This is a genomic window from Streptomyces sp. NBC_01669, from assembly GCF_026339735.1.
GTDB classification, from domain to species: domain Bacteria; phylum Actinomycetota; class Actinomycetes; order Streptomycetales; family Streptomycetaceae; genus Streptomyces; species Streptomyces yanii.
The window spans coordinates 4,478,103-4,534,807 of record NZ_JAPEQG010000001.1; the positions used below are offsets into that span (position 1 = coordinate 4,478,103).

General features: G+C 69.8%; 49 protein-coding genes, 8 tRNA genes, 1 other RNA gene and 6 pseudogenes (2 of these 64 cut by a window edge). 37 read left to right on the plus strand and 27 right to left on the minus strand.

The window, feature by feature from the left end; translation table 11 throughout:
* Positions 1–110, minus strand: the 5' end (the start) of a protein-coding gene (locus OG972_RS19980) for a metallopeptidase family protein (protein WP_266983411.1). The gene continues 241 nt to the left of window position 1, outside the view; the window shows 110 of its 351 coding nt (coding positions 1–110); it begins with the start codon at positions 108–110; its stop codon lies off the left edge, out of view.
* Between the two features lie 111 nt (positions 111–221).
* Here OG972_RS19980 and OG972_RS19985 point away from each other — a divergent pair, with 111 nt between their 5' ends.
* The 4 genes from OG972_RS19985 to OG972_RS20000 all read left to right on the plus strand — a co-directional run bounded on the left by OG972_RS19985 (position 222) and on the right by OG972_RS20000 (position 2,204).
* Positions 222–1,745, plus strand: a complete 1,524-nt coding sequence (locus tag OG972_RS19985) for a metallophosphoesterase (protein WP_266983412.1) — start codon at positions 222–224, stop codon at positions 1,743–1,745.
* A 174-nt stretch (positions 1,746–1,919) separates the two neighbouring features.
* Positions 1,920–1,992, plus strand: a tRNA-Glu gene (locus tag OG972_RS19990).
* A 38-nt stretch (positions 1,993–2,030) separates the two neighbouring features.
* Positions 2,031–2,105, plus strand: a tRNA-Asp gene (locus OG972_RS19995).
* Positions 2,106–2,127: 22 nt separating this feature from the next.
* Positions 2,128–2,204 (plus strand) — tRNA-Phe (locus OG972_RS20000).
* A 38-nt stretch (positions 2,205–2,242) separates the two neighbouring features.
* Here OG972_RS20000 and OG972_RS20005 read toward each other — a convergent pair.
* From OG972_RS20005 to OG972_RS20015, 3 genes are read right to left on the minus strand one after another with little or no spacing between them, the layout of a single operon-like run.
* The gene (locus OG972_RS20005; protein WP_266983413.1) at positions 2,243–3,091 is read right to left on the minus strand and encodes a cytochrome c biogenesis CcdA family protein; all 849 of its coding nucleotides are present in this window, start codon (positions 3,089–3,091) and stop codon (positions 2,243–2,245) included.
* Entirely contained in the window at positions 3,088–3,888 is an 801-nt protein-coding gene (locus OG972_RS20010) for a DsbA family protein (protein WP_266983414.1), read from the minus strand. Before OG972_RS20010 ends, OG972_RS20005 begins: the two co-directional genes overlap by 4 nt.
* A gap of 60 nt (positions 3,889–3,948) precedes the next feature.
* A complete protein-coding gene (locus OG972_RS20015; RefSeq protein ID WP_266983415.1) occupies positions 3,949–4,311 on the minus strand; it encodes a hypothetical protein in 363 nt (120 codons plus the stop codon).
* Positions 4,312–4,464: 153 nt separating this feature from the next.
* Here OG972_RS20015 and hrpA point away from each other — a divergent pair, with 153 nt between their 5' ends.
* The 3 genes from hrpA to OG972_RS20030 all read left to right on the plus strand — a co-directional run bounded on the left by hrpA (position 4,465) and on the right by OG972_RS20030 (position 9,127).
* Complete coding sequence (hrpA, locus tag OG972_RS20020) at positions 4,465–8,409, plus strand: ATP-dependent RNA helicase HrpA (RefSeq protein WP_266983416.1); 3,945 nt, start codon at positions 4,465–4,467, stop codon at positions 8,407–8,409.
* A 114-nt stretch (positions 8,410–8,523) separates the two neighbouring features.
* Positions 8,524–8,598, plus strand: a tRNA-Asp gene (locus OG972_RS20025).
* Positions 8,599–8,737: 139 nt separating this feature from the next.
* Positions 8,738–9,127, plus strand: a complete 390-nt coding sequence (locus OG972_RS20030; RefSeq protein ID WP_266983417.1) for a DUF6274 family protein — start codon at positions 8,738–8,740, stop codon at positions 9,125–9,127.
* Positions 9,128–9,494: 367 nt separating this feature from the next.
* On the opposite strand, the gene bldC is transcribed toward OG972_RS20030, so the two are convergent.
* Positions 9,495–9,701, minus strand: coding sequence for a developmental transcriptional regulator BldC (gene bldC, locus OG972_RS20035; protein ID WP_003949541.1), 207 nt, complete (start codon positions 9,699–9,701; stop codon positions 9,495–9,497).
* A 546-nt stretch (positions 9,702–10,247) separates the two neighbouring features.
* Positions 10,248–11,093 carry a hypothetical protein gene (locus OG972_RS20040; RefSeq protein WP_266983418.1) on the minus strand — a complete coding sequence of 282 codons (846 nt, stop codon included), beginning with the start codon at positions 11,091–11,093 and terminating at the stop codon, positions 10,248–10,250.
* A 176-nt stretch (positions 11,094–11,269) separates the two neighbouring features.
* On the opposite strand from OG972_RS20040, the gene OG972_RS20045 reads away from it, so the two are divergent.
* Positions 11,270–12,352: a Glu/Leu/Phe/Val dehydrogenase dimerization domain-containing protein gene (locus OG972_RS20045; RefSeq protein ID WP_266983419.1), complete on the plus strand. Its 1,083-nt coding sequence runs from the start codon at positions 11,270–11,272 to the stop codon at positions 12,350–12,352.
* A 327-nt stretch (positions 12,353–12,679) separates the two neighbouring features.
* Positions 12,680–12,937, plus strand: coding sequence for a DUF3073 domain-containing protein (locus tag OG972_RS20050; protein WP_030979949.1), 258 nt, complete (start codon positions 12,680–12,682; stop codon positions 12,935–12,937).
* Positions 12,938–13,106: 169 nt separating this feature from the next.
* Here OG972_RS20050 and purM read toward each other — a convergent pair whose 3' ends face one another.
* Entirely contained in the window at positions 13,107–14,180 is a 1,074-nt protein-coding gene (gene purM, locus OG972_RS20055) for a phosphoribosylformylglycinamidine cyclo-ligase (protein WP_266983420.1), read from the minus strand.
* A 60-nt stretch (positions 14,181–14,240) separates the two neighbouring features.
* Positions 14,241–15,767 (minus strand): amidophosphoribosyltransferase, encoded by a 1,527-nt coding sequence (gene purF / locus OG972_RS20060; RefSeq protein WP_266983421.1) that lies wholly within the window; start codon positions 15,765–15,767, stop codon positions 14,241–14,243.
* Positions 15,768–16,266: 499 nt separating this feature from the next.
* Here purF and OG972_RS49585 point away from each other — a divergent pair, with 499 nt between their 5' ends.
* Together OG972_RS49585 and OG972_RS20065 are read left to right on the plus strand one after the other, a co-directional pair.
* The gene (locus OG972_RS49585; protein ID WP_352303411.1) at positions 16,267–16,359 is read left to right on the plus strand and encodes a putative leader peptide; all 93 of its coding nucleotides are present in this window, start codon (positions 16,267–16,269) and stop codon (positions 16,357–16,359) included.
* 75 nt (positions 16,360–16,434) lie between these two features.
* Positions 16,435–16,977: pseudogene (locus OG972_RS20065) on the plus strand (sulfatase); the annotation flags it as partial.
* Between the two features lies 1 nt (position 16,978).
* Here OG972_RS20065 and OG972_RS20070 read toward each other — a convergent pair.
* From OG972_RS20070 to purS, 5 genes are all read right to left on the minus strand, one after another.
* The gene (locus tag OG972_RS20070; RefSeq protein WP_266983422.1) at positions 16,979–17,794 is read right to left on the minus strand and encodes an META domain-containing protein; all 816 of its coding nucleotides are present in this window, start codon (positions 17,792–17,794) and stop codon (positions 16,979–16,981) included.
* Positions 17,795–17,846: 52 nt separating this feature from the next.
* Positions 17,847–18,647: a maleylpyruvate isomerase family mycothiol-dependent enzyme gene (locus tag OG972_RS20075; protein ID WP_266983423.1), complete on the minus strand. Its 801-nt coding sequence runs from the start codon at positions 18,645–18,647 to the stop codon at positions 17,847–17,849.
* Between the two features lie 94 nt (positions 18,648–18,741).
* Entirely contained in the window at positions 18,742–20,991 is a 2,250-nt protein-coding gene (gene purL, locus OG972_RS20080; protein WP_266983424.1) for a phosphoribosylformylglycinamidine synthase subunit PurL, read from the minus strand.
* The gene (purQ, locus tag OG972_RS20085) at positions 20,988–21,668 is read right to left on the minus strand and encodes a phosphoribosylformylglycinamidine synthase subunit PurQ (protein ID WP_266983425.1); all 681 of its coding nucleotides are present in this window, start codon (positions 21,666–21,668) and stop codon (positions 20,988–20,990) included. The genes purL and purQ overlap by 4 nt, the downstream gene beginning before the upstream one ends.
* Positions 21,665–21,925, minus strand: coding sequence for a phosphoribosylformylglycinamidine synthase subunit PurS (purS, locus tag OG972_RS20090; protein ID WP_037695153.1), 261 nt, complete (start codon positions 21,923–21,925; stop codon positions 21,665–21,667). The genes purQ and purS overlap by 4 nt, the downstream gene beginning before the upstream one ends.
* Positions 21,926–22,308: 383 nt before the next feature.
* On the opposite strand from purS, the gene OG972_RS20095 reads away from it, so the two are divergent.
* The 7 genes and pseudogenes from OG972_RS20095 (at position 22,309) to OG972_RS20125 (ending at position 24,399) form a co-directional block, all read left to right on the plus strand.
* A complete protein-coding gene (locus OG972_RS20095; RefSeq protein ID WP_266983426.1) occupies positions 22,309–22,644 on the plus strand; it encodes an Lsr2 family protein in 336 nt (111 codons plus the stop codon).
* Between the two features lie 125 nt (positions 22,645–22,769).
* Positions 22,770–22,841, plus strand: a tRNA-Gly gene (locus tag OG972_RS20100).
* Between the two features lie 81 nt (positions 22,842–22,922).
* Positions 22,923–22,995, plus strand: a tRNA-Gly gene (locus OG972_RS20105).
* A 142-nt stretch (positions 22,996–23,137) separates the two neighbouring features.
* Positions 23,138–23,443: an ATP-binding cassette domain-containing protein gene (locus tag OG972_RS20110; protein WP_266983427.1), complete on the plus strand. Its 306-nt coding sequence runs from the start codon at positions 23,138–23,140 to the stop codon at positions 23,441–23,443.
* A pseudogene (locus OG972_RS20115) lies at positions 23,376–23,693 on the plus strand (sensor histidine kinase); the annotation flags it as partial. The gene OG972_RS20110 and the pseudogene OG972_RS20115, both read left to right, overlap by 68 nt.
* On the plus strand, positions 23,690–24,301 hold the full coding sequence (locus OG972_RS20120; RefSeq protein WP_266983428.1) for a response regulator transcription factor: 612 nt from the start codon (positions 23,690–23,692) through the stop codon (positions 24,299–24,301). The pseudogene OG972_RS20115 and the gene OG972_RS20120, both read left to right, overlap by 4 nt.
* A gap of 22 nt (positions 24,302–24,323) precedes the next feature.
* A tRNA-Gly gene (locus OG972_RS20125) sits at positions 24,324–24,399 on the plus strand.
* A 43-nt stretch (positions 24,400–24,442) separates the two neighbouring features.
* Here the strand turns inward: OG972_RS20125 and OG972_RS20130 are convergent.
* The 6 genes from OG972_RS20130 to ffs form a co-directional block, all read right to left on the minus strand.
* Complete coding sequence (locus tag OG972_RS20130; protein ID WP_266983429.1) at positions 24,443–25,342, minus strand: phosphoribosylaminoimidazolesuccinocarboxamide synthase; 900 nt, start codon at positions 25,340–25,342, stop codon at positions 24,443–24,445.
* A gap of 111 nt (positions 25,343–25,453) precedes the next feature.
* Complete coding sequence (locus tag OG972_RS20135; RefSeq protein ID WP_266983430.1) at positions 25,454–26,917, minus strand: N,N-dimethylformamidase beta subunit family domain-containing protein; 1,464 nt, start codon at positions 26,915–26,917, stop codon at positions 25,454–25,456.
* A 187-nt stretch (positions 26,918–27,104) separates the two neighbouring features.
* Complete coding sequence (locus OG972_RS20140; protein WP_266983431.1) at positions 27,105–28,874, minus strand: hypothetical protein; 1,770 nt, start codon at positions 28,872–28,874, stop codon at positions 27,105–27,107.
* A gap of 280 nt (positions 28,875–29,154) precedes the next feature.
* Entirely contained in the window at positions 29,155–30,405 is a 1,251-nt protein-coding gene (gene purD, locus OG972_RS20145; RefSeq protein ID WP_266983432.1) for a phosphoribosylamine--glycine ligase, read from the minus strand.
* 81 nt (positions 30,406–30,486) lie between these two features.
* Entirely contained in the window at positions 30,487–32,661 is a 2,175-nt protein-coding gene (locus OG972_RS20150) for a DNA polymerase III subunit gamma and tau (RefSeq protein ID WP_266983433.1), read from the minus strand.
* Positions 32,662–32,796: 135 nt separating this feature from the next.
* Positions 32,797–32,893: signal recognition particle sRNA small type (gene ffs / locus OG972_RS20155), an RNA gene on the minus strand.
* A gap of 109 nt (positions 32,894–33,002) precedes the next feature.
* Here ffs and OG972_RS20160 point away from each other — a divergent pair.
* A tRNA-Ser gene (locus OG972_RS20160) sits at positions 33,003–33,090 on the plus strand.
* A gap of 93 nt (positions 33,091–33,183) precedes the next feature.
* Here OG972_RS20160 and OG972_RS20165 read toward each other — a convergent pair.
* Both OG972_RS20165 and OG972_RS20170 read right to left on the minus strand, forming a co-directional pair.
* Entirely contained in the window at positions 33,184–34,431 is a 1,248-nt protein-coding gene (locus OG972_RS20165) for a tyrosine-type recombinase/integrase (protein WP_266983434.1), read from the minus strand.
* Between the two features lie 9 nt (positions 34,432–34,440).
* Positions 34,441–34,671 (minus strand): helix-turn-helix domain-containing protein, encoded by a 231-nt coding sequence (locus tag OG972_RS20170; RefSeq protein WP_266990594.1) that lies wholly within the window; start codon positions 34,669–34,671, stop codon positions 34,441–34,443.
* A 274-nt stretch (positions 34,672–34,945) separates the two neighbouring features.
* On the opposite strand from OG972_RS20170, the pseudogene OG972_RS20175 reads away from it, so the two are divergent.
* The 7 genes and pseudogenes from OG972_RS20175 to OG972_RS20205 form a co-directional block, all read left to right on the plus strand.
* Positions 34,946–35,326 (plus strand): annotated as a pseudogene (locus OG972_RS20175) (UTRA domain-containing protein); the annotation flags it as partial.
* Positions 35,323–35,871 carry an N-acetyltransferase gene (locus OG972_RS20180; RefSeq protein WP_266983435.1) on the plus strand — a complete coding sequence of 183 codons (549 nt, stop codon included), beginning with the start codon at positions 35,323–35,325 and terminating at the stop codon, positions 35,869–35,871. The pseudogene OG972_RS20175 and the gene OG972_RS20180, both read left to right, overlap by 4 nt.
* A 202-nt stretch (positions 35,872–36,073) precedes the next feature.
* A complete protein-coding gene (locus tag OG972_RS20185; RefSeq protein WP_266983437.1) occupies positions 36,074–36,250 on the plus strand; it encodes a hypothetical protein in 177 nt (58 codons plus the stop codon).
* A 343-nt stretch (positions 36,251–36,593) separates the two neighbouring features.
* Positions 36,594–37,919, plus strand: coding sequence for a PP2C family protein-serine/threonine phosphatase (locus OG972_RS20190; protein WP_266983439.1), 1,326 nt, complete (start codon positions 36,594–36,596; stop codon positions 37,917–37,919).
* A gap of 229 nt (positions 37,920–38,148) precedes the next feature.
* Positions 38,149–38,328 carry a hypothetical protein gene (locus OG972_RS20195; RefSeq protein WP_078853193.1) on the plus strand — a complete coding sequence of 60 codons (180 nt, stop codon included), beginning with the start codon at positions 38,149–38,151 and terminating at the stop codon, positions 38,326–38,328.
* Between the two features lie 681 nt (positions 38,329–39,009).
* Positions 39,010–39,357 carry a carboxymuconolactone decarboxylase family protein gene (locus OG972_RS20200; protein ID WP_266983444.1) on the plus strand — a complete coding sequence of 116 codons (348 nt, stop codon included), beginning with the start codon at positions 39,010–39,012 and terminating at the stop codon, positions 39,355–39,357.
* A 165-nt stretch (positions 39,358–39,522) separates the two neighbouring features.
* Positions 39,523–40,140, plus strand: a complete 618-nt coding sequence (locus OG972_RS20205; RefSeq protein ID WP_266983446.1) for an HdeD family acid-resistance protein — start codon at positions 39,523–39,525, stop codon at positions 40,138–40,140.
* A 147-nt stretch (positions 40,141–40,287) separates the two neighbouring features.
* Here the strand turns inward: OG972_RS20205 and OG972_RS20210 are convergent, their stop codons facing one another.
* Positions 40,288–41,538, minus strand: a complete 1,251-nt coding sequence (locus OG972_RS20210; RefSeq protein ID WP_266983448.1) for a serine/threonine-protein kinase — start codon at positions 41,536–41,538, stop codon at positions 40,288–40,290.
* A 302-nt stretch (positions 41,539–41,840) separates the two neighbouring features.
* Here OG972_RS20210 and OG972_RS20215 point away from each other — a divergent pair, with 302 nt between their 5' ends.
* The 5 genes from OG972_RS20215 to OG972_RS20235 all read left to right on the plus strand — a co-directional run bounded on the left by OG972_RS20215 (position 41,841) and on the right by OG972_RS20235 (position 47,915).
* A complete protein-coding gene (locus OG972_RS20215; RefSeq protein ID WP_266983450.1) occupies positions 41,841–43,787 on the plus strand; it encodes a YncE family protein in 1,947 nt (648 codons plus the stop codon).
* A 210-nt stretch (positions 43,788–43,997) separates the two neighbouring features.
* A complete protein-coding gene (locus OG972_RS20220) occupies positions 43,998–44,579 on the plus strand; it encodes a hypothetical protein (RefSeq protein ID WP_266983452.1) in 582 nt (193 codons plus the stop codon).
* Positions 44,580–44,728: 149 nt separating this feature from the next.
* The gene (locus OG972_RS20225; RefSeq protein WP_266983454.1) at positions 44,729–45,982 is read left to right on the plus strand and encodes a peptidoglycan-binding domain-containing protein; all 1,254 of its coding nucleotides are present in this window, start codon (positions 44,729–44,731) and stop codon (positions 45,980–45,982) included.
* A gap of 14 nt (positions 45,983–45,996) precedes the next feature.
* The gene (locus OG972_RS20230; RefSeq protein WP_266983456.1) at positions 45,997–46,707 is read left to right on the plus strand and encodes an ABC transporter ATP-binding protein; all 711 of its coding nucleotides are present in this window, start codon (positions 45,997–45,999) and stop codon (positions 46,705–46,707) included.
* Positions 46,704–47,915, plus strand: coding sequence for an ABC transporter permease (locus OG972_RS20235; protein ID WP_266983458.1), 1,212 nt, complete (start codon positions 46,704–46,706; stop codon positions 47,913–47,915). The genes OG972_RS20230 and OG972_RS20235 overlap by 4 nt, the downstream gene beginning before the upstream one ends.
* Before the next feature lie 29 nt (positions 47,916–47,944).
* Here OG972_RS20235 and OG972_RS20240 read toward each other — a convergent pair whose 3' ends face one another.
* Together OG972_RS20240 and OG972_RS20245 are read right to left on the minus strand one after the other, a co-directional pair.
* Positions 47,945–49,576, minus strand: coding sequence for a cell wall metabolism sensor histidine kinase WalK (locus tag OG972_RS20240; protein WP_266983460.1), 1,632 nt, complete (start codon positions 49,574–49,576; stop codon positions 47,945–47,947).
* Positions 49,573–50,274 (minus strand): response regulator transcription factor, encoded by a 702-nt coding sequence (locus OG972_RS20245; RefSeq protein ID WP_266983462.1) that lies wholly within the window; start codon positions 50,272–50,274, stop codon positions 49,573–49,575. Before OG972_RS20245 ends, OG972_RS20240 begins: the two co-directional genes overlap by 4 nt.
* Before the next feature lie 482 nt (positions 50,275–50,756).
* Between OG972_RS20245 and OG972_RS20250 the strand changes: the two genes are divergently transcribed.
* Together OG972_RS20250 and OG972_RS20255 are read left to right on the plus strand one after the other, a co-directional pair.
* The gene (locus OG972_RS20250) at positions 50,757–51,113 is read left to right on the plus strand and encodes an SH3 domain-containing protein (protein WP_266983464.1); all 357 of its coding nucleotides are present in this window, start codon (positions 50,757–50,759) and stop codon (positions 51,111–51,113) included.
* 504 nt (positions 51,114–51,617) lie between these two features.
* Positions 51,618–51,818, plus strand: a pseudogene (locus OG972_RS20255) (response regulator transcription factor); the annotation flags it as partial.
* 19 nt (positions 51,819–51,837) lie between these two features.
* On the opposite strand, the gene OG972_RS20260 reads toward OG972_RS20255, so the two are convergent.
* Positions 51,838–52,764, minus strand: a complete 927-nt coding sequence (locus OG972_RS20260; RefSeq protein WP_266983466.1) for an SMP-30/gluconolactonase/LRE family protein — start codon at positions 52,762–52,764, stop codon at positions 51,838–51,840.
* A gap of 85 nt (positions 52,765–52,849) precedes the next feature.
* Between OG972_RS20260 and OG972_RS20265 the strand changes: the two genes are divergently transcribed.
* From OG972_RS20265 to OG972_RS49595, 4 genes and pseudogenes are all read left to right on the plus strand, one after another.
* Entirely contained in the window at positions 52,850–53,308 is a 459-nt protein-coding gene (locus OG972_RS20265) for an Lrp/AsnC family transcriptional regulator (protein WP_266990596.1), read from the plus strand.
* A gap of 248 nt (positions 53,309–53,556) precedes the next feature.
* Positions 53,557–54,471 (plus strand): annotated as a pseudogene (locus OG972_RS20270) (NADP-dependent oxidoreductase); the annotation flags it as partial.
* Between the two features lie 177 nt (positions 54,472–54,648).
* A pseudogene (locus OG972_RS49590) lies at positions 54,649–55,029 on the plus strand (cupin domain-containing protein); the annotation flags it as partial.
* A 138-nt stretch (positions 55,030–55,167) separates the two neighbouring features.
* Positions 55,168–55,476 carry a helix-turn-helix transcriptional regulator gene (locus OG972_RS49595; RefSeq protein WP_353961653.1) on the plus strand — a complete coding sequence of 103 codons (309 nt, stop codon included), beginning with the start codon at positions 55,168–55,170 and terminating at the stop codon, positions 55,474–55,476.
* A gap of 27 nt (positions 55,477–55,503) precedes the next feature.
* Here the strand turns inward: OG972_RS49595 and OG972_RS20280 are convergent, their stop codons facing one another.
* Together OG972_RS20280 and OG972_RS20285 are read right to left on the minus strand one after the other, a co-directional pair.
* On the minus strand, positions 55,504–56,451 hold the full coding sequence (locus OG972_RS20280; protein WP_266983468.1) for a discoidin domain-containing protein: 948 nt from the start codon (positions 56,449–56,451) through the stop codon (positions 55,504–55,506).
* A gap of 119 nt (positions 56,452–56,570) precedes the next feature.
* On the minus strand, positions 56,571–56,705 hold the 3' end of the coding sequence (locus tag OG972_RS20285) for a phage tail protein (protein WP_266983470.1). Its footprint extends 444 nt past the window's final position; only the last 135 of its 579 coding nucleotides appear in the window; its start codon lies beyond the right edge, outside the window — the gene reads right to left on this strand; it ends in the stop codon at positions 56,571–56,573.

Below are 56,705 nucleotides of genomic sequence, written 5' to 3' on the forward strand. Positions count from 1 at the left end.
TCCTCGACAAACACCGCGACGTTGTCCATCAGCCGCGTCAGCTCCGGCGGAATCCGGTCCAGGGCCTCGGCGACCAGTTCCTCGAACTCTTCGCGCGTCATCTCCAGCACACCGCCATTGTCACGTACCCCCGCCCGACCGGCGCCGGACCGCCGTCCCCCGCCTGTCCCGCAATCCCGCGCCCCCGCATGGCCGCCCCCGAACCCGGGCATACGCGCCCAATGGTCCGCGCCTCCTTCCGCGCCGCAGTCGCCCGCATCCGCCATCACTACCGCTCCCGCTCCACCACCCCCGGCAGTAGCCTCGCCCCCGCTCCGCACCCCTACGGGCGCGCGCTGGGTCTGATCGCCGTCGTCGTGTTCGGCGCCTGGCTGGGGCTGCTGGTCGTCGGCAGTGTCCGTACGCCTGTCGGCCCGATGGACACCACGATGGCCCTGCGCCCCTCCCTGAGCGGCGGCACGAAGATCAATGTGGCCCCGCTCGGCGCCCTGGAGCTGGACTCCCACATAGCCCCGGTCCGCCTCGACGTGCAGGTCGACCGGCTGGACCCGGTGCGCTCCGGGGCCCTGGTCCAGCACCCCGAACGGCTCTCCGGACTCCAGCAGGAGATATCCGCGGACGTCTCCACCGGCACCCGCGAGCTCGCCGTGCGCTCCGTCGTCGCCGTCGTCTCCGGTGCGACCGCGCTCGGTCTCGCCGTCTACCGCCGCCCACGCCGCGCGCTGGCCGCCGGTGGTCTCGCGCTCGCGTTGCTGGCCGCCTCGGGCGTCAGCGCCTACGCCACCTGGAACCCGAAGTCCGTCCTGGAGCCCAAGTTCTCCGGGCTGCTCTCCAGCGCTCCCTCGGTGGTCGGCGACGCCCGCTCGATCGTCACCGACTTCGACGTCTACCAACGGGAACTGGCCCGGCTGGTCACCAATGTGACCAAGCTCTACGACGCCACATCGACGCTCCCCGTCTACCGCCCGGACCCCGCCACCCTCCGTGTCCTGCATGTCTCCGACATCCACCTCAACCCCGCGGCCTGGCAGATCATCGGCTCGCTGGTCAAGCAGTACGACATCGACGTGATCATCGACTCGGGCGACACGATGGACCACGGCGCCGCCGTCGAGAACGGCTTCCTGGACCCGATCCGCGACCTGGGCGCGCCCTACGTCTGGGTCCGCGGCAACCACGACTCCCGGATCACCCAGCGGCATCTGGAGCGGTTCAAGAACGTGCGTGTGCTGGACGACGGCCGGGCCGTGAACGTCGGCGGGCTGCGGGTGGCGGGCATCGGGGACCCCCAGTTCACCCCGGACCGCTCGCTCCCCGCCCAGGGGGCTGCCGCCGAGCGGATGGCGGGCATGCGGCTCGCCTCCTCACTCCGCAGCCAGGAACAGGCCGGCACCCCCGTCGACATCGCCGTCACCCATGAGCCGGAGGCGGCCCGCGAGACGGACGGCACGGTGCCGCTGGTCCTCGCCGGCCATGTGCACCACCGCGAGAACGAACTGATGGAACTCGGCACCCGGCTCAAGGTCGAAGGCTCCACGGGCGGCGGCGGGCTGCGCGCCCTGCAGAACAGGAAGCCGGAAAAGGTGCGCGCCTCGGTGCTCTACCTGGACCGCGCGACTCGCCGTCTGCAGGCCTGGGACGAGATCACGCTCGGCGGGCTCGGCCTGACGACGGCCGAGGTCAGCCGCCATCTGCCGGGCGAGAACCGACCCGGAGCGACCCCTTCGCCTATTCGGTTTGGCTGACACCGAAACGCCGTAGTACAGTCTCCGACGTGCCCAAGGGCGCCGGTCAGGGCTTGACCGTTCTGAGACCCCAGAGGTTGAAGGAGAAGCGGAACCTCTTGAGGGGAAGCGGAGTCACATGCTTCTCACGTCCCCCCTGGGTGACAGGCGCAGAAGCAGCAACACTGCAGTTCTGCCCTCATCGTCTAGTGGCCCAGGACGCCGCCCTTTCAAGGCGGTAGCACGGGTTCGAATCCCGTTGGGGGCACGCACCACCTTGTGCGACACTTAGTCGCACAAAAGCTTGGTCCTGTGGAGCAGTTTGGAGTGCTCGCCACCCTGTCAAGGTGGAGGCCGCGGGTTCAAATCCCGTCAGGACCGCTGCAGCTCGTAAGTGCTGCGTGGCTGGGTAGCTCAGTTGGTACGAGCGATCGCCTGAAAAGCGATAGGTCGCCGGTTCGATCCCGGCCCCAGCCACCACCCGAAAGCCCCGTCCGCCGGACGGGGCTTTCGCCGTGTCAGGCCTCTTCCCGCTCCGCGGAGTTCGCGTCCCGGCGGCGCCGGGCCCGCACTCCGAGAACCAGCAGCGCCACCGCCGCCACCGTCACCAGCGCGGCCGCGTCCGGCACCTGCTCGCCGATCCGCTGGGCCCACTGCTCGACGGCGAACGAATCGTCCACGTCCAGCAGTCCGGGCAGCGCGGTCGTCCCGTCGTACGCCAGGAACAGTGCGCCAAGACCGATGAAGAACAGCCCCGACAGCGCAGTGGTGGTGTGCAGTTCGAAGCGGCCGATCCGGAAGGCACGGCCGCGCAGCCAGGCGCGGCGCCCGAGGTCGAAGCGCTCCCATGCCAGCGCCAGCAGGAACAGCGGGACCGCCATGCCCAGGGCGTAGACGGCGAGCAGCAGTCCGCCGTAGACCGGGCTGGCGCTGACCGCCGCCACCGTCAGGACGCTGCCGAGGATCGGTCCGGCGCAGAACCCGGCCAGCCCGTAGACGGCGCCGAGGGCGTAGACCGACACGGCGGTCGTCGGCCGGATCCGCCCGCTGAGGGCCGCGATCCGGCGCGAGGCGAAGCCGAGGCCCACGATCTGGGCCACGCCGAGCCCGATGATCAGCCAGCCGGCGCCGAGGACCAGCTGGTCGCGGTGGCTGTAGAAGAGCCGTCCGGCGTACGAGCCCGCGGCGCCGAGCGGCACGAGGGTGGTGGCCAGACCGGCGTAGAAGATGCCGGTACGGGCCAGCAGCCGCGAGGCCGAGTCGATGGAGTAGGCGAAGAAGGCGGGCAGCAACAGGGCGCTGCAGGGGCTGACCAGGGCCAGCAGCCCGCCGAGGAAGGCGGCGAAGTAACCGATGTCCATCGTCACCTGTCGGCGCCCCCGGAGTCACCGGAGCCCTTGGAGCCGCTGTCCCCCTTGGCGTCCTTGGTGTTGGCGGCCTTGTCGGCCGCCGCCTGGATGACCTGCTCGAAGACCTCCACCGGCTGTGCTCCGGCCAGCGGGCGGCCGTTGATCAGGAAGGACGGGGTGGAGCTCGCGCCGATCCCGTACCCCTCCTCCTGGTCCTTGCTCACCGCGGCGGAAGCTGCCGCGCCGTCCGCGTCGCGCACGAACCGGCCGAGGTCCCGCACCCCCGCCTCCTTGGCGAGCGCCTTCAGCCGGTCCTTGCCGAAGCCCTTCTCCTTGGCCCCTTCGGTGTAGGCGGCTGCGTGGAACTGCCAGAAGCGGCCCTGTTGCCCTGCGGCCCAGGCGGCGCGCGCGACGGCCTCGGATTCGGCGCCGAAGATCGGGAAGTTGCGCCACTCGATGCGCAGGGTGCCGTTGTCGACGTACTTCTTCACCAGGGCGGGTTCGGTGTCCCGGGCGAACTTGCCGCAGTAGCCGCACGTGAAATCGGCGTACTCGATGAGGACCACGGGCGCGTCGACCGGGCCCTGCGCGAGTCTGTCGGCGGGGTCGCGGCGGGCCAGCCTCGCCAGTTCCGGGAAGACGCCGGCGTCCGGGTCGGCGGTGACATCGGCGACCGAGGCCGAGGAGGAGGGGCCGGAGCGGTCGGCGGGGGCGGTGGCGCGGTAGGAGACGAGGCCGAGCAGCGCGGCGGCGAGGACGACACCGGTGCCGTAGAGCAGCGGCTTCCTGGACGAGGAGGCTTTGGGCGTGGGCATGGCGAGACTCCGTGCTCGTGGTGCGGAAGGAGGTAAGGGACGACCGGGCGGCGGGCGCCCCTATACCCGCAGTACGGAGAGTTCCACCCAGGAGGGCGCGGCGCACTCCGGACCACGCAGCCTGACGCATGTGCACGGCTCCGCGGACCCCTGCCAGGGAGCCGCGCTCAGCCCCCACTCGGCGAGACCGGGTGCCTGGTCGTGCGCGGCACGGGCCCGGACGGGCACGCCGGGCTCGGTGCCGTCGTGCTTCGTGCCGTTGCCGCAGCCGGGCACCCCCTGACCGTCGACGGCCGGGGCGGCCACCGCGGTGCCGGAATCCCCGGACGCGGTCGCCGCCGCCCCCGCCGTGGCGGGCCCGCAGAACAGCCCCAGCACGACCGCGAGCACCGCCACCAGGCAGCACCACTGCGTGCGGGACACGGGCGACGGCCTTTCCACTGCGGTACGAAGATCAGTTGTCCGAAATAGTACGTGCTGTGATCAGGAGCTCCCCCGCAGTCACCGCGGCCGTGACGCAGACCGCGCGAAATAGGTTCGCCGTTCCTCGGGCCCGGGTGCGATCCTGGGACCCGTATGTCTACTTCCTTTGCCGATCTCCAGTCCCAACTCGGACATGTCTCGCTCCGTGACGCGCACCGGCTCGGCCGCCGCCTCGAAGGGGCGCGCCGGATCCGTAAGCCCGAAGCCCGGCAGGCCGTGCTGGACGAGATCGCCACCCAGGCCGGGAAGGCAGCCGAGCGGCTCGCGGGGCGCGCCGAGCGGATGCCCGTTCTCTCGTACCCGGAAGAGCTTCCGGTCAGCCAGAAGAAGGACGAGATCCTGGAAGCGATACGCGACCACCAGGTCGTGATCGTCGCCGGTGAGACCGGCTCCGGCAAGACCACGCAGATCCCGAAGATCTGCATGGAGCTGGGGCGCGGCGTCCGGGGCATGATCGGGCACACCCAGCCGCGCCGGATCGCGGCCCGCACGGTCGCCGAGCGCGTCGCCGACGAGCTGAAGACCCCGCTCGGCGAGGCGGTCGGCTGGAAGGTCCGCTTCACCGACCAGGTGAACCCGGACGCGACGTATCTGAAGCTGATGACGGACGGCATCCTGCTGGCCGAGATCCAGACGGACCGCGAGCTGCTCGCGTACGACACGATCATCATCGACGAGGCGCACGAGCGGTCGCTGAACATCGACTTCCTGCTGGGCTATCTGGCCCGGCTGCTGCCCAAGCGCCCCGACCTGAAGGTCGTCATCACCTCGGCGACCATCGACCCGGAGCGCTTCGCCCGGCACTTCGGTGATGCGCCGATCGTCGAGGTCAGCGGGCGTACGTACCCGGTCGAGGTGCGCTACCGGCCGCTCCTCGAAGAAGAGGGCGACGACTCGGACCGCGACCAGATCACCGCGATCTGCGACGCCGTCGACGAGCTCCAGACGGAGGGCCCGGGCGATGTCCTGGTCTTTCTCTCCGGCGAGCGCGAGATCCGCGACACCGCGGACGCCCTGAACAAGAAGAACCTCCGCCACACCGAGGTGCTCCCCCTCTACGCGCGCCTGTCGCACGCCGAGCAGCACCGGGTGTTCCAGCGCCACACCGGGCGCAGGATCGTTCTGGCGACGAACGTCGCCGAGACCTCGCTGACCGTCCCCGGCATCAAGTACGTGATCGACCCGGGCAACGCCCGCATCTCCCGCTACAGCCACCGCACCAAGGTCCAGCGGCTGCCGATCGAGCGGATCTCGCAGGCCAGCGCCAACCAGCGCAAGGGGCGCTGCGGCCGCACCTCGGACGGCATCTGCATCCGGCTGTACTCCGAGGACGACTTCCTGACCCGCCCGGAGTTCACGGACGCGGAGATCCTCCGCACGAACCTGGCGTCCGTCATCCTCCAGATGACCGCGGCCGGCCTCGGCGACATCGAGAAGTTCCCCTTCATCGACCCGCCGGACCACCGCAACATCCGCGACGGTGTGCAGCTGCTCCAGGAGCTCGGCGCACTGGACCCGGACGAGAAGGATCCGAAGAAACGGCTGACGCAGCTGGGGCGGAAGCTCTCGCAGCTGCCCGTCGACCCGCGTCTCGCCCGCATGGTCATCGAGGCCGACCGCAACGGCTGCACGCGCGAGGTCATGGTGATCGCCGCCGCGCTCTCCATCCAGGACCCTCGCGAGCGGCCCTCGGACAAGCAGACGCAGGCCGATCAGCAACACGCCCGCTTCAAGGACGAGACGTCGGACTTCCTGGCGTTCCTCAATCTGTGGCGGTACATCCGCGAGCAGCAGAAGGAGCGCGGCTCGTCCAGCTTCCGCCGGATGTGCAAGCAGGAGTATCTGAACTTCCTGCGCATCCGCGAATGGCAGGACATCTATGCGCAGCTGCGTACGGTCGCCAAGCAGATGGGTATGCATCTGGAGGAGCCCGCGGCGGACCTGGCTGCGCCGGAGCAGGCGGTGCACACCTCGCTGCTGGCCGGGCTGCTGTCGCACATCGGGCTGAAGGACACCGAGAAGAACGAGTACCTGGGCGCGCGCAGTGCCAAGTTCGCGATCTTCCCCGGTTCGGCGCTCTTCAAGAAGCAACCGCGGTTCGTGATGTCGGCCGAGCTGGTCGAGACGTCCCGGCTGTGGGCGCGGGTCAATGCCAGGGTCGAGCCGGAGTGGATCGAACCGCTGGCCCAGCATCTGCTGAAGCGCACCTACAGCGAGCCGCACTGGGAGAAGGACCAGGCCGCGGTCATGGCGTACGAGCGGGTCACGCTGTACGGCGTACCGATCGTCGCCCAGCGCAAGATCAATTTCGGCCGGATCGACGCCGAGACGTCCCGCGATCTCTTCATCCGGAACGCACTGGTCGAGGGCGACTGGCGGACGCACCACCAGTTCTTCCATGACAACCGCAAACTCCTCGGCGAGGTCGAGGAGTTGGAGCACCGTGCGCGGCGCCGCGACATCCTCGTGGACGACGAGACGCTCTTCGACTTCTACGACCAACGGATCCCGGAGCACGTCGTCTCCGGCGCGCACTTCGACTCCTGGTGGAAGCACAAGCGCCGCGACGAGCCCGACGCGCTCGACTTCGAGCGCTCGATGCTCATCAACGAGAAGGCCGGGGCCGTCACCAAGGACGACTACCCGGACTCCTGGCGGCAGGGGAAGCTCAAGTTCAAGGTGACCTACCAGTTCGAGCCCGGCGCGGACGCGGACGGTGTGACCGTCCACATCCCGCTCCAGGTGCTCAACCAGGTCACCCCTGAGGGCTTCGACTGGCAGATCCCCGGCCTGCGCGAGGACGTGGTCACCGAGCTGATCCGCTCCCTGCCCAAGCCGATCCGCCGGCACTACGTCCCCGCGCCGAACTACGCGGGCCGGTTCCTGGACAGGGCGGTGCCGCTGCAGGAGCCGCTGCCGGTCACCCTCGCGCGTGAGCTCCAGCAGATGGTCGGGGTCCCGGTCTCCGCCGACGACTTCGACCTCTCCCGGATCCCGGACCACCTCAAGATCACGTTCCGGATCGTCGACGAGCGGCGCCGCAGAGTGGCCGAGGACAAGGACCTGGAGGCACTGAAGCTCCAGCTGCGCCCCAAGGCCCGCCAGGCCCTCTCCAAGGCCGCTGCGGCCACCGTGGGGCCCTCGGGCGAGTCCATCGAGCGTTCGGGGCTCACGGACTGGACGATCGGCACGCTGGACCGGGTCTTCGAGACCCGGCGGGCCGGCCAGCCGGTGAAGGCGTACCCGGCCCTGGTCGATCAGGAGGGAGCCGCCGCGGGCACAGTGGCCGTACGGCTCTTCGACACCGAGGCCGAGCAGCAGCAGGCGATGTGGCGCGGCACCCGGAAGCTGATCCTGCTGAACATCCCGGTGAACCCCGCCAAGTTCGCCTCGGACAAGCTGACGAACCAGCAGAAGCTCGCCCTGTCCCGCAATCCGCACGGCTCCATCCAGGCCCTGTTCGAGGACTGCGCGACCGCTGCCGCGGACCGGCTGATCGGCGCCCACGGCGGGCCGGCCTGGGACGAGGAGTCGTTCCGGAAGCTGTACGACAAGGTCCGCGCCGATCTCGTCGCGCTGACCGAGCACACGGTCGCCCAGGTGCAGCAGGTGCTGGCTGCCTGGCAGGCCTGCGAGCGGCGCCTGAAGGCCACCAACAGCCTGGTCCTGGTCAACAACGTCACCGATGTACGGAACCAGCTCGCCGCCCTCGTACCGCCGGGCTTCGTCACGAGGACCGGGCTGCGCAGGCTGCCCGACCTGATGCGCTACCTGGTCGCCGTGGACCGTCGGCTCCAGCAGATGCCGACGGCCGTCCAGCGCGACACCACGCGCATGGAGAAGGTCCACGAGATGCAGGACGAGTACGCCTGGCTGCTCGAACAGATGCCGCAGGGCAGGCCCGTTCCGCAGGAGGTCCTGGACATCCGCTGGATGATCGAGGAGCTCCGGGTGAGCTATTTCGCGCACGCCCTGGGCACCGCGTACCCCGTCTCGGACAAGCGGATCGTGAAGGCGATCGACGCCGCGGCTCCGTGATCGGGCGCCCCTCGGGGCGTATGGGAGCCACCACCAGGAGTGAAGTCGACCGGAGCGGCCAATCTCCTGTACAGTCTGGTTTCGCAGGCAGCCGCAAGGAAGCCGCGAAAACCTGGTCCTGTGGAGCAGTTTGGAGTGCTCGCCACCCTGTCAAGGTGGAGGCCGCGGGTTCAAATCCCGTCAGGACCGCAGTAACGAAAGCCCGGATCCTTCTGGATCCGGGCTTTCGCGTGTCTTGACTCCGGCAACTGCCGACGGGTACTCAGACAGCAGGGGCCGCCCCTGTTCCTCGGCGCGGGGCGGCGCGGTCCACCGGGAGGTGGCGCGGATGGCGGCGTCCACGGCGAGGCACGAGACCCGCGCACTGCTGCGCGCCCATCTGGCGGCCGCTTCCGGCTACCGGCATCTCACCCGGCACTGCCCGATCTGCCACCAGCTCCTGAGGCTCGCCATGGAGCCCGTGACGGCCTCCCGACCCGTCCCGCCCCCCGAACCGCCCACGCCATCCGGCGGGGCCCCAGCGGCCGTTCAGGAGGTCGCGGCGCTCGCCTCCCCCATGACCGCCCCCATGACCGCCCTCGACGAACAGAACTGCACCGAGAGGGCCGAGGACGAAAGTCCTGCCGCCACGCGACCGAAGGCGAGGACATCCGCCTCCCGGCAGTGGCAGGCTCGACCGTGGCAAGACTCGGGCCATGTGACGGGTGTCACTGAATGAGTTTTGAGAAAGGGTGACTTTACACCCTTCCTACAACTGGCGAATTTAATATGTGCAATTGCACCCCCCGGATGACGCTTCCGCGGGGAGGCCCAGGGACAGTCCCTGAGCCCCGGGCAACCCCCCGGAGGACCCGCCCGCACAGCACTCCACCCGAAGCCGGAGCCCCGGTCGGCCGGCCGCCCCGCGGGCACAAAAAAGATCGCGCTGGACCCGGCGGAGTCCAGCGCGATCGAACGACGTACCCCGTATTGCACAGGCATGGCGCCCGTTGGGGCGGGCGCCCGTCGTGTTGTGGAGCTATGGGTGGGCGAACGCGGGTTGGGGGACCCGGGCAGCCCGATTGTGACGCGGCGACAGGGGTGTGTCAGGCCTCGCTGCGCTGCTGCGGAATACCCGCAAGCAGTGCGCGGACCTCTGCCTCGCGGTACCGGCGATGTCCACCGAGCGTGCGGATGGACGTGAGCTTGCCTGCCTTGGCCCAACGGGTGACCGTCTTCGGGTCCACGCGGAACATCGTGGCAACCTCAGCCGGGGTCAGCAGCGGCTCGGCGTCAGGGGTGCGAGCGGTCATGAGCGGCCTCCTCGGGAGAACCGAACCATCTCGGTTCTTTCCTCTAAATTCTGCACCTTGACCCACGTTGCCCGAAATGGCGGACGCGGGCCGAGTCGGTTATAGGACGAACGGCTTGTCCTCGGCACTACAACTACACCATCCGTCCAGCCACGTCGGCCAAACCGATGGAATTGCCCTCCCAGGTGTTCATCAGCGACGGAAGCCGATGGACTATGCCATAGCGGACAGTCACACCACCGTGACGATCAGTCACAGAGCGATCAGGAGTCACCAGACCCCCCATAGCGTGCAATGCAGAGCAATCCGCCCTTACTTGGACGGATGGAGTCCTCCCCGGACTCCTTGTCCTATTTTGGCACGAGGAGTAGGGAAGGGCGCAAGGGCCCAGTTAGTGCTATCCGTCACCCTTGAGGCAAAGGCCCGGTTCGGGACGTAGGTCCCGGAGCCACGGGAGTGCGCTTCCGCCCCTTCACCCCCACCATCCTCATGAGTCACACGGACGAGCCGCAAGGGCGACCGGTTCCCGGCCCCGCACCGCCGGACTCAGCTGGCGAACTGACGGCCCCTCACGGCCCGCCAGCGCTCCGCCAGCCGCCCGTACGCCGCACTCGCCCCTTCGGTGTCACCGGCCTGCAGCGCCGCGATGCCCTCGGCGACATCCGCGGCCGACCGGTCCCCGGCGAGCTGCTCCGCCGACAGCGCATGCACCAGACCGCCGTAGTCGAGCTCGACCAGCGCGCGCGGATGGAACTCCTCCAGCCACCGGCCGACATCCACCAGGCCCTCGGTCAGCGGCGCCTCGTCGACGGTCTCCCTGAGCGTCTTCAGCGATCTGGCCAGCCGGCGGCGCGCCTGCACCATCGGGGTCCGGTAGCGCAGCACCGGCGCTCCCCCGCCGTCGGCCGCCTCCGTGTGCTCCCGCTCCTCGTCGGAGAAGAGGACGAACCAGCGCACCGGTACCTGCCACACCGCGGTCCGGATCCACGGCCGGGCGTCCGGATTGCGCTCCGCCCACCGCTCGTGGTCGGCGAGCGCCTGCCCGCGCACCACCGGCGGCAGCACCGCGTCGAGCACCGGGGCCGGGAACATCTCCGCCAGCTCCTCCAGCGCCAGCCAGCCACGCAGTCGGGTCTGCCACGGACAGACGCACACCACGCCGTCCACCTCGGCGACGAACGCGTCCCCGCTCTCGTGGACCGGCACCCCGACCGGCGGGGTGGCCGCCAAGTCGGCCAGCGAGCGGCGGAGTTCGTCCTGTGCCGTGGGGATGCGGTCGCGCCCCGCGTAGCGGGCCCAGTGGGCCCGCTCCGGCTCCGGGAAAGCGGCCAGCGGTTCGTACACCCGGAGGTAAGACGCGTAAGGAACGAGCACCGAAGACACCACCGACATGCCTCAGATCGTGTCACGCCCGTACTCCGCCAGAGGGTGATCCTTGGCACTGGAACAGATCTCCGTCCCCGTAGGACTTACGCTCGTGCCCAGTCGGACCGTCCGTGCCGGTCGGTCCGGGGCCCTCCCCACCTTCAGGGGGGTCTTCCGCCGCTTCGTACTTGGGAGTCACCACCGTGACCGATGTGACCGACGGCGTCCTGCACACCCTGTTCCACTCGGATCAGGGGGGACACGAGCAGGTCGTGCTCTGCCAGGACCGTGCCAGCGGCCTCAAGGCCGTCATCGCCATCCACTCCACCGCCCTGGGCCCGGCCCTCGGCGGCACCCGCTTCTATCCGTACGCCTCCGAGGAGGAGGCCGTCGCGGATGCGCTGAACCTGGCGCGCGGCATGTCGTACAAGAACGCCATGGCCGGTCTCGACCACGGCGGCGGCAAGGCCGTCATCATCGGCGACCCCGAGAAGATCAAGACCGAGGAACTGCTGCTGGCCTACGGCCGGGCCGTGGCCTCGCTCGGCGGGCGCTACGTGACCGCCTGCGACGTCGGCACGTACGTCGCCGACATGGACGTCATCGCCCGTGAGTGCCGGTGGACCACCGGCCGGTCCCCGGAGAACGGCGGCGCCGGCGACTCCTCCGTCCTCACCGCGTTCGGTGTCTTCCAGGGCATGCGGGCCTCGGCCCAGCACCTCTGGGGCGACCCGACGCTGCGTGGCCGAAAAGTGGCGGTCGCGGGCGTCGGCAAGGTCGGTCACCACCTCGTCGAACATCTGCTGTCGGACGGCGCCGAGGTCGTGGTCACGGACGTCCGGGAGGAATCGGTACGCCGGATCACCGATCTCCACCCGGAGGTCGCCGTCGCCGCGGACACCGCCGCGCTGATCCGTACCGAAGGTCTCGACATCTACGCCCCGTGCGCGCTCGGCGGTGCGCTGAACGACGAGACCGTCCCGGTGCTCACGGCCAAGGTGGTGTGCGGCGCGGCCAACAACCAGCTGGCGCACCCGGGCGTCGAGAAGGACCTCGCGGACCGTTCGATCCTGTACGCCCCCGACTACGTGGTGAACGCGGGCGGCGTCATCCAGGTCGCCGACGAGTTGCACGGCTTCGACTTCGACCGGTGCAAGGCGAAGGCGTCGAAAATCTTCGACACCACGCTGGCCATATTCGCACGTGCGAAGGCAGACGGCATTCCGCCGGCTGCGGCGGCCGACCGGATCGCCGAGCAGCGGATGGCCGAGGCGCGGCACGCCTGACCGCTCGTCACCGACGGTCGCGGGGCCCTCACCGGGCGTCGTGGCCGTTCCTCGGACCGCTGACCCGCCGACCGGCGAGACAAGACTCACGCCGGTCGGCGGGTCGCATGCCGAGAAGAGGTTAAAATCGCAGTTGACCAGCGAGGACGGGGCTTCTCGTTGGTCCTGTTCCGGGGCGTGTGATGCGGGCGGCGTACCGTATGGCCACGGAAGCAGGTACCGTTAAAGCCCTACGGGCACGGTCTCTCTGCCGAGAGTCCGTCCTGAAACATGAACGCGTGTCAAGACTCTGGGGCCGTCGAGCCCCGTCACCGAGGGGGTCGAGCCATGGGGCGCGGCCGGGCAAAGGCCAAGCAGACAAAGGTCGCCCGCCAGCTGAAGTACAGCAGCGGCGGGACTGACCTGTCGCGTCTGGCCAATGAGCTGGGCGCATCGCCTTCGAGTCAACCACCGAACGCAGAGCCGTTCGAGGACGACGACGAGGAAGATGACCCGTACGCACAGTACGCGGATCTGTACAACGATGACGACGATGAGGACGAGGACGACCAGTCCGGTCCGTCGTCACAGCGCCGCGGCGCTTGACCTCGCGCTGACACAGAACCCGGTCCGGGCCTGCCCGGACCGGGTTCTGTGTTGCGCTTTTCGGGGCCGATCGGCAGCTTGATCCTGCCCGGCGACCCAGGGCAGGACGGTCACCGGACGGTACCGGTGCGCCCTGCCCCCGCCGCGTGTCCCAGTGCCCTTCCCGGCACTAGCGCGCGTACGCGCCGACCAGTTCGGCACCCGAGCCGTGCGTACCGCGGTCCGTGATCTCGCCGGCCACCCAGGCGTCGACCCCGCGGTCGGCCAGCGTCGTCAGCGCCGCATCCACGGATTCCGCCGGGACGATCGCGATCATGCCGACGCCCATGTTGAGCGTCTTCTCCAGCTCCAGCTGCTCGACCTGACCGGTCTTGCCGACCAGGTCGAAGACCGCGCCGGGCGTCCACGTGGAGCGGTCGACGGTGGCGTGCAGGGCGTCCGGGATGACCCGGGCCAGGTTGTTGGCGAGACCGCCCCCGGTGACATGGCTGAAGCCGTGCACCTCGGTCGTACGGGTCAGCGCCAGGCAGTCCAGCGAGTAGATCCTGGTGGGCTCCAGGAGCTCCTCGCCGAGCGTGCGGCCGAACTCCTCGACGTCGCGGTCCAGCGCCCAGCCGGCCCGGTCGAAGAAGACATGGCGGACGAGCGAGTACCCGTTGGAGTGAAGACCGGACGACGCCATCGCGATGACCGCGTCACCCTTACGGATACGGTCCGGGCCGAGCAGCCGGTCGGCCTCGACCACGCCCGTACCGGCGCCCGCGACATCGAAGTCGTCGGGACCGAGGAGGCCCGGGTGTTCGGCGGTCTCGCCGCCGACCAGGGCGCAGCCGGCCAGCACGCAGCCTTCGGCGATGCCCTTCACGATGGACGCGACACGCTCGGGGTGCACCTTGCCGACGCAGATGTAGTCGGTCATGAAGAGCGGCTCGGCGCCGCAGACGACCAGGTCGTCGACGACCATGCCGACGAGGTCGTGGCCGATGGTGTCGTACACGCCCATCTTGCGGGCGAGGTCGACCTTCGTGCCGACGCCGTCGGTGGCGGAGGCGAGCAGCGGACGCTCGTAGCGCTTGAGGGCCGAGGCGTCGAAGAGGCCGGCGAATCCGCCGAGGCCGCCGAGGCCCGCGACCTCGGGGCGCTGCGTCTTCTTCACCCACTCCTTCATCAGCTCGACGGCGCGGTCGCCGGCCTCGATGTCGACGCCCGCTGCCGCGTAGGAAGCACCTGTTGTCTCAGACATTGCCTGGGATCTTTCGTGTGGAAATACGGGGCTGGTGGCAGGGCTGGTGCGCGTGGCCGGTCACGGACGACGCAGTGCGTCGGCCGCGGCGGTCGCCGCAGGGCCTGCCGCCAGCTCGGTCTCCAGCAGCTGCTTGCCGAGCAGCTCCGGGTCCGGGAGCTCCATCGGGTACTCACCGTCGAAGCAGGCGCGGCACAGGTTCGGCTTGGCGATCGTGGTCGCCTCGACCATCGCGTCGAGCGAGATGTACGCGAGCGAGTCGGCCCCCATCGACGTGGAGATCTCATCAACCGTCATGCCGTTGGCGATCAGCTCCGCGCGGGTCGCGAAGTCGATGCCGAAGAAGCAGGGCCACTTCACCGGTGGGGACGAGATCCGGATGTGGATCTCGGCGGCGCCGGCCTCGCGGAGCATCCGGACCAGTGCGCGCTGGGTGTTGCCGCGGACGATCGAGTCGTCGACGACCACCAGGCGCTTGCCCTTGATGACTTCCTTGAGCGGGTTCAGCTTGAGGCGGATGCCCAGCTGGCGAATGGTCTGGGAGGGCTGGATGAACGTCCGGCCGACGTACGCGTTCTTGACCAGACCTGCGCCGAACGGGATTCCGCTGGCTTCCGCGTAGCCGATGGCGGCGGGCGTGCCGGACTCCGGAGTCGCTATGACCAGATCGGCCTCGACCGGAGCCTCGGCGGCCAGCCTGCGGCCCATCTCCACACGGGAGAGGTAGACGTTGCGCCCGGCGATGTCGGTGTCGGGTCGCGCCAGATAGACGTACTCGAAGACACAGCCCTTGGGCTTCGCTTCCGCGAAGCGCGAGGTGCGCAGGCCGTTCTCGTCGATGGCGACGAGCTCGCCCGGCTCGATCTCGCGGACGAAGCTGGCACCGCAGATGTCGAGGGCGGCGGACTCGGAGGCCACCACCCAGCCACGCTCCAGCCGGCCGAGGACCAGCGGGCGGATGCCCTGCGGGTCACGGGCTGCGTAGAGGGTGTGCTCATCCATGAAGACGAGCGAGAAGGCGCCCCTCACCTCGGGAAGCACCGCGGCGGCGGCTTCCTCGATGGTGAGCGGCTTACCGTCGTCGTCGGTCTGGCCGGCGAGCAGAGCGGTCACCAGATCGGTGTCGTTCGTCGCGGCGACCTGGGTGGCGCGGCCGTCCTTACGAGGAAGGTCGGCAACCATCTCGGCGAGCTGGGCCGTATTGACCAGATTGCCGTTGTGACCCAGGGCGATCGAGCCGTGCGCGGTCGCACGGAACGTCGGCTGCGCGTTCTCCCACACCGAGGCACCGGTGGTGGAGTAGCGGGCATGACCGACCGCGATATGGCCCTGGAGAGATCCCAGAGACGTTTCGTCGAAGACCTGCGAGACCAGTCCCATGTCCTTGAAGACCAGGATCTGGGACCCGTTGCTCACTGCGATGCCCGCGGACTCCTGTCCACGGTGCTGCAGGGCATACAGTCCGAAATAGGTGAGCTTGGCGACCTCTTCGCCCGGAGCCCAGACACCGAAGACGCCGCAAGCGTCCTGAGGGCCCTTTTCTCCGGGGAGCAGGTCGTGGTTGAGTCGTCCATCACCACGAGGCACACCACCGAGTGTAGGCGAGGTCGACCACTGGTCCGAATTGGGGACACCCGGCCGGAGCACCGGGGAAGAGGCCAGAAGCGTCGTTCCGGGGGCCACGTGCGCGGTCACGGGCAGTGACGGAATTCGACTGGCGGCGGAGGTCGGAGGCGGGGCAGGATCCGCCACAGGGCGGCTGACGCCCGGCCTACCGGCGGGTTACCGGCTAGTTCAAGCCACGGGACGTCCCCGGGGGTGCCGGGCCCGGTGGTGGCGCTCGGTGAGTCCGGCGGCGGGACGCCCGGGGCGCTGGCCGAACGCTCGTTTCGTGGTGAGCCTCACACCGGGCGCGGGCCGCCGAGGCCGGTATGCGGCTTCTCCGCACCGCCGGTGTCACCGTCGGGTCCTCCGCGTGCGGGGCCGCGGGTGGGCCGCGCACAGGATCCCGGTGCGCATCGCCCCGGCGTCCGGAGAGCGAGACCGGCGTTGACAGGCGCATGCCCCGTTGGCAGGCTCCTGGCCCATGCAGCCCCTCGGTGATCGTTCGGTCACGCTCGTGGAGCGCCGCCACGTCGATCTGGGACGTGTCGCGAGCGCCATCTGTCGCTGCGCCTGATTTTCGCTGCACGCACCCCCGCGCCGGATCGGCGGCACCGCTGATTCCCGGCCGTGCGTCCACGCCCCTCGCTTCCGCCTTCTCCAGGCGTTGAAGCGGTCCGGTCAGGAGGAGGACACCCTGGTCTTCTTCGCGAGCGACAACGGGGGCGAACGGTTCTCGTACCAGTGGCCGCTCTCCGGCAACAAGTCCTCGCTGCAGGAGGGCGGGATCCGGGTTCCGGCGGTGCTTCGCTGGCCGGCCAGGATCGACCCGCGCCAGGTGAGCGGTCTGCCGGTGTTCTCACCGGACTGGACGGCGACGCTGTTGGAGCTCGGCGGCGCGCGCCCGGACCCCGCGTACCCGCTGGACGGCATCAGCCTCGCCGGATATCTGCTCCGGGACGAGGAGCCCGCGGAACGGGATCTGTTCTGGCGGGTACGCGGGGAGCGGGCGCTGCAGCGCGGCGACTGGAAGTACTACCGGGGCAGGAGCGGCGTCGACCAGCTCTTCCAGCTCGCCCATGACCAGCGGGAACAGGCGAACCGGGCGGAGGCCGAGCCGGAGCTGCTGGCCGAACTGCGGGCGTCCTGGGAGAAGACGAACGCCGGTCTGCTGCCGTACCCGACGGGGTCCTGACTCACTTTCCGGGTGCGGATGCCGTTGCGCTGAAGCCCTCGCCGTTCGCCGCGGTGAGGGTCAGCGTGCGGTGATCGATCCGGTACGTCGTCTTCCCCTGCAGGATCGCGAGCAGCGGGCGCTCCACCTCCATCTGCGGATCCGGGCACATCATCTTCGTGCCGTTGATCCGGCCGAACGCGATGGTGGAGCCGGAGACCGTCGCGGTGCCGCGCAGGTGGTTGCAGCCGGAGCTGCCCTGCACCGAGCCGTCCTTGCCGAAGGTCAGCCACGCCTTCTTCTCCGCCCCGGCGGGCAGCGACGAGGCGACCGAGCCGGAGACCAGGGTGGTGACCGTCCAGGTGGTGCCGGCGAGCGCGGCCGCGGGCTCCGAGGTGAAGGCGATGGCATCGCCTTCCGCCGTGGTCAGGGTGAGGGTCCTGTCCGCCACAGCGGCGGTGAGTCTGCCGCTGAAGGTGCGGGACATGGCCTTCTCGAACTGGTCGATGTCCTTCTGGCAGCCCTTCGTGGTCCACGCGCCCGGGGTGACGGTGATCGTGTCGCCGTTCATGCGGGCGGTGGCGGAGAAGTGGTTGCAGCCGTAGTTCCCGTAGGCCTTCCCTTCGGGCGTGATCATGACATGAGCGCCGTCCGGAGCGGCGGTTCTCCTGCCGCCGACCGTCATCGAGTCGACCTTCCAGTAGACGTCGGTGACGGGCAGATCGGTCCGTACGGAGCCGCTGTCGTCGGACCCCGAACCGGAACCGGCGCCGTGGCCCTGCTTCGTACCGCAGCCGACAAGGGCAAGAAGGGCCAGGACGCCGACGCTGACAGCCATGCGTTGTCTCAGCATGGCCATGTGACGGTACGGAGGGCCGATCCGGTTCCCCTCAGCGGAGCAGCGGCAGCAGGTCGCCGAGATCGGCCCGCTCACCGCCGGCACTGACCTCTGCCGCATCGAGCGCCGCCCGCCACTGCGTACGCCCGGTCGCGAGCCGGATCCAGGTCAGCGGATCGGTCTCGACGACGTTGGGCGGCGTACCGCGCGTGTGCTTCGGGCCCGGGACGCACTGGACGACGGCGAACGGCGGAACGCGCACCTCCACCGAGCCGCCGGGCGCCTTCTCCGCGAGGGCGTCGGCGAGCAGCCGGGTGCAGGCGGCGAGTGCCTGCCGGTCGTACGGGATGTCGAGCCCGGCAGCCGCGTTCAGGTCGTCCGTGTGCACGACGAGTTCGACGGTGCGGGTCACGAGGAAGTCACCCAGCCGCATCACACCGACCCGGGTCGGCAGCAGCCGGTCCTCGCCCACGCCCGGCACAACCGCATCGAACCGGTCGGTGACCTCCGCGTACAGCTCGTCGAGATCGGGACGGTCCGCGGCGAGCGCCCTGGTGTCGTCGGCGATCCGACCGGCCCGCCCCGCAGTCGAGAACGGCCACGCCAGCAGGGAGACCTCGGGCTTCTCGCCGGGCGGCTCGGGCAGCTCCAGGTTCCGGCAGACGTTCGAGACCGCCATGGTCAGATGGGCGGCCAGCTCCCGCACCGTCCACTCCCCGAGCCGGGTCGGCAGGGCGAGCTGATCGGGCGTCAGCGTGCTGACCGCTGACCGGACATGGGCGAACTGCGCCTGTACGGCGGTGCGGGTCCGGGCGAGGTCGTAGCGGCGGGCGCGCTTCTGGGACGGCGGCATGGGAGCGAGCCTACGGGGTGTCCCCACGACGGAGCCCCCGCCCGGCGGACCGGGCGGGGGCTCTGACGTCACACAGTGGAACAGCGCGTCCGGCTCAGGCGAGCAGACCGGGGATCGTCGCCTCGTGGGCCGTGCGGAGCTCGCTCAGCGGGATGCTGAACTCGCCCTGGATCTCGATCTCCTCGCCGTCCACGACACCGATGCGGGTGACGGGCAGACCCCGCGCCCCGCACATGTCGTTGAAGCGGAGCTCCTCGCTGCGCGGAATCGAGACGACCGCGCGGCCCGCAGACTCGGAGAAGAGGAACGTGAACGCGTCCAGACCGTCCGGCACGACCAGCCGGGCACCCTTCCCGCCGCGGAGGCAGGACTCGGTGACCGCCTGGATCAGACCGCCGTCGGAGAGGTCGTGCGCCGCGTCGACCATGCCGTCGCGGGACGCCGAGATCAGGATCTCGCCGAGCAGCTTCTCGCGGCCCAGGTCGACCTTGGGCGGCAGCCCGCCGAGGTGGTTGTGGACGACCTCGGACCAGGCCGAGCCGCCGAACTCCTCACGCGTGTCGCCGAGCAGGTAGAGGAGCTGGCCCTCTTCCTTGAAGGCGACCGGCGTACGCCGCGTCACGTCGTCGATCACACCGAGCACGGCCACGACCGGCGTCGGGTGGATCGCCGTCTCACCGGTCTGGTTGTACAGCGACACATTGCCGCCGGTGACCGGGGTGCCGAGCTCCAGGCAGCCGTCCGCGAGACCACGGGTGGCCTCGGCGAACTGCCACATGACGTCCGGGTCCTCGGGCGAACCGAAGTTCAGGCAGTCCGAGATGGCGAGCGGCTTGGCGCCGGAGGTGGCGACATTGCGGTACGCCTCCGCCAGCGCGAGCTGCGCACCCGTGTACGGGTCGAGCTTCGCGTACCGGCCGTTGCCGTCGGTCGCCATGGCCACGCCCAGGTTCGACTTCTCGTCGATCCGGACCATGCCGGCGTCCTCGGGCATCGCGAGCACGGTGTTGCCCTGCACGAACCGGTCGTACTGGTCCGTGATCCACGCCTTCGAGGCCTGGTTCGGGGAGGCGACCAGCTTCAGCACCTGCTCGCGCAGCTCGGCGGCGTTCGCCGGGCGGGCAAGCTTGTTCGCGTCGTCGGCCTGCAGCGCGTCCTGCCAGGACGGGCGGGCGAACGGGCGGTGGTACGTCGGGCCCTCGTGGGCGACGGACCGCGGCGGCACGTCGACGATCTGCTCGCCGTGCCAGAAGATCTCCAGCTGCGAGCCCTCGGTCACCTCACCGATGACGGTGGCGATGACGTCCCACTTCTCGCAGATCTCCAGGAAGCGGTCCACGTGCTGCGGCTCGACGATCGCGCACATGCGCTCCTGCGACTCGCTCATGAGGATTTCCTCGGGCGAGAGGGAGGAGTCGCGCAGCGGAACGGTGTCCAGCTCGACGCGCATACCGCCGGAACCGGCGGAGGCCAGCTCCGAGGTGGCACAGGACAGACCCGCGCCGCCGAGGTCCTGGATGCCCGCGACGAGCTTCTCGCCGAAGATCTCCAGGGTGCACTCGATGAGGAGCTTCTCCTGGAACGGGTCGCCGACCTGGACGGCCGGGCGCTTCGCCGGACCGGTCGACTCGAAGGTCTCCGAGGCCAGGACCGAGACGCCGCCGATGCCGTCGCCGCCGGTGCGGGCGCCGTACAGGATCACCTTGTTGCCGGGGCCGGAGGCCTGGGCCAGGTGGATGTCCTCGTGCTTCATCACGCCGATGCAGCCGGCGTTGACGAGCGGGTTGCCCTGGTAGCAGGCGTCGAAGACGACCTCGCCGCCGATGTTGGGCAGACCCAGGCAGTTGCCGTACCCGCCGATACCCGCGACGACACCCGGAAGGACCCGCTTGGTGTCGGGGTGGTCGGCCGCGCCGAACCGCAGCGGGTCGACGACCGCGACCGGACGGGCACCCATGGCGAGGATGTCGCGGACGATGCCGCCGACGCCGGTGGCCGCGCCCTGGTAGGGCTCGATGTACGAGGGGTGGTTGTGCGACTCGACCTTGAAGGTGACCGCGTAACCCTGACCGACGTCGACCACACCGGCGTTCTCGCCGATGCCGACGAGCATCGCGTCGTTGACGGGGACCTTCTCGCCGAACTGCTTGAGGTGGACCTTGCTGCTCTTGTACGAGCAGTGCTCGGACCACATCACGGAGTACATGGCGAGCTCGGCGCCGGTGGGACGGCGGCCCAGGATCTCGCGGATCCGGGCGTACTCGTCCTCCTTGAGGCCGAGCTCCTTCCAGGGCTGCTCGACATCCGGGGTCTCGGCCGCGTGCTTGACCGTATCCAGGCTCATGCGTTGACCAGCTTCTTGATGATCGAGGTGAAGAAACCGAGACCGTCGGTGCGACCGGTTCCGATCAGCGGCTCGACGGCGTGCTCCGGGTGCGGCATCAGACCGACGACATTGCCCGCGGCGTTGGTGATGCCGGCGATGTCGCGAAGCGAGCCGTTGGGGTTCACGTCCACGTAGCGGAAGGCGACGCGGCCCTCCGCCTCCAGCTCGTCGAGGACTCGCTCGTCGGCGACGTAACGCCCGTCCATGTTCTTGAGCGGTACGGAGATCTCCTGGCCGGCGGAGTAGTCCGAGGTCCAGGCGGTCTCCGCGTTCTCGACGCGGAGCTTCTGGTCGCGGCAGATGAAGTGCAGGTGGTTGTTCTGCAGCATCGCGCCGGGCAGCAGGTGCGCCTCAGTCAGGATCTGGAAGCCGTTGCAGATGCCGAGGACCGGCATCCCCGCCTTGGCCTGCTCGATGATGGTCTCCATGACCGGCGAGAACCGGGAGATGGCTCCGGCCCGCAGATAGTCGCCGTAGGAGAAGCCGCCCGCCAGGATGACCGCGTCGACCTGGTGCAGGTCCTTGTCGCGGTGCCACAGCGATACGGGTTCGGCGCCGGCGACCCGTACGGCCCTCAGGCTGTCCTGGTCGTCGAGCGTGCCCGGAAAGGTGACGACTCCGATACGAGCAGTCACTTCGACTCCTCGGCCTTCTCCACCTTCACGGTGAAGTCCTCGATGACGGTGTTGGCGAGGAACGTCTCGGCCATCTCGTGAATGCGACCGAGGGCGGCATCATCGACCGGCCCCTCGACCTCCAGCTCGAAACGCTTTCCCTGACGTACGTCCGCGATTCCCTCGAAGCCGAGACGGGGCAGTGCACGCTGCACCGCCTGTCCCTGCGGGTCGAGGATCTCCGGCTTGAGCATGACGTCGACTACGACGCGTGCCACTGGCACTCCCGGTGGTGGTGTGGTGCGGCTGTTTCTCCGGGGGGCTCCCCAGACCCCCGCAGGTTCCCTCAGCTTACCTGGCCAGAAATTCTACGCGGGTAGATATCAAACAGGCTTGATCACACGGAGATATCGGCCGTGACAACGGGCAGGAAAAGTCACGCGCAGAAAAATCCTCACGACGCATACATTGAAGGTGGACACGCGGAGGCAATTGGCTGGGCTTCACAATGCGGTGCCTGTCGCTGTACAAATGATTACCGGGGAAAGCAGGATTGCCCCTAAACAGTCGACACCGGTCGACCCGCATCCGCCTAGCAGCCGGAAGGCCGGTCATCAGCGCATGTCAGACGCGCCGATGCCGTAGGAAAGGACCGATATCCGTGGCTCAGCGCGTAGTGGTCACGCTCTCCGACGACATCGACGGGGGAGCAGCGGCGGAAACGGTCACCTTCGCCCTGGACGGGAAGTCGTACGAGATCGACCTGAATCCGTCCAATGCAAAGAAACTGCGCAAGGCCCTCGCGCCGTACATGGCGGCCGGCCGTAAGCAGACAAATACCGGCAAGCGCGGCAAGACTCCCGTCCCGTACCGGCACACCTCGCTGGCGCCCGACCCGGCGGCCGTGCGCGCCTGGGCACGCTCGCACCGGATGGAGGTGCCGGCCCGCGGCCGGATCCCCAAGAAGGTCTACGAGGCGTTCCGCGACGCCAGTTGAACGACACCCCGCGCAGACCCTGCGGCGACACCCCGGGGCACCGACTTGCGCGACACCCCATCAGGTCGGCTAGAGTCTGGAGCACGCCGAGGGGCAAGGCCGAAAAGCCGGGCCTCACGCAGCGTGCGGGTGTAGTTCAGTAGCAGAACATCCCCCTTCCAGGGGGAAGGCGCAGTGTGCAATTCCTGTCACCCGCTCTGCATCGCTCTTCACAACCACTCCGGTGGATCGGGTAGAGTGGTGTTCGCACCGCCCAGTGAAAGCTGAGCGGCAGCAATGCGGACGTGGCTCAGTTGGTAGAGCATCACCTTGCCAAGGTGAGGGTCGCGAGTTCGAATCTCGTCGTCCGCTCTTGATCGAAGGCCCTGGTCGATATCGACCAGGGCCTTCGTCGTATTCCGACACCCGTCATCCCGCCCCGCATGACGTTTGTCATGGGCAGTGGCGACAGCTCGCACTGCTCTCCGCCGTGATCCGGCGGAAGTCTGAGGACATGACCAGCGATGAATGCGTGATCGAGGCGGACGGGGTGCGGCGCCGCTATGCCGGCGGCTTCGAGGCTGTGAGCGGGATCTCCTTCTCCGTGGCGCGCGGCGAGATCTTCGCGCTGCTCGGGACGAACGGCGCGGGCAAGACATCCACCGTCGAATTGCTGGAGGGACTGGCCCGGCCCGACGGCGGGGTCGTACGGGTGCTCGGCCACGACCCGTACCGCGAGCGCGCCGCCGTCGGCCGCCGTGCAGTCGGCGCTCGGCTGGGCGGTGCGGGAGGCGGCCACCAATGTGCTGCGGCACGGTGACCCACGGCTCTGCACGATCCGGCTCAGCGCCTCGGCGGACAGGGTGGTGCTGAACGTGGAGAACGACGGGGCACCGTGCACGGCGGCCGGAGAGAGCGGTTCCGGGCTGGCCGGGCTACGGGAGCGGCTCGGCGTCCTCGGCGGCTCGCTGGACGCAGCCCCGGTGGGCGATGGGCTGTTCAGGCTGACGGCGAAGATCCCGCTGACCCGCGGGGAAAGCCGTCCGGCGGTTCTGGAGGGGCGGCGATGACCGCGATACGGGTACTGCTCGCCGACGACGAGCATCTGATCCGGGGCGCGCCGGCCGCGCTGCTCGCGCTGGAGGACGACCTCGTCGTGGTCGCGGAGGCGGCGACCGGTCCGGAGGCGCTCGCCATGGCGCGCGCCCACCGCCCCGATGTCGCGGTGCTCGATCTGGAGATGCCGGGTGCGGACGGTGTGAGTGTGGCCACATCGCTACGGGCTGAACTGCCCGGCTGCCGAACCATGATCGTGACGAGTCATGGCCGCCCCGGACATCTGAAACGGGCGCTCACGGCGGGCGTGCGGGCGTTCGTCCCGAAGACGGTCAGCGCCCGGCAGCTGGCCGGCATCATCCGTACCGTCCACGCCGGGAACCGTTATGTGGACCCGGAGTTGGCGGCCGACGCGATCTCCGCCGGGGACTCGCCGCTGACGGCACGCGAGGCCGAGGTACTGGAACTGGCGGCGGACGGGGCGCCAGTTGCGGAGATCGCGGAGCGGGCGTCGCTGTCGCAGGGAACCGTACGGAACTACCTCTCCGCGGCCGCTTCGAAGCTCGGTGCGGAGAACCGTCATGCGGCGGTGCGTCTCGCGCGGGAGCGCGGATGGGTATAGTAGGCATCGCGCTTCGGCGCATGCGAACGTAGCTCAGCTGGTAGAGCGCAACCTTGCCAAGGTTGAGGTCGCGAGTTCGAACCTCGTCGTTCGCTCCACACAAGAAGGCCCCGGTCCTGCGACCGGGGCCTTCTTCATGTCCTACTGCCAGGTGGTGCCGGTGAGGAGTTCGTACGCCTCCAGGTACTTCGCCCGGGTCGCGTCGACGATCTCCTGCGGCAGCGCCGGCGGCGGCTGCTCGCTCTTCCGGTCCCAGCCGGAGGCCGGCGAGGTCAGCCAGTCGCGCACGAACTGCTTGTCGTACGAGGGCTGCGCCTTGCCCGGCTCCCAGGCGGCGGCCGGCCAGAAGCGGGACGAGTCCGGGGTCAGCACCTCGTCCGCGATGATCAGGTCCTCGCCGTCGAAGCCGAACTCGAACTTGGTGTCGGCGAGGATGATGCCGCGCTCGCGGGCGATGTCGCGGGCCCGGGTGTAGATGTCGAGGGTGGTGCGGCGCAGCAGGGCCGCGGTCTCCGCACCGACCTCGCGCGCCACTTCCTCGTACGACACGTTCTCGTCGTGGTCACCGACGGCCGCCTTGGTGGCGGGGGTGAAGATCGGTGCCGGAAGTTCGGATCCGTCGACGAGCCCCTCGGGGAGGGCGAGTCCGCAGACCGTACGGGACTCGTTGTACTCGACGAGGCCCGAGCCGGTGAGATAGCCGCGGGCGACGCACTCGACGGGGACCATCCGCAGCGACGTGCAGATCAGCGTCCGCCCGGCCCAGTCGGCGGGGGCTCCGGCGGGGAGCTCCGTGGACAGGACGTGGTTCGGGACGAGATCGGACAGCTGGTCGAACCACCACAGCGAGAGCTGGGTGAGGACACGGCCCTTGTCGGGGATCTCGGTGGGCAGGACCCAGTCGTACGCGGACATACGGTCGCTGGCGACCATGACGAGGTCGCCCGCCTCGTTCCGGTACAGGTCGCGCACCTTGCCGGTGTGGAGGTGGGTGAGTCCGGGGACCACCACCGGCTCGGGCTTTTCTACAAATCCGGACACGCTGCCTCCGCGTAGGTTGATCCAGGAGTCGTTCCGATTCTCCCGTATCGGGTGGGATGGGGGGAGCGGGGGGGTTGAGAACCACCCGCAGGTGACTCCGGACGGCCCTTCTCAGCCGCGTTTGCAGATGCGGTCGAGGAGATTGGCAGTGGCGCGCTGGATGCGGGTGTCCACGTGGCCGGGGCGGTCCAGGGCCGGGGACCAGGCGAAGGTGCCGGAGGCGAAGACGAGGGCGCCGGACGGGGCGCGGTAGAGGGACGTCTCCTGGTGGCGCGTCGCGCCTTCGCCGTCCCGGTACGGGGAGTGGGCGAGCAGAATGCGGTTGTCGTGCTCCGGGAGGGCGGTGCGCGGGAAGTAGCGGTCGGCCTCGCCCGCTACCAGTCCGTCGATCTCGTCGCCCTCGCCCGCCCCGGTCGCGTCCCAGAGCCAGTGCTCCGCGTTCCGCACGACCAGAGGGTGGGGGTCCGGGACCCGGCCCGCGTACTGGATGCCGAGGAGCTGCTGCTCGGCCCGGTCGACCTCGCGCCAGAGCGCGGGCCTGCCCGGGCCGCGGCGTTTGCGGCAGGTGAGCAGGCGGTCCGGGACACCGGACGGTGACGGGGAGAGGCTGACCTGCCAGTACATGGAATTGGCGGAGAGGAAGACGAGCGAGGTGCCGCCGTCGCGCGCCGCTTCCACGGTGCGGCGCATCGGGACCGACCAGTACTCGTCGTGGCCCGGGAAGACCAGGCCCCGGTAGCGGCCGACGTCGATCCGGCCGGCGTGCAGATCGCGGGTGTCCGCGTACGCGATGTCGTAGCCGTACCGCTCGGCCCAGCGGATGAAGTCGTAGGCATGACCGACATGGAGAGGCAGGCCCGCGCCCGCGTACGGACGGTCGAAGGAGACGGTGACCGCCGCGTCCTCCTCGCCGAGCAGCCGGCCCTGTTCGTCCCACGCGTGGTAGAGGCTGGCGCCGGTGCGGCCGTCCTCGGGGTAGAGGTTGTACGCCTGCCAGGTGATGTCCGGCAGGACGAGCAGCAGATCGGCCGGATGGTCGTCGCGGACCGTGAACGGGATGTGGGAGCGGTAGCCGTCGACCGTGGTGAGCACGGCGACGTAGGCGCCGATCGACCAGTAGGCGGGAATCTGCAGCCGCCAGGACTGCCACCAGTGGTGGCAGGAGACCGTGCGGTCGGCGGTGAGCGGGGCGGGCTGGACGATGCCGGAGAGCCGCGGGCTTGTGGTGATCTTGGCGGCGCCGTCGCCCCCGTAGTGACCGATGCGGTAGATGTCGACGGTGAACTGCTGCGGCGGGTCCACGGTGATGTGGAAGTCGATCGCCTCACCGGGGGCCGCGGCGCCCGTCGAGATGAAGCCCTTGATCTGACGGTGGACGTCGTCGGCGGTACGGGTGCCTCCGCCGGTGGAGCCGCGGGCCAGCGTGGGATCGGCGTACCAGGGGACGACCTGGCCGGTGTCGTCGAAGTAGTTCTCGCTGCCGCGGAGCCAGGGCAGGGGGCCCTGGCCGAACGGGTCGGAGACGGCATGCGCGAGGGCACCCGATTCCCATCGGCGAATCTGCTCCGCCCCCATGGCGCTTCCCTCCCTCAAGTCCCCCGGGACAACGGTGATGCGTCGACTGTCAGCGTCGATCCCCAGCACATCACATAACGCATGCACTCCGTCACCGTTCGTCGCGAATTGACGAGAACGGAGCGCTGACTTCCGGATCGTGTGACCGGCGAGTCCATGACCCACGGGTACGGAGTGCACCCGTGAGTCAGACGAGGCGGACGGGTTTGTCGGTGCGGACGCCCACCGAGGCGAGCCACGAACGCAGCGGTCCGGCGTCGCCGTCCTCGACCAGACTGAGGACCGGGCTGCCGAGATCGGCCCGGCGCTCGCCGTCGACCAGCAGCGCGGGCCCGTCGAGCCAGTCCAGGCCGGGCGCCGCACCTGCCGTGTCCACGGCGGCGCAGCAGACCATCGCCGCGACATGGTCGGCGAGCAGCTCCGTACCCGTACGGGGCGGCTGGAGCGGGAAGAGCGGCAGCGGGTCGGGTCCCCAGAAGTCCAGGACATCCCCGCCGGAGGCCGTGCAGGCACCGGAGACACCGGCTGCCGGGGGGCCCGGCGGGAGCTGCGGGGCCGTGGCCTCCTCGCGTGCCACGGCGGCACTGATCCCGGCGGCGAGCTCCTCGCTGCGGCCGCCCCGGCCGGCCAGATGCTCGACGACCCGAGCCAGTGTCGGCACGGCGACGTCCACGGGATCGGCGCCGTGCGATCCGCGGGTCGCACGGCCTTTGTCCTCCTCCGCGGCCGCCGGCGCATGCCGTACGCCCAGTGCGTCCAGGACGCGGTGGAGACGGGCCGCCTCGGTGCGCCACTTCCGGTCGACGACCTCCTCCGGATACTGCTGCCAGTCGACCGGGGACCAGTCCGGACCGGTCTCAGCCGGACCCCCGTGGAAGAGCCGGGCGGCCAGCAGCGAGGCCGCTTCGTCGGCCGCTCCGGGCTCCTCCAGGAGGTCGCAGGCGGGGCGCTCGCCGAGCCGGGAGGTGAAGCCCTCGGCAAGCCGGTCGCGCCGGGAGAGCTCGGTGAGGGCGGAGACGACACCGGCGTCGAGCCGGGACGGCCAGCGGCCCATCCGCCAGGCCGGCAGCGCGACCCGGGTGAGCAGCCGGTCCCAGCCCGCGTAGGCGAGACCGACCTGCTCCTGGGCTACGATCCGCAGCCCGTAGTCCACAGCCTGTGCACGCTCGGACGCGGCCGCGGCGACAGCCCGCTCCATTGCTGCGGCATGACCACGACAGGTGCGGAGCAACAGCCGGGCGATCCAGCCGACGAAGCGGCGCGGCACTCTGCGCAGCGTCGCGAGCGGTCCGGGCACGGGCGCGTCCGCGTCGGCGACCGCGCCGTCCAGCCCCCGGACGAAACGGCGGGCGGCGGCTATGTCGGGATGGGCGGAGGGGCCCGTGCCCGCGACGACCGGGGCGAGCACCGCCCGTAGCTCCGCGACCCGCATCCACCACAGGAACGGCGAACCGATGACGAGCACGGGTGCCGCCTGCACGCCATGACGGCGGCCGCCGGAAACGGCGGGGCGGCCCACGGAGCCCTCCGTCCGCTGCGCGGAGGGGTGGGTCCGGTCCTCCAGCCAGCTGTCGCAGTCGGGCGTGAGAGCTATGGCCGACGGCGCGGGGACGCCGAGCCGGTCGGCGAGGTCCCGGACCAGCCGGTAGAGATCGGGGGCGGCCTGTTCGCTGAGCGGGACCGTCGGACTGACCGCAGGTCTCGCCCGCGCGATCGCGACCGAGACCGCGACGGCGCCCAGCAGCACGAGCACGGCGCAGGCCGTCACCGCCCAGCGCACGGCGTACCAGCCGCCACCGCCGATACGGCCCTGCGCACCCGCGACGAGCAGCACGACGGCGACCGCCGCCGGCAGCAGGGCCGCGGCCGTTGCCCTGCTGCGAATGCGCAGCAGGGCGAGCGCTCGGGCGCGCGCAGCCTGCGCGCCCAGCTCCTCACCAGTACCGGTACCGGACACGGCCGGACGTCACCCCCTCTGCCCCCGCGGCGGTATTGCTCACTCCCCCACTGTGGCACCCGTCACAGACATCGCAATGCCGGTGGGCCAAGTGCCGGAACGCCTGCGCCGCACCCTAGTTGGGGCCTCGGCGGGCGTCATCCGGATAGCCCATCCGTCACTCGATGGAATGGCTTTGGGTAAAGGTGCTGACGCGCCGGTACCCATAGGGCAAGGGCATGACGTCGCCCCCTCGGGCCCGAGGCCCGAGGGGGCGAAATGGAGGTACCGGAGCGGCCGATCAGGCTTCGGCGGCCTTTCGGGCGATGTCCGTACGGAACTGCGAGCCGTCGAGCCGGATCCGGGCGGCCGCCGTGTAGGCGCGCTCCCGGGCGGTGGCGAGGTCCTCGCCCGTCGCGGTCACGGACAGCACCCGGCCGCCCGCGCTGACGATCGTGTCGCCCTCCCGCCTGGTCCCGGCGTGCAGGACATACGCATGCGGAGCATCCTGCGCCGCAACGTCGTCGAGGCCGCCGATCGGGTCACCCGTCCTCGGCGTGTCCGGGTAGTTGTGCGAGGCGATGACCACGGTGACCGCGGCGGCGTCGCGCCACCTGAGCGGGGGCAGCTCGTCCAGGGTGCCGTTGGCGGAGCCCAGCAGAACACCGGCCAGCGGGGTCTTCAGCCGGGCCAGGACCACCTGGGTCTCCGGGTCGCCGAAGCGGGCGTTGAACTCGATGACCCGGACGCCCCGCGAGGTGATCGCGAGACCCGCGTACAGCAGCCCGGAGAAGGGGGTGCCACGGCGGCGGAGCTCGTCGACGGTGGGCTGCAGGACCGACTGCATGACCTCGTCGACCAGCTTGGGGTCGGCCCACGGCAGCGGGGAGTAGGCGCCCATGCCGCCGGTGTTCGGGCCCTCGTCGTTGTCGAGGGCCCGCTTGAAGTCCTGGGCGGGCTGGAGCGGCAGCACGGTGGTGCCGTCCGTGATCGCGAAGAGGCTCACCTCGGGGCCGTCGAGAAACTCCTCGATGACCACGCGGTCGCAGGCCAGCGCGTGGGCGCGGGCTGCCTCGACATCGTCCGTGACGACGACGCCCTTGCCCGCCGCGAGTCCGTCGTCCTTGACGACGTACGGGGCGCCGAAGGCATCGAGGGCCTCGTCGATCTCGGCGGGGGTGGTGCAGACATAGCTGCGGGCGGTGGGGACACCTGCCCCGGCCATCACGTCCTTGGCGAACGCCTTGGAGCCCTCCAGCTGGGCCGCCTCACCGGAGGGGCCGAAGCAGGGGATGCCCGCGGCGCGGACGGCGTCGGCGACCCCGGCGACCAGCGGCGCCTCCGGGCCGACGACCACCAGCTCGGCGCCCAGTTCGGTGGCGAGGCGCGCGACGGCGGCGCCGTCGAGCGCGTCGACCGGGTGCAGTTCGGCCACCTCTGCGATGCCGGCGTTGCCGGGAGCGCAGTACAGATCGGTGACGTCGGGGTCGAGGGAGAGAGAGCGGCACAGGGCGTGTTCGCGGGCGCCGCCGCCGATGACGAGGACCTTCACGGGGTGCAGCCTAGCCGCCGGGGCACGGCGGCCTTGACGGGCACCGCTCCGTGGACACCCCGTGGAGCGGCTTCCTGACCGCTACTCGTTGGTGAACTCCTCGACGATCGTGGCGCCCAGCTCCCGGACGATCAGGTCGTGACCGGAGAGGGCGGAGTCGACCAGGTCCGGGTCGTCCGCCTCGGGGATGTCGTCCTCGGGCGCGACCGAACGCGGTGGCTCGGGGGCGTGGTGCGGCTGGGGTGCGGGCGCCGCTGCGGGTGCGGGACCGGTGCCCGGCTGCTGGTGCGGGGCCGGCGCGGGCGCAGGCCGGGACTCGTACTGCTGCGGGGCGGGCGCGGCCGGACGCTGCGGTGCGGCTGCGGCCGAGGGCCGGCCGCCGCCGGTCTGCGGAGGCTGCCCCGCGCCGCCCGACGGGTCGACGATCGCCTCGACCTTCCACTGCATGTTGAACTGCTCGGCGAGTGCCTGCTTCAGCACGTCCTCGCTGCCGCTGCTCGCGAAGTTGTCGCGGGCGCCCGCATTGAGGAAGCCGATCTGCAGGGTGGTGCCGTCGAACCCGGTGACCTGCGCGTTCTGGCTGAGCAGGATCCAGGTGAACCGGCGCCGGTTCTTCACGGCCTCCAGGATGTCGGGCCACAGGTTCCGCACCTGTGCGGCGCCCTGAGCCATCCCCGGGCCCGGCTCGGCCGCACCGGGAGACGGCGCGGCGGGCACGGGAGCGGGGGCGGGGGCCGCAGGCGTGACGGGGGCGGGGGCCTGACCGGGGGCGGAGGCGGTCGGCCAGCCACCGGGACGGCGCCCCGGCTCCGGCGCGGCCGCGGCGGGCCAGGCCCCGGGACGCTGACCGCCGGAGGGAGTCTCGGCGGGTGGCTGCGGTGCGGGGGCGGGTGCCACGTACTGCACAGGCTGCGCGGGCGCGACCGGTGCCGCGGGCGCGGCGGGCACGGGCGCGGCCTCGGGTACGTCCCCCCGTACCGCGGCCCGCGCGGCAGCGACGCCGCCGCCCGGCGGAACCATGGCCACGGGTGCGTGCGCCTCCGCCTCCCGCCCCGGTACGTACCCCACGGCGGGCCCGGCTCCGGCCGTCGCGAACGAAGCGCCGCGCTCCAACCGGTCCAGCCGGGCCTGCAGCGAACGCTCGTCGTCGAAGGCGGCGGGCAGCAGCACCCGGGCGCAGATCAGCTCGACCTGGAGACGCGGCGAGGTGGCCCCGCGCATCTCCGTGAGCCCTTCGTTGACGAGGTCGGCGGCGCGGCTCAGCTCTGCGGCGCCGAAGACGGACGCCTGGGCCTGCATCCGCTCGACCACGTCGGCCGGTGCGTCGATCAGCCCCTTCTCCCCGGCGTCCGGCACCGCGGCCAGGATCACCAGGTCGCGCAGCCGCTCCAGCAGGTCGGCGACGAAGCGCCGCGGGTCGTTGCCGCCCTCGATCACCCGGTCCACGACCTCGAAGGCCGCGGCCCCGTCGCCCGCCGCGAACGCGTCCACGATGGAGTCGAGCAGCGAGCCGTCCGTATAACCGAGCAGCGAGGTCGCCATGGCATATGTCACACCGTCGTCGCCCGCGCCGGCCAGCAGCTGGTCCATGACGGACATCGAGTCACGCACGGAACCGGCGCCGGCCCGCACGACCAGCGGCAGGACGCCCTCCTCGACGTAGCTGTTCTCCTTGCCGCAGACCTCGGCCAGATATTCGCGCAGCGTCCCCGGCGGTACGAGGCGGAACGGGTAGTGGTGCGTACGCGACCGGATCGTGCCGATGACCTTCTCGGGCTCGGTGGTCGCGAAGATGAACTTGAGATGCTCCGGCGGCTCCTCGACCACCTTCAGCAGGGCGTTGAACCCCGCCGATGTGACCATGTGCGCCTCGTCGATGATGTAGATCTTGTAACGACTCGACGCGGGCCCGAAGAACGCCTTCTCCCGCAGATCACGGGCGTCGTCCACGCCACCGTGCGATGCGGCGTCGATCTCGATGACATCGATCGACCCCGGCCCGTTGCGCGCGAGGTCCCGGCAGGACTGGCACTCCCCGCACGGCGTCGGCGTGGGGCCCTGCTCACAGTTCAGACAGCGGGCGAGGATCCGCGCGCTGGTCGTCTTCCCGCAACCGCGCGGACCGCTGAACAGGTACGCGTGATTGACCCGGTTGTTGCGCAGGGCCTGCTGCAGCGGGTCAGTGACATGCTCCTGCCCGATGACCTCGGCGAACGACTCGGGGCGGTAGCGGCGGTACAGCGCAAGGGACGACACACATACGAGGTTATCGGGGCGGACTGACAACCGGTCCCGGACCGGGAACACCACCGGGGAAGGAACGGCCGCACCGGGGAAGAAGCGGCCGCGGCGGCTCGCAAGCCGCGGGAATCGACGCCACGGGCCCGAACACGCAAGGGCCCCCCACGCACCCGCCAGAGCCAACCTACCCTTGCTGCCTTCCGGCCCTGGGGGAGTTCAGTCAGATAGCGCCACGTGAGGGGCTGATGCCCACCTTAGCCGATCCCCACCCGGTCGAGTCCACCCGTCCGCCCTCCCGACCCCTCCCCGGGGAACGGGTTCGCGAGCACTCCTCAACGTCTTGTATTGTTTGCCGCGGAGGATTCGCCTAGTGGCCTAGGGCGCACGCTTGGAAAGCGTGTTGGGGGCAACCCCTCACGAGTTCGAATCTCGTATCCTCCGCCATTGCTCTCACCGGGCAATACGTCGAAGGGCCCCACCGCTTGCGGTGGGGCCCTTCGACGTTCGTAGTCTCAACTGCAGTCTCAACGAGACTTCTCAGAGCCCTCCCGGGCCGCTCTCCTCGGGGTCCTTGGCCACTTCCCAGATGAGTCCCCCGACCCGCTGCGCAACGTCGGCGAGGATGCCGCCCGTCACATGCTGGTACCGGGCAGCCATCGCCGTGGACGACCAGCCCATGATCTGCATCACGACTCGTTCGGCGACACCGAGGATGAGGAGCACCGTCGCCGCGGTGTGCCTCGCATCGTGCAGGCGCCCATCCCGGACCTTGGCATCGGCGAGCAGCCGCTTCCACACGTCGTAGTCCGTACTCGGCACCAGCGGCTCGCCCACGGGGGAAGTGAAGACGAACCCCGACTCGCGCCAATCCTTCCCAGCGATCGCCCGCTCGCGTGCCTGTTCTCGGCGATGGAGCTCCAGCAGCCTCACAAGCTCGTCGGGGACGCCGATGACGCGGCGACCGGCACGCGACTTCGTGTTGGCCGTGTCCTCGTTCTTCCTGACCCGCTTCTTGCAGTAGCCCGGCTTCGTGCCGCAATCGCCCCCGCACCCGTGCAGGTACTTCGGCCTCAGTCGGTTCTTCCTGACGCGCAGGACACCGCTGCTGGTATCGAGATCTGCCCACCGTAGCCCGAGCGCTTCACCCTGCCGCAGCCCCAGCGCGAGCGCGATAGACCAGCGGGCACTGTTCCGGAGCTTGGCTGCCTCGGAGAGGAGACGCTGCACCTCCTCGATGTCGTACGGCTCCACCTCCTCTTCCTCAATCCTCGGGGGAACCGCGAGAGTGGCGACATTCCGTGTGACGTGACCACGGCGCATTGCATGATTCAGTGCGGTGCGGATCGTTCGATGCGCCTGGTGGGCAGTGGCGGGCTTGCTGCCGTTGGCAAGCATCCGGCTGTAAAAGCGCTCCAGGTGTTCGGGCTCCAGCTTGTCCAGCCGGTGAGCCCCGACGCCAGGCACGAGGTGCACTCGTACAGCCACCTCGTAGCCGGCGTACGTGTTCTCTCGCACCGAAGGCTTGGCGATCTCCTCCACCCAGTGCAGCAGCCACGCCTTCACGGTCCACGGCCGTCCGGGCTTCCGTACCTTGGCTTCGTCCCGCTGCTTCTCCAGGGCACGGACTTTCTTGATCACCTCCCCTTCGCTGACTTTGCTCATGACATGGCGCCGGTCCGGCTTACCGTCGTCGCGGATGCCCACGGTCACGCGGCCGTGCCAGTAGCCGTCACTGCCGAGATAGATGGACGACGCCCCGTCCGGGCGCTTGGGCCGCTTGGCCATTGCTTCTCCTTACGCGGCTGCGTGGTTGCTTCGTGTCTGCATGCGCTGGGTCAGGTAGTCGACGAGCGCTTGAACGGGGACCCTTCGGCTGCGGTCGAAGGGGACGGTCGGTACTGCTCCGTCGCGGATCAGGCCGTACATCGTGGTCCGGCCGATACTCAGGCGACGGGCCGCTTCCTCTACCGTCACGGCGAGCAGCGAGGGGTCGAAGTCGGCTCGGATCGCGTCGGTCTTGTGCATCTGGACGAGTGCCACGGCTGGGACTCCTCTTCGAGTGCGTGCTCTTCCTTCGCTCTGGGGGATCCGCAACATCCGCCACGCCGCAACATTGCAGGTCAGCGGCTTGCGTTTGTGGCGGATAGCGATTCTGTGGCGGATAGGTGCCGCCACACCTACGTGCGGCGGCACCTGCGCGCCGGTGCCGGTCAGCCGGCCACGGAGAAGAGTGGTGTGGCGGTTTCCGGGGGCGTGTGGCGGATGGCTGTGGCGCTATCCGCCACAGATTCACCCGCGTACGGTCCTGCGGTTCTGCCATCGGTACGTCGATGACGTGCCGTGGTCGACTCAAGCGACGTACTACCCCGCGTGGCTCGCGGACGAGGCTCCCCGCCTCGCCGAGCCTGGCGACATAGACGAGGGCACCACGCGCTACCTCGCCGCGCACGGAACCGAGCAGGTCGGGTACTTCGATGAGATCTCCACTCGCATGCCGACCCCGGACGAGGCTCGTCTGCTGGAGATCGGCGCGGGGGTGCCAGTGCTGCTTTGGATGCGAACCGGGTACTCGGCTGAGCGGCCCATTCGCTGCACCGTCACGACGTTCCGAGGCGACCTGAACCGGATGAACTACGAGATCGGCGACCAGTCCGCCCGAAGCGAGAACGATCCTCAGTGAAAGTCTTCCTCGCCCGCCCGGACGACGTGACCAAGCTCCTGGCCTTCCGCGAGGAGGCCGCAGCTTGGCTCACGCGTCTCGGCAGCAACCAGTGGCAGCGTCCTTATCCAGCTGACCGGCTGACAGCCACGATTGAGGCCGGCTCCGTCTTCATGGTCATGGACGGCGCCGCGACCGCAGCCACCATCACACTCTCACCGGAGGCGGAAGACGGCCTGTGGACGGAACAGGAGTTGGGTGAGCCGTCCACCTTCGTCACTAAGCTGACCGTGTCCCGTGCTTACGCCGGGCAGAACCTTGGGGGGCGGTTGCTCGACTGGGCGGGCGACAGGGCGTATCGCGATGGTGCGAAGTGGCTCCGTCTTGACGCGTGGACAACGAACGAGGCCCTACAGCGGTACTACCTTCGGCAAGAGTTCGAGCACGTCCGCACCGTCCGAGAGGGTGGCGCGGTGAACGGGGGGCCACGCGTCTCCGGGTGGCTCGCACAGCGTCGAACAGCACCGGCTGAACACGGCTTCGAGGACCACACCGCTTCGTCCTGACAAGCTGGTCTTGGGAACTGTCCCGGTCACCGCGCGGTAGAACTTTCCCTACTTCATCAAGGCTCCTCGCTCCGCTCGTCGCGCGCTCTCCGGCTCACCGCCGGGGCCCTGCGCTCCTGTCTCCGCCCCGCTCTGGGCCCCGGCTACGCCGGTCGCGCAACTAGAGCGAGAAAGGTGGAGTTTGCGGTAGCCGGAGGGGTCAGTGGTGCAGATCGTCGTTGAGGCGCTGGCGCAGCACAAGGAGCGCCTGGGTGTGGGCAACGTCGTCGGCCAGGCGCGCGAGCAGTCTGCGGACCTCAGCGTCGTTTCCGGTCTGCACGGCTTCCACGATCTGCTCGATCAGCGTGCCGAGGTGGTCGGGGACCGCTGGAGGCGGTGAAGGCCCGCCCAGCTCGCCGGTCACCGGCTGGCCCGTCGGAGTAGCCCAGTCGGGCGAGCCTGCCCGCGGTCGGTGGCACCCGTCACGAACTGCCCAGCGATGGCTGGCACTATCGGTAGGAACTGCGGCGTAATCGGCAGCGTTGTCATAGGAAGTCCAACGCGCGGGGCGGCTGTAAGTCACCCACAGCACCGGCGTGGACTGCGGGCTGCCGCATGGCCTTACGCCTAGGGGCGTGTCTCTCTGATCACGTGGTTCTTTGTTCCGTCGTGACTCGTCCGAGCGGTCCTGGCCAGGGGGACCGGTCGACTGGTCGGTTGATGTCGCCGAGGAGGTGTGCCGCGTGGCTGATGAACGGGCATGGTTGGGCGAGTTGTTGGCATCAGTGGAGTCAGCACCCCCGGAGGTGGCTGTCGCCGTACTGGCCGAGCTGCTGACGAGGAGGCTTGCCGCGACCGAGGTGTCCTTTCTGATCACGGACCTTGGCGGCAAGGCCGTCGTACGGCTGACCGGGACCGCTGGGGAGGGCGGGCCGGAGCAGCCGCAGCGGATCGAATTGCGCGGCTCGATCTACGACCGAGTGGTCCGCTCCCAGCAAGCGCACGTGGCGAGTGGCGAGCGGGCGGGAGAGGCCGGACCAGGCCCGGTCGAGGTCATCGCGCCGGTATCCGACCGCGGGGATGCCATCGGTCTGCTGGAGCTGACTCTGCCCGCCCGCCCCGACCGCCAGACGATGCAACTCATCGTAGAGGCCGCCCACGCGCTGGCCTACGTGGTGATCGTCAACCGGCGCTTCACTGATCTGTACGAATGGGGCCGGCGCACCACACGGCTGTCGCTGGCCGCCGAGATCCAGCACCGTCTGCTCCCCGACTCCTTCACCTGCGACACCGGCCGGTTCATCGTCGCGGGAGCACTGGAACCAGCTGCCGACATCGGCGGGGACACGTTCGACTACACGCTCGACCGTCACGCCCTGCACCTGTCCCTCACCGACGCCATGGGCCACGACGTACAGGCGGCACTGCTGGCGACCGTGGTCGTCGGAGCCCTGCGCAATGCCCGCCGAGGGAGCGGCAGCCTCCTCGACCAGGCAAACGATGCCCATCAGGCCGTCGTCGACTACGCCCACCAAGCACATCAGGCGTACGCCAACCAATCGGACCAGGTACATCAGGCCGTCGCCCAGCACGGGGGACAGGCCATGGCCACCGGTCAACTGCTGCGTGTCAGTCTCGACACCGGCCAGACCACCTTCGTCAACGCCGGCCACGTCTGGCCATTGCGCCTGCGCGACGGGCGGGTCGAGGAAATCGCTCCCCTGGTCGACCTGCCCTTCGGCATCACCCCGAACCCGGGATACCGCGTCCAGAGCCTCGACCTGCGTCAGGGCGACCGACTGATCCTGCTCACCGACGGAATGCTGGAGCCCCACGGGCCCGAAGCCGACCTGTGCGACCTGATTCGACAAACCAGCGAGTGGCACCCACGCGACGCTGTACGTGTCTTCACCGAAGCCGTCCTCGAATTCTCGAACCACGACCCCCGCGACGATGCCACCGTCCTGTGCCTGGACTGGCCTGCGCCCAACGCGGCCTACACCGGACCCAGAACCTCACCGGCAGCAACGGCTCAAGCCGCTCCCACTCAGGGTCAGTCGCAATCATGACCGACAAGAGTAAAGGCGCGCTTACGCGCAGGTCAGGCCCCTGGTCGAGCTTGATCGGCCGGTGATTCCCAAGCTCAGATGGTCAGCCGACTCTCTGTTGTGCTTCCGCGGAAAGACAGTCAGCGCGAGTGTGCGCCCGTGCATCGCGTATGCGCCTCCCGCCCCTGGGCGACGAGTGGGAGTGTGCGTGAGGTCCGGAGGTACCAAGGTTTTCGGTAGGAGGTATGCAATGGCATCTCAGTCCAAGTGCGGCGCTCGCACCAAGGCTGGAACAGCGTGCCGAAGCCTCGCAGTGATCGGCACTTCTCGTTGCGCCAAGCACCAAGGCTCCTGGTCGTCCTACGGGGTCGCACAGCGCAAGGAGAAGGAGGCCAAGGCGAAGAAGCGCCAAATCCGCAAGAAGCGGTAGACGCCGCGAGAGACCGTTGTTCCGTCGGCCGGACGCCATCTACTCAGTCTCATCCACAGTCTCGTTCGTCGCAGTTCGTGGCCGTTCGGCTTCCCAGCGACCCCATCTGTGGCCTGGCCTCCGGACGACCGCGAACCAGGGTGAACAGGGCCGTGCAGAGTTGGAAAGCGTGTTGGGGGCAACCCCTCACGAGTTCGAATCTCGTATCCTCCGCCATTGCTCTCACCGGGCAATACGTCGAAGGGCCCCGCAGCTTGCTGCGGGGCCCTTCGACGTATTGCCCGGCACTCCGGGCTTCCGGAGGAGACCTTCTCCGTCCCGCCGGACCACTGGTCGGTCCGACCGGACTTGGTGAGAACGAGGTCGGTGCGGCGCGGCGTGGATTTCGCCGCCTCCTGATTCGCGCTCCCGATGGTCACGGCTCCTGCGTGCGCATCCGACGTGAGGCCCTGCCTCCGGCCGTGCGGCCGGAGACCTGCGGCGGACGGATTCCCGGCCTTCTCGGCGCCGCTGCTGGGCCCATCCCTCTGTCGCGAGTACCCCCGAAGTCCACTGTGATCCGTTTACGAGCACATTGTGGAGGAATCAGGTGGATAGAACTATTCAGCCGCCGTGGCCTCACCATGCACAGCTTCACCTCTGGCCCATGCGGTTCCCCTCAAGCGAGAAAGGATGCAGGTCATGACAACACAAGCAGCCGAGCGCACCCTGGACGCCCTCGCGCATGGCGAGCACCCCGTCTTCGAGCAGCTCGCACAGATGACCATCGAGACGCTGCCCAACTCCGGCCTGGACGAACGCACCTACCACCTCGTGCGGCTGGCTGCGCTCATCGCCATGGACGCCGCCCCGGCCTCGTACCTGGCCAATCTCAGTGTGGCGAAGGATGCCGGCCTGACCGCCGAGGACGCCAAGGCCGTCTGCGTGGCGATCGCACCGATCGTCGGCAGTGCGCGGGTGGTCGACGCGGCAGGCAGCGTTCTGCGCGCCCTCGGCTTCGCCGAGAGCATCGATGTGCAGGGGGTGTGACGAGCACCGACGGACGATCGGTCACACCGAGGAGGAGTTCCGGCGCACCAAGGAGCAGATCCTGCGCCGAGTCCCCCTGCATCAGGGAGCAGGTGAACCACCCTGACTCCCGCCCCGGGTGACGGGCACGCGTGCCACGCGACGGGCAGTACGGCGGGAAGCATCATGAACGCACCATCCAATTTTGCGACGCCTCATGGGCCGGCCGACCCCAATGACACGTTGGCCGATCTGGGCGGCTCATGGACGTGGACACTCGGGATCGCATTGGTGACCCTGGCGGCAGGGATCGTCGTGCTCGTCTGGCCGGACGAGACACTGCACGTCCTGGCAGTCGTCCTGGGCCTCTACCTGCTTGTCTCGGGTGCCTTCCGCTTCGTCACGGCCTTCTCCCGGGACAGCGAGGGCAGCAGGACGGCGATGCGGGCGCTGGTTGCCATACTGGCCATCCTGGCGGGCGTCCTGTGCCTGCGACACCCACTGCAGACCACCGCGCTGCTGTCGCTCATCCTCGGCGCCTACTGGCTGGTGTCGGGCCTGCTTGTGGCCTTCCTTGCCGGCTGGGGACGCGACATGCCGCATCGGGGGCTGGCCTTCGCCCTGGCCGCCCTCGGGATCGTGGCCGGCATCGTCGTGCTCGCGTATCCCGTGGAATCCGCGGTCGCGCTGGCCAGGCTGCTGGGGTTGTGGCTCGTCCTGCTGGGCCTGGGCGAAGTGACGATGGCGTTCACACGGCGATCCGCGGCCAAGCGTTCTGCGCCCAGCGCCCGGCTGGCGACGTAGCGAAGGAGTACACCGGGTCCCACCTGTGGGCAGCGGGCCGCCATCACCGGCGGGTCGACCCGACCGCCAACCGGGCCCGTGGCGGCAGCCGGGACGGCTCCCTCACCCCCGTATCCCTGCTGATGCGGGGGTGACAGCTGACAGCCCTCAGTCATCGTCCTTCCCATGACCATGCTTCCGCTTTCCGTGCCCCTCCTCCTGCTCGTCGCCCAAGGTGTCGGCCGGGGATGCAGACGGGGTGAACTCGCGGGACGTCGCGCCAGGGGCGGTGGTGGAAGTGTCCGCTGACGGGGAAGGCGTGGCGCCTGGGGGTTGGGACTGTCCTCCGCCAGTGGAGAACAACCCCATGCCGAGCAGTGTGGAGGCAACGAAGACACCGAGTCCGGCGATCGCGACAGTCAGCATCCGGTGCTGCCGCATGAGCGCCCGCACGCGTACGGGCATCGATCGGACCTGAAGCGCCGCGGGCCGCTGCCCCTGCGGGGCCCGGTGTCGTCGATCCGCGGCGATCGGTTGATGCGTGGTGCGGGGCAGCGCGTACCCCGTGGCCGTACCCGCCTCATGGGAAGTGGGCATCCGGTACGCGCCCTCGCGCCAGGCCGGACTGGTGAACCAGTCGGCGACATCCCGTGCGCTGGGGCGGTCCTCAGGCTGCTTGGCCAGCATCCGGAGCAGCTGCTCCTCGAACGCGCCGGGCAGCTCCGGGCGTCGCAGCGAGGGAGGCGCCGGCGGAGCGGTGACGTGCAGGTGGAGCAGGGCCGCCGCGTTGCCCGCCCGGAAAGGCGGTTCACCCACCAGCAGTTGATAGAGGACGCACCCGAGAGCGTAGACGTCGGAGGCGGGCCCGGCAGGCCGGCCCAGCGCTCGCTCGGGGGCGAGGTAGAGGCTGGTGCCCACGATCTGACCGGCGCCGGTGAGGGCGGTCGATGCCTCGTCGACGAACCGGGCGATCCCGAAATCACCGATCTTGACGGCCCCACCGGCATCCTGCATCAGGTTGCCGGGTTTGATGTCGCGATGGATCACACCCTGCTGGTGGGCCGCGGCCATGCCGGCCGCTATTTGACCGGCGACGCCGGCGACCCGTTGCGGACTGAACGCCCCGGTCGCCGCCAGAACCTGGGCCAGGCTCTCCCCGTCGACCAGTTCCATGACGAGGTACAGACGGTTGTTCCAGGAACCGAAGTCGAACACCGTAACAACGTTGGGATGGTTGAGCTTTGCGGCTGTCTGCGCCTCCAGGCGAAAGCGTGAGGTCGCCTGCTCGTCGGCTCCGCCGTCAAGCATCAGCTTCACCGCCACCGGGCGGCCCAGCACGGCGTCCGTGGCCCGCCAGACCTCCCCCATCCCTCCACGGCCGATCTCTGCTTCCAACCGGTATCGATCCGCCACCAGCACTCGCAGACCACCCTCAGTTTCGTTCAGTCATCTCGCAGCCGCCCGGACAGGCTCTCCCTGGCTCGGGCCCGAGCCAGGCACCAGCGTAATGATCTCCGCAGGCCGCCGGCTGGCCGGCTCCGTCGGGTGATCGCGCCGTCTTCGCGCGGAAAACTCCCCCTCATGTGTCACCGTCATGCCATACGCTGCCCGGTAGCAGCCGCGCCCCGCGTGTCACCGCACGTCCGTGGTCACACCCGGGTGCTGCGCGGCGCTCTCAACTCCCGGTCATCCACCGGGTTTTCCTGTGGGGGTACAACACTGTGCGCACGCGCAGCATCTCGACCGCGACAGCGCTCGCGGTCCTCTTCAGCTCGGCGGTACTGAGCGTCGCCGCGGCCGGATCCGCCTCGGCCGCCTCCGCCGCCGTCGCCTCGCCCGGTGGCATCGTCGCGGACGGCGCCCTCAAGCGGGTCTTCGTCGGCGACCGCTCGGCCGGGAAGATCCTGGCCGCCGACTACACCGGCGCCCTCGTCGACTCGGTGAGCGGCGTCAGCGGGGTCTCCGGTCTGGCGGTGTCCGACGACGGCGCCACCCTGTATGCGGCCGCGGAGGGCAGCCACGAGATCGTGGCCCTCGACGCGGCCACCCTCGACGTCAAGGCCCGCTACGCCGTCGCCACCGACACGGGCCCGCGCCACGTCGCCTTCGCCGGCGGCAAGGTCTGGTTCACCTACGGCGACCAGTGGGACGGCGACCTGGGCTCGGTCGACCCGGCGGTGGACCCGACGAGCGGAACCGACGTGGTGACGCTCGGGCAGTTCCCGCAGCCGTACCCCGGCATCTGGGGCCCGGCGCTCCTCGACACCGACCCGTCCGCGCCCGGCCTGCTGGCCGTCGGCCAGACCGGCATTTCCACGGACTCGATGGCCGTCGTCGACGTCTCCGGCACCACGCCGCAGTTGACCGCCTGGTACTCCGGCGACTACACGCTGAACCAGGGCATCGGAGACATCGACCTCGTGCCCGGCGCCCCGGAGGTGCTGGTCAACGGTATGCAGCGGGACGCCTACGCGGACGGGAAGTTCACCGCCGCCGGCGCCTACCCCTCCGGACAGCGGGCCGACATCGCCGCCGACGGACTGGTCGCCCAGGTGGGCGGCGCCAAGGTGGCCGTCTACCGGCCCGGCGCCACCCAGCCGCTCCGTACCTACGCCACCGGCACGGCCGGCACGGCCGACCTGACGTGGGCCCCAGACTCCTCACGGATCTTCGCGCTCGTGGGGACGAGCGGCGGCTACACCCTCAAGGCGCTCACCGACCCGACGCTGAACGTCCCGAGCCTGACGGTGAACGCACCGTCGACCGCCACGCGCGGCAAGCAGCTCACCGTGACCGGGAAGCTGTCGGCGACGGTGCCGCTGCCGAGCGGAGCCAAGCTGCAGGTCACCCGCACCGACCTGGAGAGCCCCAGCGGCAAGGCGCTGCCCGCCGTCACGGTGAAGGCGGACGGCTCGTACACCTTCACGGACACCCCGCCGGCCGGCGGCACGGTCACGTACAAGGTCGCCTACGCGGGCGACGCCGGGCACACGGCGGTCAGCGCGTCCGACAAGGTCTCGGTTCCCCGTACGAAGCCGACTCTGACCCTGAACAAGAACGGCAATGTCTACAACTACGGCGCCGACGTCTCCTTCACCGCGCACCTCGGCTCGACGTACAAGAACCGCACGGTCGAGATCTGGGCGAACCCCTTCGGCGGCGACAAGCCCAACAAGCTGCTGAAGACCGGGAAGGTCAACTCCAGCGGCAACATCTCCGCGACGGTGGACATGACGCGGGACACGGATGTCACCGCGGTCTTCAAGGGGGACGCCCGCACCGCGCCCAGGACGGTGAAGTCCACGGCGTACGCCAGGGTCAAGGTGTCCACCGCCGTCTCCAAGCACTACAAGACGGCCAAGATCGGCTCGACGTCGTACTACTGGTTCCACAAGAGCACCGACCCGCTGCTCACGACGACCATGACCTACTACAAGGGGCGTAAGCAGCGCTTCGACCTGCAGGTCTACTCGGGCGGAAAGTGGTACTCCGCCGACTCGGAGTACTTCCCGATCGGCACGAACGGGAAGTCGGTCGTCTCCCTGGAGGCACCGGGGCAGTCCGGCATCAGGGCGCGGATGCGGTCGGTGTACGTCAACGGGTCGTCCGGCGACACCGTGAACACGACGACGTACGGGTCCTGGAAGTACCTGTACTTCTCCAAGTAGGCGGTTACGTCCGGATCGATCACCTCGCGGACCGGACGCCTCATGCAGGGCCCCACCGCTTGCGGTGGGGCCCTACGACGTTCACTGCAGCCCACGGGAAGGGTTCTTGATGGCTTCTTCATAGGTCCTTCATAGGAGCGGTCCTACATTCCTTGGCGTCCGGCCACAACGGGGGCTGGACGGCGACCCAAGTGTGAGGAACCCATGAGGATGAGTTCGCGTCGGCGGTTCGGGGGCCGGCTGGTGCTGGCCGGGATGGCGTCGGTGGTGGCTTTGGTGGTCACCGGCTGCGGAGACGGCGGGAACGGGGGGGACGAGGTCGCGTCCGCGGAAGGCGGCAGGACCAGCGCCAAGGCGTCCACAAGCAGTTCGGGCGAGTTGGCCGAGTACGTCGAGGCGCAGCGCAAGTGGGTCACGTGTCTGCGTGGCGAGGGGCTCGACGCTCCTGATCCTGATGCCAAGGGCAAAGTCGAACTCGGCGACCAGTCCAAGTGGAAGCGCGATCCGAAGGCCCTCAAGGCACAGGAGAAGTGCGCGGACCTCAGTGTGCCCGTCCCGGAGAGCGTCGAGAAGGCGCAGCAGCCCGAGCTCACCAAGGAAGAGATCCGGAAGAACCAGCAGTACGCGGAGTGCATGCAGGAGCACGGCGCCCCCGACTTCCCCGACACCGGTGCGGACGGCCACTTCCGCGACGTCACATGGGATTCGACATCGGCGGGTGCCAAGCGGGCCACACGCGCCTGCGCCTCGATCATCGGCATCCCGGACGACGCGCCCACGCCCCAGGGCTGACGGGACGAGTAACCGTGGACGTCATGAGGGATGCGGGCCAGGGGCGCGCAGAAGGTGAAGACGGGGCGGACGACCGTTCCGACGGCAGGAGAACGGGGAGGCGCAGGCGTGGCCCGCTCCTCATAACAGCCGGCTTCTTTCTGGTCGCCGTGGTCAGCACGGTCGGAGCCCTGGGGCTCGGCGGAGGCGGTACGGACGACAACGGCGCGGCGCCGGGCAGAAGCAGCGAAGTGGTGCAGGTGACCCGGGACACGCTGACTGATCAGACCGAGGTCGATGGCCAACTCGGCCACGGCCCGGAGGTTCCGTTCCAGATCAAGGCAGAGGGCACGGTGACGTGGCTGCCGGCGACCGGCAGGACGGTGCGGCGGGGGGAGAAAGTGCTGCGGGTCGACGACCGCCCGGTGGTCCTGCTCTACGGAAGCCTGCCCATGTACCGGGACTTGGGAGTGACGGAGGCAGCGCCCGAAGGCGAAGCCGCGACCGGTGGCAAGGGCGGTCAGGACGGCGGCACCGGGTCCGGCCAGGACAGCGGCAGCGACAGCGGTGCCACGGGCGGCGGCGCGGCGAACACCGACAGCGCCGGGACGGTTCAAGGAGCCGGGACACCGCGGCAGTCGACGCCGCTGCACGGCATGGACGTCAAGCAGTTCGAGAGCAACCTCAGCGCCCTCGGCTACTCGGGCTTCACCGTGGACGAGTCGTACACCGTGCTGACGGCCAACGCGGTCAAGCGCTGGCAGAAGGACCTCGGCCTGCCCCAGACGGGCAGGGTCGATGCCGGCGACATCGTCTACGCACCCGGTGCTGTGCGGATCGCGGGCACCAGTGCGCTGGTCGGAGCCGAAGCTTCCGGCAACCCGCTCACGTACACCACCACGTCGCGCATGGTCACCGTGAACGTGCCGGCCACGGACACGAATTGGGCTCAGCGGGGCAGCGAGGTCGCGGTGGACCTTCCGGACGGGCGTTCGGTCAAGGGCGAGATCGCGAGCGTGGGCAAGGACGCGTCGTCATCCGGTGCCTCGGGCGGCGGGGACGCCGCAGGAGGGGGCGGCGCGGACGGTGGTGGCGACGGCTCGGCGGGCAAGACGGCCACCGTGTCCGTGGTGATCACATTCGATGACCAGGACGCGCTGGGCAGCCTGGAGAGCGGCCCGGTCACGGTCCGCCACGTGGTCAAGGAGCGCAAGGGGGTGCTGACCGTTCCGGTCGCTGCCCTGGTGGCTCTGGCCGAGGGCGGCTACGGCCTGGAGCTCGCCGGAGGAAGCGAGGACGGTGGTGGCGGAAACAGCGGATCCAGCCGCTTCGTGCCCGTGAAGACCGGCCTGTACGCGGGAGGCAAGGTCGAGGTGAGCGGCCCCCGGGTCCACGAAGGCATGAAGGTGAGGATCCCCAAGTGACCTCGCCTCCCGGCATGCCCGATACCCCCGTCGTCGAGTTCACCGCCGTGTCCAAGACCTACCCCGGCCGTGTCTCAGCGGTCAGCGGGGTCGACCTGGCCATCCCGTACGGAGAGCTGGCCTGTGTCGTCGGCCCTTCCGGGTCGGGCAAGTCGACGATGCTGCATCTGATGGGCACCCTGGACAGGCCGTCCAGCGGCCGGATCGCCATAGACGGTCACGAGATCGCCGAGCTGTCCGACCGTGAGGTCTCCGCGCTCCGTGCACAGCGGATCGGCTTTGTCTTCCAGCAGTTCCACCTGGCCGTGGGGGTACCGGTGCTGGACACGGTCGCCGACGGCCTGCTGTACGCGGGCGTGCCCTTGCGGGAACGCCGGCGCAGGGCCGCGCGGGCACTGACCCGAGTCGGGCTCGACCACCGGCTCGACCACCTCCCCCACCAGCTTTCCGGAGGCGAACGGCAACGGGCCGCGGTCGCCCGCGCGGTGATCGGTGAACCGGCCCTGCTGCTCGCCGACGAGCCCACCGGCAACCTCGACTCGGCCTCCGGCGCGGCGGTCCTGGAGCTGCTGCGGGAGTTGCATGCGGCCGGCACCACGGTGGTGGTCATCACGCACGACCGGGAGATGGCCGAGGCGTTCGACCGGAAGGTGGAAATGCGCGACGGCCGGATCGTGGCCGACAGCGGTCTTCCCCCGGTGGTCGGCACCGGAGTTCTGACATGAGCCGCAGGCGCCGGGCAGCTGTGCTGCGCCCCGCCCGGCTGCGCCCCGCCGACATCGTCCGGCTCGGCGGGACCGGGCTGCGGACCCGGCCGCTGCGTGTGTTCCTGTCCGCGCTGGGCATCGCGATCGGTGTGGCGGCGATGGTCGCCGTCGTCGGCATTTCCAGCTCCAGCCGCGCCGAGGTCGACCGCAAGCTCGACCAGCTGGGCACCAACATGCTGCGCGTCGCCCCGGGCCAGACCCCCGAGGGCGAAACGACCCGCCTCCCCAAGGAAGCGGTGCCCATGATCGGGCGCATCGGCCCGGTGCAGCAGGTGGCGGCGACCGGCACGGTCAAGGGCGCCGCGGTCTACCGCAACGAGCATGTGCCGGTCGGGCGGACCAGCAGTGTCGAGGTCGCGGCAGCCGGGTCGCAGCTGCTGCCGGCGATCGGCGGAAAGGTGCGTACCGGCCGGTGGCTCGAGTCGGCGACCGAGGAGTATCCGGCCGTGGTGCTCGGCGCTCAGGCGGCCCGGCGACTCGACGTCTATACGCCGGGGACGCGGCTGTGGCTCGGCGGAAAGTGGTTCTCCCTCGTCGGAGTACTCGAACCGATGCCGCTGGCGCCGGAGGTCGACAGCTCGGCACTGGTGGGCTGGAAGGCCGCAGAGACGTATCTGGGCTTCGACGGCCACCCGTCGACCGTCTACGTGCGGGCTCGGGACGACCAGGTGGCGGCGGTGCGGGGTGTGCTCGCGGCGACGGCGAACCCCGAGAAGCCGAGTGGCGTGCTGGTCTCGCGCCCCTCCGACGCGCTGGCCGCACGGGAGGCCACGGAGTCGGCGCTGACCGGACTGCTGCTCGGCCTCGGCGGGGTCGCGCTCCTGGTGGGCGGGGTCGGCGTCGGCAACACCATGGTCATCTCGGTGCTCGAACGCCGCCCGGAGATCGGCCTGCGCAGGGCGCTCGGCGCCACCAGCGGCCAGATCCGCGGCCAGTTCGTCTCCGAATCGCTGCTGTTGTCCGCACTGGGCGGGCTCGGCGGAACGGTCCTCGGCACGGCCATCACCGCCGGGTACGCATACGTACGGCAATGGCCGACCGAGGTACCGGTGTGGGCGGCGGCAGCCGGGATCGCCGTCACGCTGCTGATCGGGGCGATCGCCGGGCTCTACCCGGCGGTGCGGGCCGGGCGCCTGGCACCCACACAGGCGCTCGCGGGTTCCTGACCGGGCCGCAGCGCCCCGTGCCGGGCAGGTCAGTGCGCGTCTGCCGGAGCCGTGGAGAGCACGACGGTGAAGGTCGTCCCGACACCCACCGTGCTCTCCACGTCGATCGTCCCCCGGTGATCGGTCACGATCTGCCGGGCGATGGAGAGCCCGAGGCCGCTGCCGCCGGTGGCGCGGCCCCGGGCCGCATCCGCCCGCCAGAACCGGTCGAAGAGGTGGGGCAGATGCTCGGCCGGTATCCCCTTGCCGGTGTCCCGCACCTGAAGGACCGCCGAGTCGCCGCGCCGGACCAGAGCCAGCGTCACGGTGCCGCCGGGTGCCGTGGCCCGTAGCGCGTTGCCGACGAGATTGCCGACGACCTGACGCAGCCGGTCCGTGTCGGCGTCCACGAACACCTGCTGCGGCGCTTCCAGCTCCAGGACCACACCGGCTGTTTCGGCCTGGGCCCGGTGGGCCGTACGACAGGTCTCCAGGACGTCGCGCAGATCGACAACAGCGTGGTGGTAGGTGAGCGCACCGGCCTCGGCGAGCGCCAGGTCCTGCAGATCGTCCACGATCCGCTGCTGCAGCATCGCCTCCTCGTGGAGGGAGTCGAGCAGTTCGGGGGTCGGCTCGACGAACCCGTCCTGCAGCGCTTCCAGATAGCCGCGCAGATTGGCCAGCGGGGTACGCAGCTCGTGTGCGATGTCGCCGGTGAGGCGGCGCTGACGTTCCTCGCCGGCCTGGACGGAGTCGGCCATCCTGTTGAAGGCACGCCCGAGTTCGGCGATCTCATCCCGGCCCGAGACGGGAACCCGCCGCTCCAGATCTCCTTCCCCCAGCCCCCGGGCGGCCAGGGTCAGGGCACGTATCGGGCGCAGCACGGCCCTGCTCAGGAGCAGTCCGCCGAGGATGACGGCAAGGCTGACGCCCACCGCGACGACCACCGTGGGCGCGGCGGCCAAAGTGGGCGGCGACTCGTCCCGTACGCCGAGGCGGACCTGGAGACGCGGCGGCGCGACGGCGACGGTCCGCTCGTCGAAAGCGCGCTGCAGACACGCGGCGAGACGCTGCTCGGACACACATCTGGAGGCGGCGTCGTGATCCTGGGCGGCGCGCGGATTCACATCCGCTGTCGGCTCCTTGCACTGGGGTGACCGACGGTCCGTGCTGATGATCCGGGGGATGCCGATGCTGTTCGGCCGGGCCGTCATCTTGACGCCTGCCCGGGTCAGACAGGCCTGGTATGTCGCCACGGCACGGTACTCACCGATCGCGGCCACGGTGAGCTTGACCGAGGCCAGCGGCACCTTCCCCTTGGGCAGCCGCAGCTCGGGGCGCGGGTCGACCAGGACCGGGGGCTGGCTGCTCACCGCGCGGGGCTCGCGGCCCGCGAGGGCGTCGGAATCGGCCAGCAGTACGTCGGACTCCGTCGTGACCCGGATGCGTTGCCCGGTGTCCCTCTCCAGCTCACCCACCGTCGGCGCGACACCGTCCCAGGTGCCGTGCTCGAATCCGTACGCATGGAGCTCCCCGGTGATCCGGGACACCTCCTGCCGCCCCGCACGGTCGGACTCGCGTACCTGACTGGTTATCTGACGCAAAGTCAGCCATGCCGTGGCCGCCGTGGCTGCCATGGCGACCAGCATCAGCAGGCCGAGGACCCGAAGCCGGAAACTCACCGCACCTCACCGGCCCCGTTCGACAGCCGGTAGCCCCGCCCGTAGACGGTCTCCACATACCGCGTGCCGGCACGGCCCTTCTCCAGCTTCCGCCGCAGATTCATCACATGGGCATCGACCGTGCGCTCCAGGACGTTCTGGTCGAACCCGAAGACCCGGTCGATGATCTGCGCCCTGGTGAACGCCCGCCCCGGCTCCCCCGCGAGCACGGTCAGGATCGCGAACTCCTTGCCGGTCAGCACCACCGGCTCCCCCGCCACGCGGACTTCGAAGCGGGAGGTGTCGACCTCGAGGTCCCCGACCGTGAGCACAGCGGACTCCGTGCGCCCGGCCGCCTTCGCCCTCCGCAGCAGCGCCCTGACCCGCGCGGTCAACTCCCTTGGGCTGTACGGCTTGGTCATGTAGTCGTCGGCCCCGAGGTCGAGGCCGAGGAGCATGTCCTCCTCCGTGGCGCGCGCGGTGAGCAGCAGGATGGGCACCTGGGACTCGGCGCGCAGGATGCGGCATACGTCGAGACCGTCGACGTTCGGCATCATCACGTCGAGCACGATGAGGTCGGGCCGGGAGGATCGGGCCCGGTCGACCGCCGAACGGCCGTCGGCGACGATCTGGACCTCGTTCCCCTCCCGCTCCAGGTAGATCCGTATCAGTCGCGCCTGTTTCACGTCATCCTCGGCGACCAGAATGCGAGCGCTCAACGAGACTCCTCCGGCTGGAATTTCACAGAGTACTTGGTTAATCGGCGGGGTGAATGAGTCGTGCTCAGGCCTCAATGCGGAATGAAACCGTCCACGGGCAGATCAGAAATGACATGACCAATTCCGCACGAGGGCACGGTCCGAGGTCCAGCTTCGAGCCCCACCTCACAGGTCGGATTCGGCCAGGGATTTATCCCCTTCGAACGCCACTCCCACCGAACGCGAAGGACGAGGAAGGTCACGCACAAGGCCGCAAGTCAGCCGAGTTCGGCACCTCTCATGACCTATTTTCGCCCTGATCATTTTCGGACTCGCTGAAATCAAATTTGGACATCTGCGATCGGAATCCTTTCTTCAGAATGCTCGGCTCGGAATCGTACTAGCGCCATCGCATCCCAAGTGATGCAGCGGCCGCTGCTCCCCTTCCAGCACCACCTGTCACACGGGAGCAGGGAAAACAAAGGACAACCATGGGGGTTTCAATGAAGCGTCGAATCGCCGTCGTTCTGCCCGCGCTCGTGGCGGTGGCCGCGAGTATCCCGATCGCCCTCTCCACCACTCCGGCAGCGGCGTCCGCGGCCTGCGGCAAGACCGTCGCCGACAAGGACGGCAGCGCCTGGAACGCCACGGCCAACGGAGCCAACGAGCGCAGCGGCTCCAGCACCGGCTGTGCGATCAACGGGATCGCGTACTCCGGGCACAAGCTGGACTACCACTGCTACACGGTGGCCGGCGACTACACCTGGACGTACCTCAGGAACGACAGCACGGGTACCTACGGGTGGGTCCGTGACGACCTCCTGAGCGACTACGGAAGCTCTGTGTACTGCGGCTTCTGACCCTTGGGGGCCTGGGCACTCACCACCGGGAGCCAGGCCCCGAGTCAGGCGACATAGTGGCATGTCAGGGGCGGTCTCGCCGAGGTCGCCCCTGACCGCTGCCACTCGCCACACGCCTGATGTTTCATCACTTCGCCCTGGAGAAGAGGCCGCTCGGCCCGCTTCACCAGCCGGCCCGCGCAGCGATTCCGTGGTCCGCCCGTAGTCGGTGAGGGCGAACTGGGGCTGGTCCCCTTCCCACGGGGTGATCGCGGGAACGGGATAGCCGCGGGTATCGCGGGGCCTGGTCCGGACGGCCGGCGGCATCGGGACGCTGTCGACGTGCACGGGCCATGCCTACCAGGCGCCCTCACCGGGGCACCAGCGGATGCGGCCCGGGGAGCAGGGCGTTGCTCCATGCCGAGCGAGAACCCGCCGATCCGTCGCCGCGCCGCCGAGCCCCGCTTCGCGGAGAACACCGGTCCCGAGTCCGCCGCGCCGCAGCGGCGAGCCGACGGCCCGACCGGCATCACCGAGCGGGAACGCGAGGTGCTGACCCTCGTCGGGCGCGGCATGTCCGATGCGGAGATCTCGGCCACGCTGTTCATCACCGTGGCCACCGTCAAGACGTACGTGACCCGGCTGCTCACCAGATTCGACGCCCGCGACCGGGTCCGGCTCGTCATCATCGCCTACGAGACGGGCATGGCCGGACGGGATCGGTGAGGGAGAGCTGCGGCGGGTCTCAGCACCTGATCCGGGGCGCCCCCGTCACCGACACGACCGCCGAGTACAGGGACGTCGTGGCCGTGATGAAGAGCCGGTTGTTCTTGGGGCCGCCGAAGGCGATGTTGGAGACCGTCTCGGGAACCAGGATGCGGCCGATCAGGGTGCCGTCCGGGTCGTAGCAGTGGATGCCGTCGTCGCAGGCCGCCACCCAGAGGCGGCCCTCGTCGTCGAGGCGGAGGTTGTCGAAGACGCCGTTGCCGGGCCGGCACTCGGCGAAGACCTTGCCGTCGGACAGGTCACCGCGCTCGTCGACGTCGAAGACCCGGACCTGGTTGAGCCGGGTGTCGGAGACGTACAGCTGCCGTTCGTCGTGAGAGAGGACCAGCCCGTTCGGGCCGCGGAACCCGTCGGCGGCCAGGCGGACTTCACCCGTGACCGGGTCCACCCGGTACACGTTGCAGGAGCCGATCTCGCTCTGCGCGCGGTACCCCTCGTAGTCGCTGGTGATCCCGAAGTCGGGGTCGGAGAAGAAGACCGTGCCGTCGCTGCGGACGACCGCGTCGTTCGGGCTGTTGAGCCGCTTGCCCTCGAAACGGTCGGCGAGGACGGTGACCGAGCCGTCGTGCTCGGTGCGGGTGACGCGCCGGTTCCCCTGCTCACAGGTGATCAGCCGGCCCTGCGGATCCAGGGTGTTGCCATTGCTGTGTCCCGCGGGCGCACGGAAGACGCCGACGGTCCCGGTGACCTCGTCCCAGCGCAGCATCCGGTCGTTGGGGATGTCGCTCCACACGACCTGGTGCCAGGCCGGCACGTAGAGCGGGCCCTCGGCCCAACGGCAGTCGCCGTACAGCTTCTCCAGGCGCATGTCCCCGTTGGCGCACCGCCCGCTGCGGAACCTGCCGTCCAGGACCTCATAGATCCCGTTCACCACGTCACCGGACATGATTCCCCCTCACTCCCCTGAGACCGAACATCATTCAACGTATCACCGTATAGACCAAACAGAATATGGTGTGCGTATGAAGAACGTGGATGACATCGACCGTGAGCTGCTGACGCTGCTCCAGCAGGACGCCACCCGGTCCTATGCGGCTCTGGGCCGCACCGTGGGCCTGTCGGCGGGCGCCGCCCACGAACGCGTACGCAAGCTGCGCGAGCGCGGCGTCATCCGCCGCACCACCGTCGATGTCGACCCGGCGGCCGTGGGGTGCGGGGTGCTCGCCTTCGTGATGGTCGAATCGGCGGCCTGGATGGGCGAGTCGGCCGAGGCATTCGCGGCCCTCCCCGAGATCCAGGAGGCACATGTCATCGCGGGCAGCGCGTCCGTCCTGGTCAAGGTGCGCACAGCGACGACCGAGCAGCTTCAGGACGTGCTGCGGCGGCTGTACGCGATCGAGGGCGTCAGCGGCACCCAGGCCACGGTGGTCCTGGAGACGTTCTTCGAGCGGCCGGTCACGGCAGCCGGGGCCACGCCTGCCACATCCTGACCCCGGGACGGGACATCCTCGTGGCAGGCGGATCCCCGTCGCCGACAAGCAGATCAGGCTGCCCCCGAGAAATCCGCGCTGGGCTACGGGGTCGGGGACGATGCAAGTTCCTTTAGGCCTCACCCGGCCCCGCGTACACGCGTGCAGGACGAATGGACATGCGAGCGAGACGGAAGGCCATTCCGCGTCTCGTCGGCGCTTCCTACGGTTGGATCCATCAAACCGGCAGAAAATCAGGGAGCGTTGCCATGCGTGCTGTCGTGCAGAACTCGTTCGGTGGTCCCGAGGTGCTGGAGGTCGTAGAGGCCGAGCGGCCGAAGCCGCTCGGGGGCGAGGTGCTGGTCCGGGTCCGCGCGAGCGCGGTCAATCCGGTGGACGTGGCCGTCAGGGCGGGCGCGTTCCCGCTCCTGGGCGAGCCGCCGTTCGTCCTCGGCTGGGACATCTCCGGCACGGTCGTGGAGACCGGGCCCGGCGCCAGGTACCGGGTCGGCGACGAGGTCTACGGGATGCCGTTCTTCCCCCGCGCCGCGAGCGGCTACGCGGAGTACGTCGCCGCGCCTTCCCGGCAGCTCGCCCGCAAGCCGTCGTCCGTCGACCACGTTCATGCCGCGGCGCTGCCCCTCGCGGCGCTCACCGCCTGGCAGGGCCTGGTCGACCTGGCACAGGTATCGGCAGGGCAGCGGGTCCTGATCCACCGCGCCGCCGGCGGGGTCGGCCACTTCGCCGTACAGATCGCGAAGGCGCGCGGCGCGTATGTGATCGCGCTGGCGAGTTCCCCCAAGCACGAGTTCGTCACCGGCCTCGGGGCCGACGAGGTGATCGACTACCGGACCACCGACTTCACCGAGGTGGTCCGGGACGTCGACATCGTCTTCGACTCCACCGCCCAGGGCGACCGCTCGCTCGCCGTGCTGCGGCCGGGCGGCGCCCTCATCAGCATCCTGGAACACGGCAGCAGGGAGCTCGCCGCCCGGGCCGAGGAGGCGGGGCTGCGCTTCATCGGTGTCTCGGTCGAGCCGGACTACGCGGCGCTCGAAGCGATCGCGGCACTCGTCGACGCAGGCACGATCGTGCCGTACGTCGCCGAGACGTTCCCGCTGGAAGAGGCCGGCAAGGCCCACGAGCTGGTCGCGTCCGGCCGTACACAGGGAAAGGTTGTCCTGCCGTGGCGGACTGACACCGTGGGGTCCACGGAAGCCGGAGGGGAGCAGGGCACATGGACATCCTCACCGAGGCGTTGGCGTCGATGCGGACCGGACGCCCGACGTCCATCCGTACCGACGGCCACCCCCTGGGGCCTTCGGCTGCCGTCCGTGGCAGGCGCGGGGTTCCATGTGGTGCTGCACGGCACCTGCTGGCTGATCCCGCTGGAGGCGACAGGACCGCACCTGGAGCCGGTCGCGCTCGGCCCCGGTGACGTGGTCTTCCTCCGGGACGGCCGCGGCCACATCCTGGCCGACCATCCCTCCACACCGGCGGCGGAGGCCCGGCCGGACCAGTTCCGGAACGGTCCGCCGATCGGCTCGGTCCAGCTCGGCGGCGACGGCCCGCGGACCTCGCTGCTCTGCGGCAACTACCACCTGGACCAGGGGCGGCCGCACGCCCTGGTGCGGCAGCTCCCCGAGATGATCCATCTGCCCGCCCGGCACGGGCGTCATCCCGAACTCGCCGCTGCCGTGCAGCTGCTCGGCTCGGAACTCGACCATCCCCGGATCGGTTCGGACGGCATCGTGCCCGCCCTGATCGACTCCTTGCTGCTGTACATCCTGCGGGCCTGGCTGCAGGACCAGCCGGCCGCCGCCGCCGAGGGCAGGGCCGCCGCGCTCAGCGACCCGGCGGTGGCCCCGGCGCTGGCGGCCATGCACGACGATCCTTCGGCGCAGTGGACCGTCGAGTCGCTCGCCGTGCGGGCCGGGCTGTCCCGTGCGGCGTTCGCCCGGCGGTTCGCCACGCTGGTCGGCGAACCGCCGCTGTCGTATCTGAAGCACTGGCGGATGACCCGCGCGGCGAAGCTGCTGAGGGAGGCGGACGTTCCGCTGAGCACGGTCGCCGCGCAGGCGGGGTACGGCTCCGAGTTCGCCTTCGGAAAGGCATTCAAGCGCGAGTACGGTCTGGCGCCAGGGAACTACCGCCGCCTGGCCCGAGCGGCGACGGCGGCGACCGCCTGACCCGCCGGCGTCCCCGGACGTGCGCCGTCAGGACCGGCGGCCGAAGAACTCGATCTCCGCGATGGCCAGTCGGCGGCCGTTCCCGGCTCCGTACACCTCGTCCGTCGTCAGCCGTGCTCTGACCGTCTCCGCACCCACCACGTCGAACGTCTGCGGGCCCGCCTGATCCTTGAGCCTGATCCGCTTGCTGACCTTCCTGCCGTCGGCCGAGGTCAGCACCACCGTGATCTTCTCGGGGCGGGCCTGGGTGAGGAACTCGTCCGCCTTCGCCGACGTGCCGGGAAAGACGATCAGCTTCATCACTCGTACCGGCTGGTCGAAGTCGCACTCCACGTACTCGCCGACGCCCGCACCGACATTCTTCGGTGCCCAGTAACGGTTGTTGAAGCCGTCGAACGCGGCACCGGCCGGGTGGCCGGGCGCCCTGCTGGAGCTCCGGAAGGCCGAGGGCGGCACCGACTCGGGACTGCCCGTCTCCTTCTTCGCGAAGCCCAGCAGCCCGGAGAGGTGCGGCAGCCCGAACCAGACCAGGGCCGCCACCAGGATCAGCGTCAGCGGAAGCGCGAGACTCGGGCGCCGCCACAGTCTGCGGCGCGGCCGGGCCCCGGCGAGGGGCGCCCGGCGGGGGCGGCGGCGGAAGATCCGGCGCCACCACGGGGGCGGGAGCTCGGGGGCCGGTCCCGGGTCCAGGAGCAGGGCGCAGTGGATGCACAGGGTGCGGTCCGCCGCGTTCTCCGTACGGCAGTTGGGGCAGCGGACGGTCGCAACGGGCGGCGCAGGGGGCGGAGTGATCGGCGGTCCCGGGGATGGGACGGGGTGCGCCTCGGGTCCGGGGACGGGCTCGGTCGTCTCGTCGGGGCGGCGCGGGGCAACGGCGGGGGCAGGAGCGGGGGGCGGAGTGAAGGGTGGCGATGGGTGGACGGGGGTGGGTGCGGGAACCGGTGCCGGAGCAGGAGCCGGAGCCGGAGGGGGCACAGGAACAGGCGCCGGGACAGGTGCCTGCGGCGTCTCCGGTTCCTCCCAGTTCAGGAATGCCTCGCAGGACGTGCAGAACGCCGTCCCCGGAGCGTTCCGATGCCCGCAGTTGTCGCAGATCACGCCGCACCCCCGGTTTCCGTCCCGCCCGGCTGCGGCGCCGACGGCAGGATCTCCACCGTGCGGCCGACGTGCGCCGGGACCTCCGCGCCGATCAGCTCCTGCAGCCGTACCCGGTCGACACGATCCGGATC

Bases quoted from the DNA above. Each gene is read 5' to 3' on its own strand.
- OG972_RS20195 (WP_078853193.1), top strand. From the start codon at position 38,149: ATGGCATCTCAGTCCAAGTGCGGCGCTCGCACCAAGGCTGGAACAGCG.
- OG972_RS49595 (WP_353961653.1), top strand. From the start codon at position 55,168: ATGCACGACGATCCTTCGGCGCAGTGGACCGTCGAGTCGCTCGCCGTG.
- OG972_RS49585 (WP_352303411.1), top strand. From the start codon at position 16,267: ATGCAGCCCCTCGGTGATCGTTCGGTCACGCTCGTGGAGCGCCGCCAC.
- OG972_RS20050 (WP_030979949.1), top strand. From the start codon at position 12,680: ATGGGGCGCGGCCGGGCAAAGGCCAAGCAGACAAAGGTCGCCCGCCAG.
- OG972_RS20230 (WP_266983456.1), top strand. From the start codon at position 45,997: ATGCCCGATACCCCCGTCGTCGAGTTCACCGCCGTGTCCAAGACCTAC.
- OG972_RS20030 (WP_266983417.1), top strand. From the start codon at position 8,738: ATGGCGGCGTCCACGGCGAGGCACGAGACCCGCGCACTGCTGCGCGCC.
- OG972_RS20170 (WP_266990594.1), bottom strand. From the start codon at position 34,671: ATGCACAAGACCGACGCGATCCGAGCCGACTTCGACCCCTCGCTGCTC.
- OG972_RS20075 (WP_266983423.1), bottom strand. From the start codon at position 18,647: ATGCCGCCGTCCCAGAAGCGCGCCCGCCGCTACGACCTCGCCCGGACC.
- OG972_RS20040 (WP_266983418.1), bottom strand. From the start codon at position 11,093: ATGTCGGTGGTGTCTTCGGTGCTCGTTCCTTACGCGTCTTACCTCCGG.
- OG972_RS20220 (WP_266983452.1), top strand. From the start codon at position 43,998: ATGAGTTCGCGTCGGCGGTTCGGGGGCCGGCTGGTGCTGGCCGGGATG.
- OG972_RS20070 (WP_266983422.1), bottom strand. From the start codon at position 17,794: ATGGCTGTCAGCGTCGGCGTCCTGGCCCTTCTTGCCCTTGTCGGCTGC.
- purM (WP_266983420.1), bottom strand. From the start codon at position 14,180: ATGTCTGAGACAACAGGTGCTTCCTACGCGGCAGCGGGCGTCGACATC.
- OG972_RS20205 (WP_266983446.1), top strand. From the start codon at position 39,523: ATGAACGCACCATCCAATTTTGCGACGCCTCATGGGCCGGCCGACCCC.
- OG972_RS20250 (WP_266983464.1), top strand. From the start codon at position 50,757: ATGAAGCGTCGAATCGCCGTCGTTCTGCCCGCGCTCGTGGCGGTGGCC.
- OG972_RS20010 (WP_266983414.1), bottom strand. From the start codon at position 3,888: ATGCCCACGCCCAAAGCCTCCTCGTCCAGGAAGCCGCTGCTCTACGGC.
- OG972_RS19985 (WP_266983412.1), top strand. From the start codon at position 222: ATGGTCCGCGCCTCCTTCCGCGCCGCAGTCGCCCGCATCCGCCATCAC.
- OG972_RS20200 (WP_266983444.1), top strand. From the start codon at position 39,010: ATGACAACACAAGCAGCCGAGCGCACCCTGGACGCCCTCGCGCATGGC.
- hrpA (WP_266983416.1), top strand. From the start codon at position 4,465: ATGTCTACTTCCTTTGCCGATCTCCAGTCCCAACTCGGACATGTCTCG.
- OG972_RS20120 (WP_266983428.1), top strand. From the start codon at position 23,690: ATGACCGCGATACGGGTACTGCTCGCCGACGACGAGCATCTGATCCGG.
- bldC (WP_003949541.1), bottom strand. From the start codon at position 9,701: ATGACCGCTCGCACCCCTGACGCCGAGCCGCTGCTGACCCCGGCTGAG.
- OG972_RS20260 (WP_266983466.1), bottom strand. From the start codon at position 52,764: ATGTCCGGTGACGTGGTGAACGGGATCTATGAGGTCCTGGACGGCAGG.
- OG972_RS20235 (WP_266983458.1), top strand. From the start codon at position 46,704: ATGAGCCGCAGGCGCCGGGCAGCTGTGCTGCGCCCCGCCCGGCTGCGC.
- purL (WP_266983424.1), bottom strand. From the start codon at position 20,991: ATGAGCCTGGATACGGTCAAGCACGCGGCCGAGACCCCGGATGTCGAG.
- OG972_RS20110 (WP_266983427.1), top strand. From the start codon at position 23,138: ATGACCAGCGATGAATGCGTGATCGAGGCGGACGGGGTGCGGCGCCGC.
- OG972_RS20135 (WP_266983430.1), bottom strand. From the start codon at position 26,917: ATGGGGGCGGAGCAGATTCGCCGATGGGAATCGGGTGCCCTCGCGCAT.
- OG972_RS20165 (WP_266983434.1), bottom strand. From the start codon at position 34,431: ATGGCCAAGCGGCCCAAGCGCCCGGACGGGGCGTCGTCCATCTATCTC.